General features: G+C 55.3%; 54 protein-coding genes (2 of these 54 cut by a window edge). 20 read left to right on the top strand and 34 right to left on the bottom strand.

Annotated elements, in window-relative coordinates:
* The 10 genes from VQ830_RS13260 to bcoG all read right to left on the bottom strand — a co-directional run.
* A protein-coding gene (locus tag VQ830_RS13260; protein ID WP_337268590.1) for a CocE/NonD family hydrolase crosses the window boundary here: on the bottom strand, positions 1-1,285 show its 5' portion. Its footprint begins 719 nt before the window's first position; the window shows 1,285 of its 2,004 coding nt (coding positions 1-1,285); its start codon is at positions 1,283-1,285; its stop codon lies off the left edge, out of view.
* Positions 1,286-1,326: 41 nt separating this feature from the next.
* On the bottom strand, positions 1,327-2,958 hold the full coding sequence (locus VQ830_RS13255) for an ABC transporter ATP-binding protein (protein ID WP_337268589.1): 1,632 nt from the start codon (positions 2,956-2,958) through the stop codon (positions 1,327-1,329).
* Positions 2,951-3,778, bottom strand: a complete 828-nt coding sequence (locus VQ830_RS13250; protein ID WP_337268588.1) for an ABC transporter permease — start codon at positions 3,776-3,778, stop codon at positions 2,951-2,953. The genes VQ830_RS13255 and VQ830_RS13250 overlap by 8 nt, the downstream gene beginning before the upstream one ends.
* Positions 3,775-4,782 carry an ABC transporter permease gene (locus tag VQ830_RS13245; protein WP_337268587.1) on the bottom strand — a complete coding sequence of 336 codons (1,008 nt, stop codon included), beginning with the start codon at positions 4,780-4,782 and terminating at the stop codon, positions 3,775-3,777. The genes VQ830_RS13250 and VQ830_RS13245 overlap by 4 nt, the downstream gene beginning before the upstream one ends.
* A gap of 91 nt (positions 4,783-4,873) precedes the next feature.
* Positions 4,874-6,463 (bottom strand): ABC transporter substrate-binding protein, encoded by a 1,590-nt coding sequence (locus tag VQ830_RS13240; RefSeq protein WP_337268586.1) that lies wholly within the window; start codon positions 6,461-6,463, stop codon positions 4,874-4,876.
* 113 nt (positions 6,464-6,576) lie between these two features.
* Positions 6,577-7,359: a carnitinyl-CoA dehydratase gene (locus tag VQ830_RS13235; protein WP_337268585.1), complete on the bottom strand. Its 783-nt coding sequence runs from the start codon at positions 7,357-7,359 to the stop codon at positions 6,577-6,579.
* Positions 7,360-7,365: 6 nt separating this feature from the next.
* Positions 7,366-9,420: an acetate--CoA ligase family protein gene (locus VQ830_RS13230; RefSeq protein ID WP_337268584.1), complete on the bottom strand. Its 2,055-nt coding sequence runs from the start codon at positions 9,418-9,420 to the stop codon at positions 7,366-7,368.
* Between the two features lie 3 nt (positions 9,421-9,423).
* On the bottom strand, positions 9,424-10,584 hold the full coding sequence (locus VQ830_RS13225) for an acyl-CoA dehydrogenase family protein (protein ID WP_337268583.1): 1,161 nt from the start codon (positions 10,582-10,584) through the stop codon (positions 9,424-9,426).
* A 9-nt stretch (positions 10,585-10,593) separates the two neighbouring features.
* Positions 10,594-12,084, bottom strand: coding sequence for a carnitine 3-dehydrogenase (locus VQ830_RS13220; RefSeq protein WP_337268582.1), 1,491 nt, complete (start codon positions 12,082-12,084; stop codon positions 10,594-10,596).
* A 7-nt stretch (positions 12,085-12,091) separates the two neighbouring features.
* A complete protein-coding gene (gene bcoG / locus VQ830_RS13215; protein WP_337268581.1) occupies positions 12,092-12,994 on the bottom strand; it encodes a 3-dehydrocarnitine:acetyl-CoA trimethylamine transferase BcoG in 903 nt (300 codons plus the stop codon).
* Positions 12,995-13,086: 92 nt separating this feature from the next.
* On the opposite strand from bcoG, the gene VQ830_RS13210 reads away from it, so the two are divergent.
* The gene (locus VQ830_RS13210) at positions 13,087-14,091 is read left to right on the top strand and encodes a GlxA family transcriptional regulator (RefSeq protein ID WP_337268580.1); all 1,005 of its coding nucleotides are present in this window, start codon (positions 13,087-13,089) and stop codon (positions 14,089-14,091) included.
* Here VQ830_RS13210 and VQ830_RS13205 read toward each other — a convergent pair.
* Positions 14,066-14,941 carry a LysR family transcriptional regulator gene (locus VQ830_RS13205; RefSeq protein ID WP_337268611.1) on the bottom strand — a complete coding sequence of 292 codons (876 nt, stop codon included), beginning with the start codon at positions 14,939-14,941 and terminating at the stop codon, positions 14,066-14,068. The two genes, VQ830_RS13210 and VQ830_RS13205, sit on opposite strands and share 26 nt — an antisense overlap.
* 166 nt (positions 14,942-15,107) lie before the next feature.
* Between VQ830_RS13205 and VQ830_RS13200 the strand changes: the two genes are divergently transcribed.
* A complete protein-coding gene (locus VQ830_RS13200; RefSeq protein ID WP_438617872.1) occupies positions 15,108-15,965 on the top strand; it encodes a DMT family transporter in 858 nt (285 codons plus the stop codon).
* An 18-nt stretch (positions 15,966-15,983) separates the two neighbouring features.
* On the opposite strand, the gene VQ830_RS13195 is transcribed toward VQ830_RS13200, so the two are convergent.
* Positions 15,984-17,120 carry an NAD(P)/FAD-dependent oxidoreductase gene (locus VQ830_RS13195; RefSeq protein WP_337268578.1) on the bottom strand — a complete coding sequence of 379 codons (1,137 nt, stop codon included), beginning with the start codon at positions 17,118-17,120 and terminating at the stop codon, positions 15,984-15,986.
* An 840-nt stretch (positions 17,121-17,960) separates the two neighbouring features.
* Here VQ830_RS13195 and VQ830_RS13190 point away from each other — a divergent pair.
* On the top strand, positions 17,961-19,856 hold the full coding sequence (locus VQ830_RS13190) for an ABC transporter ATP-binding protein/permease (protein ID WP_337268577.1): 1,896 nt from the start codon (positions 17,961-17,963) through the stop codon (positions 19,854-19,856).
* A 37-nt stretch (positions 19,857-19,893) separates the two neighbouring features.
* Here VQ830_RS13190 and VQ830_RS13185 read toward each other — a convergent pair whose 3' ends face one another.
* Entirely contained in the window at positions 19,894-21,132 is a 1,239-nt protein-coding gene (locus VQ830_RS13185; RefSeq protein WP_337268576.1) for a D-arabinono-1,4-lactone oxidase, read from the bottom strand.
* 10 nt (positions 21,133-21,142) lie between these two features.
* Positions 21,143-21,910 (bottom strand): SDR family NAD(P)-dependent oxidoreductase, encoded by a 768-nt coding sequence (locus VQ830_RS13180; RefSeq protein ID WP_337268575.1) that lies wholly within the window; start codon positions 21,908-21,910, stop codon positions 21,143-21,145.
* A 210-nt stretch (positions 21,911-22,120) separates the two neighbouring features.
* On the opposite strand from VQ830_RS13180, the gene VQ830_RS13175 reads away from it, so the two are divergent.
* The 5 genes from VQ830_RS13175 (at position 22,121) to ggt (ending at position 26,836) form a co-directional block, all read left to right on the top strand.
* On the top strand, positions 22,121-22,789 hold the full coding sequence (locus VQ830_RS13175; RefSeq protein WP_337268574.1) for a GntR family transcriptional regulator: 669 nt from the start codon (positions 22,121-22,123) through the stop codon (positions 22,787-22,789).
* A 132-nt stretch (positions 22,790-22,921) separates the two neighbouring features.
* Positions 22,922-23,731: a transporter substrate-binding domain-containing protein gene (locus tag VQ830_RS13170; RefSeq protein ID WP_438617870.1), complete on the top strand. Its 810-nt coding sequence runs from the start codon at positions 22,922-22,924 to the stop codon at positions 23,729-23,731.
* A 70-nt stretch (positions 23,732-23,801) separates the two neighbouring features.
* The gene (locus VQ830_RS13165; protein WP_337268572.1) at positions 23,802-24,515 is read left to right on the top strand and encodes an ABC transporter permease; all 714 of its coding nucleotides are present in this window, start codon (positions 23,802-23,804) and stop codon (positions 24,513-24,515) included.
* Positions 24,512-25,204 carry an ABC transporter permease gene (locus VQ830_RS13160; protein WP_337268571.1) on the top strand — a complete coding sequence of 231 codons (693 nt, stop codon included), beginning with the start codon at positions 24,512-24,514 and terminating at the stop codon, positions 25,202-25,204. Before VQ830_RS13165 ends, VQ830_RS13160 begins: the two co-directional genes overlap by 4 nt.
* A gap of 36 nt (positions 25,205-25,240) precedes the next feature.
* Entirely contained in the window at positions 25,241-26,836 is a 1,596-nt protein-coding gene (ggt, locus tag VQ830_RS13155; protein WP_337268570.1) for a gamma-glutamyltransferase, read from the top strand.
* A 59-nt stretch (positions 26,837-26,895) separates the two neighbouring features.
* On the opposite strand, the gene VQ830_RS13150 is transcribed toward ggt, so the two are convergent.
* Positions 26,896-28,041, bottom strand: coding sequence for a mandelate racemase/muconate lactonizing enzyme family protein (locus tag VQ830_RS13150; protein ID WP_337268569.1), 1,146 nt, complete (start codon positions 28,039-28,041; stop codon positions 26,896-26,898).
* A gap of 60 nt (positions 28,042-28,101) precedes the next feature.
* On the opposite strand from VQ830_RS13150, the gene VQ830_RS13145 reads away from it, so the two are divergent.
* The 5 genes from VQ830_RS13145 (at position 28,102) to VQ830_RS13125 (ending at position 33,069) form a co-directional block, all read left to right on the top strand.
* Positions 28,102-28,797, top strand: coding sequence for a GntR family transcriptional regulator (locus VQ830_RS13145; RefSeq protein WP_337268568.1), 696 nt, complete (start codon positions 28,102-28,104; stop codon positions 28,795-28,797).
* A gap of 105 nt (positions 28,798-28,902) precedes the next feature.
* The gene (locus tag VQ830_RS13140) at positions 28,903-30,141 is read left to right on the top strand and encodes an ABC transporter substrate-binding protein (RefSeq protein WP_337268567.1); all 1,239 of its coding nucleotides are present in this window, start codon (positions 28,903-28,905) and stop codon (positions 30,139-30,141) included.
* Positions 30,142-30,202: 61 nt separating this feature from the next.
* Positions 30,203-31,120, top strand: a complete 918-nt coding sequence (locus tag VQ830_RS13135; protein WP_337268566.1) for a carbohydrate ABC transporter permease — start codon at positions 30,203-30,205, stop codon at positions 31,118-31,120.
* Positions 31,117-31,968 carry a carbohydrate ABC transporter permease gene (locus tag VQ830_RS13130; protein ID WP_337268565.1) on the top strand — a complete coding sequence of 284 codons (852 nt, stop codon included), beginning with the start codon at positions 31,117-31,119 and terminating at the stop codon, positions 31,966-31,968. The genes VQ830_RS13135 and VQ830_RS13130 overlap by 4 nt, the downstream gene beginning before the upstream one ends.
* 12 nt (positions 31,969-31,980) lie before the next feature.
* A complete protein-coding gene (locus tag VQ830_RS13125) occupies positions 31,981-33,069 on the top strand; it encodes an ABC transporter ATP-binding protein (RefSeq protein ID WP_337268564.1) in 1,089 nt (362 codons plus the stop codon).
* An 81-nt stretch (positions 33,070-33,150) separates the two neighbouring features.
* On the opposite strand, the gene VQ830_RS13120 is transcribed toward VQ830_RS13125, so the two are convergent.
* The 4 genes from VQ830_RS13120 to VQ830_RS13105 all read right to left on the bottom strand — a co-directional run bounded on the left by VQ830_RS13120 (position 33,151) and on the right by VQ830_RS13105 (position 38,065).
* Complete coding sequence (locus VQ830_RS13120; RefSeq protein ID WP_337268563.1) at positions 33,151-33,993, bottom strand: ABC transporter permease subunit; 843 nt, start codon at positions 33,991-33,993, stop codon at positions 33,151-33,153.
* A gap of 45 nt (positions 33,994-34,038) precedes the next feature.
* Positions 34,039-34,827 carry a taurine ABC transporter ATP-binding protein gene (locus VQ830_RS13115; protein ID WP_337268562.1) on the bottom strand — a complete coding sequence of 263 codons (789 nt, stop codon included), beginning with the start codon at positions 34,825-34,827 and terminating at the stop codon, positions 34,039-34,041.
* 51 nt (positions 34,828-34,878) lie between these two features.
* Positions 34,879-35,886, bottom strand: a complete 1,008-nt coding sequence (locus tag VQ830_RS13110) for a taurine ABC transporter substrate-binding protein (RefSeq protein WP_337268561.1) — start codon at positions 35,884-35,886, stop codon at positions 34,879-34,881.
* 271 nt (positions 35,887-36,157) lie between these two features.
* Complete coding sequence (locus tag VQ830_RS13105) at positions 36,158-38,065, bottom strand: putative bifunctional diguanylate cyclase/phosphodiesterase (protein ID WP_337268560.1); 1,908 nt, start codon at positions 38,063-38,065, stop codon at positions 36,158-36,160.
* 286 nt (positions 38,066-38,351) lie between these two features.
* Between VQ830_RS13105 and VQ830_RS13100 the strand changes: the two genes are divergently transcribed.
* On the top strand, positions 38,352-39,392 hold the full coding sequence (locus tag VQ830_RS13100) for a class I SAM-dependent methyltransferase (RefSeq protein WP_337268559.1): 1,041 nt from the start codon (positions 38,352-38,354) through the stop codon (positions 39,390-39,392).
* 270 nt (positions 39,393-39,662) lie between these two features.
* Here the strand turns inward: VQ830_RS13100 and VQ830_RS13095 are convergent, their stop codons facing one another.
* From VQ830_RS13095 to VQ830_RS13050, 10 genes are all read right to left on the bottom strand, one after another.
* Entirely contained in the window at positions 39,663-39,902 is a 240-nt protein-coding gene (locus tag VQ830_RS13095) for a hypothetical protein (protein WP_337268558.1), read from the bottom strand.
* Positions 39,903-40,035: 133 nt separating this feature from the next.
* Positions 40,036-40,389, bottom strand: a complete 354-nt coding sequence (locus VQ830_RS13090; protein WP_337268557.1) for a hypothetical protein — start codon at positions 40,387-40,389, stop codon at positions 40,036-40,038.
* Positions 40,390-40,784: 395 nt separating this feature from the next.
* Complete coding sequence (locus VQ830_RS13085; protein ID WP_337268556.1) at positions 40,785-41,126, bottom strand: cupin domain-containing protein; 342 nt, start codon at positions 41,124-41,126, stop codon at positions 40,785-40,787.
* Positions 41,119-41,799, bottom strand: a complete 681-nt coding sequence (locus VQ830_RS13080; protein WP_337268555.1) for a cysteine hydrolase family protein — start codon at positions 41,797-41,799, stop codon at positions 41,119-41,121. Before VQ830_RS13080 ends, VQ830_RS13085 begins: the two co-directional genes overlap by 8 nt.
* On the bottom strand, positions 41,799-43,349 hold the full coding sequence (locus VQ830_RS13075) for an ABC transporter ATP-binding protein (protein WP_337268610.1): 1,551 nt from the start codon (positions 43,347-43,349) through the stop codon (positions 41,799-41,801). Before VQ830_RS13075 ends, VQ830_RS13080 begins: the two co-directional genes overlap by 1 nt.
* 11 nt (positions 43,350-43,360) lie before the next feature.
* Complete coding sequence (biuH, locus tag VQ830_RS13070) at positions 43,361-44,062, bottom strand: biuret amidohydrolase (protein ID WP_337268554.1); 702 nt, start codon at positions 44,060-44,062, stop codon at positions 43,361-43,363.
* A 10-nt stretch (positions 44,063-44,072) separates the two neighbouring features.
* Positions 44,073-45,089 carry a formamidase gene (locus VQ830_RS13065; protein WP_337268553.1) on the bottom strand — a complete coding sequence of 339 codons (1,017 nt, stop codon included), beginning with the start codon at positions 45,087-45,089 and terminating at the stop codon, positions 44,073-44,075.
* A 12-nt stretch (positions 45,090-45,101) separates the two neighbouring features.
* Positions 45,102-46,025, bottom strand: coding sequence for an ABC transporter permease (locus tag VQ830_RS13060; protein WP_438617846.1), 924 nt, complete (start codon positions 46,023-46,025; stop codon positions 45,102-45,104).
* Entirely contained in the window at positions 46,025-47,155 is a 1,131-nt protein-coding gene (locus VQ830_RS13055) for an ABC transporter permease (protein WP_337268552.1), read from the bottom strand. Before VQ830_RS13055 ends, VQ830_RS13060 begins: the two co-directional genes overlap by 1 nt.
* A gap of 24 nt (positions 47,156-47,179) precedes the next feature.
* Positions 47,180-48,307 (bottom strand): BMP family ABC transporter substrate-binding protein, encoded by a 1,128-nt coding sequence (locus VQ830_RS13050; protein WP_337268551.1) that lies wholly within the window; start codon positions 48,305-48,307, stop codon positions 47,180-47,182.
* Between the two features lie 345 nt (positions 48,308-48,652).
* On the opposite strand from VQ830_RS13050, the gene VQ830_RS13045 reads away from it, so the two are divergent.
* The 3 genes from VQ830_RS13045 (at position 48,653) to VQ830_RS13035 (ending at position 50,945) form a co-directional block, all read left to right on the top strand.
* A complete protein-coding gene (locus VQ830_RS13045; RefSeq protein WP_438617843.1) occupies positions 48,653-49,288 on the top strand; it encodes a GntR family transcriptional regulator in 636 nt (211 codons plus the stop codon).
* 202 nt (positions 49,289-49,490) lie between these two features.
* Positions 49,491-49,913, top strand: a complete 423-nt coding sequence (locus VQ830_RS13040; protein WP_337268549.1) for a DUF1330 domain-containing protein — start codon at positions 49,491-49,493, stop codon at positions 49,911-49,913.
* 267 nt (positions 49,914-50,180) lie between these two features.
* Positions 50,181-50,945, top strand: a complete 765-nt coding sequence (locus VQ830_RS13035; RefSeq protein WP_337268548.1) for a 2-keto-4-pentenoate hydratase — start codon at positions 50,181-50,183, stop codon at positions 50,943-50,945.
* A gap of 542 nt (positions 50,946-51,487) precedes the next feature.
* Here the strand turns inward: VQ830_RS13035 and VQ830_RS13030 are convergent.
* From VQ830_RS13030 to VQ830_RS13020, 3 genes are all read right to left on the bottom strand, one after another.
* On the bottom strand, positions 51,488-52,066 hold the full coding sequence (locus tag VQ830_RS13030) for a DUF4865 family protein (RefSeq protein WP_337268547.1): 579 nt from the start codon (positions 52,064-52,066) through the stop codon (positions 51,488-51,490).
* 48 nt (positions 52,067-52,114) lie between these two features.
* A complete protein-coding gene (locus VQ830_RS13025) occupies positions 52,115-52,330 on the bottom strand; it encodes an alpha/beta fold hydrolase (protein ID WP_337268546.1) in 216 nt (71 codons plus the stop codon).
* Between the two features lie 166 nt (positions 52,331-52,496).
* Positions 52,497-52,895, bottom strand: a complete 399-nt coding sequence (locus tag VQ830_RS13020; RefSeq protein ID WP_337268545.1) for a tautomerase family protein — start codon at positions 52,893-52,895, stop codon at positions 52,497-52,499.
* 147 nt (positions 52,896-53,042) lie between these two features.
* Here VQ830_RS13020 and VQ830_RS13015 point away from each other — a divergent pair, with 147 nt between their 5' ends.
* The 3 genes from VQ830_RS13015 to VQ830_RS13005 all read left to right on the top strand — a co-directional run bounded on the left by VQ830_RS13015 (position 53,043) and on the right by VQ830_RS13005 (position 55,901).
* A complete protein-coding gene (locus VQ830_RS13015; RefSeq protein ID WP_337268544.1) occupies positions 53,043-53,930 on the top strand; it encodes a LysR substrate-binding domain-containing protein in 888 nt (295 codons plus the stop codon).
* Between the two features lie 235 nt (positions 53,931-54,165).
* The gene (locus VQ830_RS13010; RefSeq protein WP_337268543.1) at positions 54,166-55,392 is read left to right on the top strand and encodes a condensation domain-containing protein; all 1,227 of its coding nucleotides are present in this window, start codon (positions 54,166-54,168) and stop codon (positions 55,390-55,392) included.
* Between the two features lie 101 nt (positions 55,393-55,493).
* Positions 55,494-55,901, top strand: a complete 408-nt coding sequence (locus tag VQ830_RS13005) for a hypothetical protein (RefSeq protein WP_337268542.1) — start codon at positions 55,494-55,496, stop codon at positions 55,899-55,901.
* 54 nt (positions 55,902-55,955) lie between these two features.
* Here VQ830_RS13005 and VQ830_RS13000 read toward each other — a convergent pair whose 3' ends face one another.
* Positions 55,956-56,831: a TetR/AcrR family transcriptional regulator gene (locus tag VQ830_RS13000; protein ID WP_438617838.1), complete on the bottom strand. Its 876-nt coding sequence runs from the start codon at positions 56,829-56,831 to the stop codon at positions 55,956-55,958.
* Positions 56,828-57,193 carry the end of a methyl-accepting chemotaxis protein gene (locus VQ830_RS12995; RefSeq protein WP_337268540.1) on the bottom strand. It continues 1,362 nt past the right edge of the window, so only the last 366 of its 1,728 coding nucleotides appear in the window; its start codon lies off the right edge, out of view — the gene reads right to left on this strand; its stop codon occupies positions 56,828-56,830. The genes VQ830_RS13000 and VQ830_RS12995 overlap by 4 nt, the downstream gene beginning before the upstream one ends.

Raw genomic sequence — 57,193 nt, 5'->3', positions numbered from 1 at the left:
CCGTCTCACTCTCGCAGCGAACCGTGAGCGCAAGTTGCGGAAAGCCAAGATAAACCTGATCCTCATTGATCGGGGCCGTTTCGAAGACGAGCGAGCCAGCATCATCGCCCCTTTGGTCGATTGCCATTTCCACGTCCGGCTTCAATGTGAAATATTCTCCGGCTGCCGTTCCCGTATCGAGGGGTGAGCGCAGGAAAATTTCCTGAGACTCCGTGCTTCTATTCTGCCGGTCCGCGATTAATTGTCCTGCGGCCGAGACATGAAAGCGTCGCATGTCAGGCTCGGCCCAGACGTCGCTCGCTCGCCAGAAACCTGGATCGAGGTCTCGTCGTGCCGCCGGCTTTACGGCATCAAGAATATAGGCGCGCAACTGAGGCATGTTATCCGCCCCATTGTCCTCGTCGCGTAGCCAATGGTTCCACCACTGGATTGCTTCGCCGAGAAAGTCAGCCCTCGGCTTTGGCCAAGCAAAGTGAGGGTATTTATGAACCCAAGGGCCGATCAGCGCCTTTGCCTTAGAGCCGAGCCCTTCAATCGCCTTCAGAGGGGTATTTCGATATCCGTCCGCCCAACCGGCGATGACCAATACGGGAATGTCGACTGCTGAGTAATCCTCGCAGATCGAGCCATGCTTCCAAAAGTCGTCACGGCGCTGATGCGAAAGCCACTCTTCCATGAAGAAAGGCTCGTGTTCGAGCCTCTCAAGCCACATTGATCGCCAGCGATCGCCAACGATGGCCGGATCCGGTGAACGTGACTGATAGCCGAGCATGGTCGCGGCCCAGGAAAGCTGAGCCGATAAATGACACCCATTCTTGTAATGGATGTCGTCATTGTATCGATCGACCGTCGATGCGATCGAGATCACGGCTTTGAGGGCAGGCGGTCTGCGAGCCGCAACCTGAAGGCTGTTAAACCCGCCCCAGGAAATCCCCATCATTCCAACTGCGCCATTGCACCATGGTTGCGCAGCAATCCAGGCAATGAGTTCGCACGCATTGGCAAGTTCGAGTTCCGTATATTCGCCGTCGATGACGCCATCGGATTCGCCGGAACCTCTTATGTCCACCCGCACCCCGGCAATGCCGGCAGCAGCAAAGACCGGATAGGTGGACTCATCGCGCATGCTCGTCCCATCGCGTTTTCGATAGGGCAGAAATTCGAACACGGCAGGCACTGGATTACTCAACGCACCATCAGGCATCCATATTCGCGCAGCCAGTTGTGTGCCGTCCGCTAGCCTGATCCACTCGTTTTCAATTGTCGTGTAGCTACGCTGGTTCATGGCTCCCCCAAAAGCGTTGATCAGCACCTGCTGCTTATCGATCAGTTTCCGGCACTTTCCATTCGCCGGGTGGCGAGCACTTTCTCAAGCCAACCGATCTCCATTTCCGGCACCGACTTCAAAAGAAGATCCGTATAATCGTCAAATGGTGGTGACAGAGCCTTTGACTTCGGGCCGAACCTCACCAGCTTCCCACGATGCATCACCGCAACGCTGTCAGCAATAGCGCGGACGATCGCAATATCATGGGTGATGAAGACATAGGAAAGTCCTTCATCTTCCTGTAGCCTCAGAAGAAGCTTGAGAATTCCTTCCGCAACAAGGGGATCGAGAGCCGACGTTGGTTCATCGCACAGGATGAGTTCCGGCTTGGCGGCCAGCGCCCTTGCAATGGCAACACGCTGTTTTTGACCCCCGGAAAGTTCAGCAGGATATCGATCGATGAAACCGTTGCTCATTTCAATCTGATCGAGCAGTTCCTTTACACGTGCTGTTTTCCGAGAGCCTCTGAGACCATAGTAAAAGGTCAACGGCCGGCCGATGATGTCGCGCACCGTCTGTCGGGAATTCATGGCGGTGTCCGCCATCTGATAAATCAACTGGATACGCCGGAGGTCATCGCGCGGCCGGTGCTTCACATCTGCTGACAACGGCTTACCAGCAAAGGAAATCGTTCCGGCCGTCGGGGCCAGCAATCCGGTAATGGCCCTTGCGAGCGTTGACTTTCCCGATCCAGATTCGCCCACAATGGCAAGGGTCTGCCCCTTGGAAACATGGAGACTGACGTCGTTCAGGACTTTAAAGCCGTTCGAATATTCCGCGCTGACCTTTTCCACCTTCAATAGCGTATCGCTCTGATCTTGCGCTTCTTCACGCAGGACTTGCCGGACATTGACCAGCGCCCGCGTGTAATCTTCTCGCGGCGCTTCGATAATCTGCTGCACGCTTCCGTATTCGACGGTGCGGCCGTGACGGAGCACCATGATGTCATCGGAGATTTGGGCGACGACTGCCAAGTCATGCGTAATGTAGAGTGCGGCGGTGTGCGTCTCTTCGATGGCATGCTTGATCGCGGCGAGAACGTCGATTTGCGTCGTAACGTCAAGGGCAGTCGTCGGCTCGTCGAAGACGATGAGCTCTGGGTTCGAACATAGCGCCATGGCTGTCATAGCTCGCTGCAACTGACCACCCGAGACTTGATGCGGGAAACGTTGGCCGAAAGTTTCAGGGTTTGGAAGCCCAAGGACGTTAAAGAGATAAAGCGCACGCTTCCGCGCCTCCTCTCGTCTCATCAGCCCATGTTTGACGGATGCTTCTATGACCTGATCACCGAGCCGGTGAGCGGGATTGAAGGCTGCCGCGGCTGATTGGGCCACGTAGCACACGCGCGCTCCCCGAATTTGACGCACGCCTTGCCTGTTCAACGCAAGGATATTGCTGCCATCAAGCAGCACTTCGCCGCCCGTGATTTCCGCGCCGCCGCGTCCATAAGCAAGTGCAGAAAGACCAATAGTCGACTTTCCGGCACCGGACTCGCCGATCAAGCCCAGGACTTTACCTTTCTTCAAGTCGAAGGAGACGTCGTCGACAATTGTTACCCGCTTGGGTGGGGCACCCGGCGGGTAGCTTGTCGCTTCTATTTTCAGGTTTCGAACGGACAGAAGATCATGCATCGCCGCGCCCTCCCTTGAGGCTCGAAGTCCGTTTCAAAAGCCAATCGACGACAAGATTGACGCAAATGGCGAGGATCGCGATGGCAGAACCCGGAACCAGCGCAGCGGAAATTCCAAAAATAATGCCGTCTTTGTTGTCCTTCACCATTCCGCCCCAATCCGCAGCCGGCGGCTGAATGCCGAGGCCGAGGAAGGACAGGGTCGACAGGAACAGGATCGAGAAGGCAAAGCGCAGACCGAATTCCGCGAGAAGGGGCGAGAGCGTGTTCGGGAGGATTTCGCGGAAGATGATCCATATCTTTCCTTCACCGCGCAGCTTTGCCGCTTCAACAAATTCCATGACGGCAACATCCAGAGCCACAGCACGCCCGAGGCGGTAGACGCGCGTAGAATCGAGGATGGCCATCACGAGGATGAGAACGATGATGTTTTGCGGGAGCACAGCAAGGACGACAAGAGCGAAAATCAAAGTCGGGATCGACATCATCAAATCGTTAAAGCGCGAGAAGATGGTGTCGATCAATCCGCGCGAGACGGCCGCGGTGAAGCTCAAAATGATGCCAAGGGAAAATGAAATGATGGTTGCGGCAAGGGCAACAAATAGTGTGGTTCTTGCGCCAAAAATCAACCGCGACAGGATATCGCGACCGAGGTTATCTAGCCCGAAAAGATATTGGTCATCAGGCATCTGCCAGACACTTCCGACGACCTCGGTCTCGCCATGCGGAGCGATAAAGGGCGCGAAGATCGCGAAGATGAAGGCAACCGCAATGCCAACCATGCCGATCCAGGCGGTAATTGGGATATCTCTCAATCTCATCGGGGATGCCTCAGGCGTGGATTGGCGATGATCGCGAGAATATCGGCCAGCATGTTCAGGAAGATATAGACGGCAGCGAAGATCAAGCCGCAGGCCTGAACAACCGGCATATCACGCACGGTGACGGCATCGACCATGTATTGCCCCATGCCGGGATAGACGAAGACCACCTCGACGACGACGACCCCCACGACAAGATAGGCAAGATTAAGGGCAATCACGTTGATGATTGGCGCCAGAGCATTGGGCGCGGCATGCTTGACGATCGAGCGGAAGCCGGAAAGTCCCTTCAATTCCGCCGTCTCCATGTAGGCTGACGACATGACGGAGAGGATCGCAGCTCTCGTCATCCGCATCATATGTGCCAGCACGACAAGGACCAGTGTTGCAGTCGGAAGTGCAATCGCCTTCAGACGGTCGATAAAACTCATGCTCTCGAAAACAGTCGCTGGAAAGGTAGCAACCCCGAACTTGACAGCGAAGAACATGATCAGGAGATAGCCGATGAAAAATTCGGGCAGGGAGATTGCAGCAAGAGAGACAATGTTGATGATCTTGTCCGGTAGCCGGTTCCTGAAATGGACAGACAGCATACCGAGCGCCACGGCCAACGGCACAGAGATCAGGGCAGCGAAAGCGGCCAGAAAAAGCGAGTTCCCCAGTCTTTTGCCGATCTGTTCGCCAACCGAGTTCTTGCTTGCCCAAGACGTCCCGAAATCGCCTTGAACGGCATTGCCGAGCCACTCGACATAGCGTGTCGTGACTGGTCGGTCGAGGCCAAGGTCCTTTCGAATATTGGCAACGGCCTGCGGCGTTGCTGACTGACCAAGATAGGTCGTTGCGAAGTCTCCCGGCAATGCTTCGAGGCCGCCAAAGATTAGGATGGAGACGGCAAATAACAGGATGATACTGAGCAAAAGGCGCTCGATAATCAGGGCCAGCAACGGAAAGCGTTGCCTGAACCGCAGACTGGGCACCATATTGTCAGTGTTGGGACTGGACATGAAAGGTCCTCGCGCTGAAACGTCAGGAAGACCGCGGAGCTATCGCCCGCGGTCTTGGCTACGCTGAGATGATGAGGCCAGCACCGTGGCGTCAGGACTCCAGCCAGACCCGGGTTGCGACATAGCCGTTCGACATGTCGTTTCCGATGTCATGCACATAACCCTTTACCTGCTTGGTGCAGGCGTTCACGAAGTCGTTGAACATCGGCAGGATAACGCCACCCTCGTCGCGAACCATCATGGCCATGGTTCTGTAAAGTTCCTTGCGCTTTGCCTCATCGAGTTCGGCGCGTGCCTGCAGCAGGAGCTTGTCGAAATCTGGCCGCTTGAACCGCGTATCGTTCCAGTCTGCGGTGGACAGGTAGGCCGTCGAGTACATCTGGTCCTGCGTCGGGCGACCGCCCCAATAGGACGTCGAGAAGGGTTGAACGTTCCAGACGTTCGACCAATAGCCGTCGCCAGGCTCGCGCTTTACCTCGATCTGAATTCCAGCCTTCTTGCAGCTTTCCTGATAAAGGACAGCGGCATCGACGGCGCCAGGGAAGGCGACTTCGGACGTTCGAAGGAGAACCGATCCGCTATGACCTGATTTCTTGTAATGGAATGCCGCTTTGTCCGGGTCATAAACGCGCTGCTCGATACCTTCGGGAAAGAGCGCATAGGTGCTGTTGATCGGGAAGTCATTTCCGACCTTACCGTAGCCCCCAAGGATCTTCTGCACCATGGTCTCGCGGTCCATGGCATATTTGAGAGCAAGGCGCAGGTCGTTGTTATCGAACGGCGCCTTGTCACAGTGCATGATGAAGACATAGTGGCCGCGACCGGCTGTCGACAGGATTTCGACATTCGGAGCCCGCTTGAGAAGGTTCACCGTCTTCGGATCGACGCGATTGATGTAGTGGACTTGCCCGGACGAGAGCGCCGCGATGCGGGCCGTCGCGTCATTCATCCCGATGATCTCGATGGAATCGACATAGCCGCGGTCGGAACGCCAATCGTCCTTGTTCTTCTCCAAAGTCGCCCGGACACCTGGTTCGAAGCTCGTCAGCTTGTACGGTCCCGTGCCGATGGAGGCGAGTGGATCATCGACCCCGCCATTTGGCTGAATGACGAGATGGTAGTCGGTCAAAAGCAACGGCATGTCCGCATTGCCTTCCGACAATGTCAGAACAAGGTTGCCGCCGTCCGCCTTGATTTCTTTGATAGAACCGAGCACGCCCAGCGCACCTGACTCCGACTTCTTGTCGGTGTGACGTTTTAATGTCGCCACAACATCGTCGATCGTCATTTCTTTGCCGTTATGGAACTTCACGCCCTTGCGGATCTTGAAGGTCCACGTGACGGCGTCCTTGGACGGCTCCCAGGATTCAGCCAGCGAAGGAACGGCAGCACCGGTCATTGGATCTGACTCGACAAGCATATCGCCCCAGCAGCGCCCGACGCAGAACATAAATTGCGATAGGAACTTGGCTGGGTCCTTGGAGTCAGTCGCGGCACCACCCTCCAATCCGAGTTTCAGGTGGCCACCACGCTTCGGCTCGGCAGCTTCCGCGCTTGCGGTGAAAAGACTGTCGGCTGCAGCCAGCGTCAAACCGGCCGCCATGGCGCGTCCGAGGAACTCGCGGCGATTGAGACCGCCAGCCGTCACTCGGCCTGCAAGATATTTGGTGTAATCGTTCATTCCCCAATTCCTTCTTATGGTGCGTTCTATCTCTTTCAGGCATCCGCGCGGTTTCCTCTTCCGTGCGTGGGCCTTGTAGTCTTGCGGGAAGCTTTTGCGATTGTTGTCGCTTTCTACCTTCCTTTCCAAATCGGGCTTCGCTTTTCGGCAAAAGCCCGCGCGCCTTCCAATTGGTCTTCGCTCGAATAGAGGCGATCGACTGTTGCAAACTGCCGTTTTGTGATTTTATTCATCGCAGTTTGAAAAGTGGACCCCTCTGCTTCGCGCACGATCTCCTTGATGGCTGCATAGACGAGCGGTGGCCCGCTCGCCAAAAGCTGTGCAAGTTCCCAGGCGCGGTCCATCAGGCGCCTTGCGGGCAGGATTTCATTGACGAAACCCCAGCGATGCGCCTCTTCGGCATCGAGCCATCTGCCGGTCAGAAGCATATCCATGGCAATATGGTGGGGGATACGTTTTGGTAGCTTGATCGATGCCGCATCGGCGACAGTGCCGGAATGGATTTCCGGCAAGGCAAAAGTCGCATGTTCGGCTGCAAGGATAAGGTCGGTAGAGAGCGCGATCTCAAGACCGCCGCCACAACAGATGCCGTTAACAGCACAGATAACCGGTTTGTTGAGATCGCGAAGCTCCTGCAATCCTCCAAAACCGCCAACGCCATAATCACCATCCACGGCATCGCCCGCGGCTGCCGCCTTCAAATCCCATCCGGCGCTGAAGAAACGCTCACCGGCACCCGTTATGATGGCGACACGAAAAGAATCATCGTCTCGAAAATCGCGAAAGATCAGGCCCATGGCTCGACTGGTCGCGAGGTCTATTGCATTTGCTTTCGGTCGATCGATCGTCACCTCAAGCACTGCGCCATCTCGTCTCAGGCGAATTGGGTCGCTCAATTTATGCTACCTCCTTCGCCGGATCAGGGCGTCGACTATCACAACGCCTTGGTCTTCGGGTAAAACCATTAAAGGATTAATGTCCAGTTCCTCCAGTATTGCGGCATTCTTTGCGACATATTCTGCCGTTTGCGCGACAGCTTCAATAAGGCTGCGGAAATCGCCCTTTGGACGGCCTCTATAACCGGCTATCAGTTTTGCGATCTTCAATTGTGACAGTGCCGCTGCAATATGCGCTGTCGTCGTCGGAAGTGGAAGTACTGCTGAATCCTGTAACAGTTCAACCAAGATGCCACCAGCACCCACGGTCAGGCACAGCCCAAAAACCGGGTCGCGCGTTGCGCCAATGATGATTTCTGCAACAGCATCGGGCATCATCTCTTCAACGAGAAATCCCCCCGATGCCGGCATGCTCTCTGCTGCCTGAAGGACCGCAGTCTCGTTGCCAAGGTTGAGCGCGACCGCTCCCGCTTCGGTTTTATGGGCGATGCCCAGCGCTTTGAGAACGACGGGAAAACCGATCGTCCTTGCGCAGTCGATGACCTCAACTGCTGAGCGTGCAACACAACCTTTTGGGACTCGAAGCCCAGCTGAGGCCAATTCCGCTTTGGCGGCATTCTCGGTCAGGGTCTCGATACTTTCGCCGATCGCCGATATTGCCAGCAGGGATTGTGGGAAGGGGGCGTGCCAGCTCGCTCCGATGCGAGCGGCAATATCGGCAGCCGAGATTGCTTCGTTGATGCCCGAAAACGGAACAATCCCCTTCTCAAAAAGATCGAGCGCCACCGTTTCTGGCATCGTCTCGGGCAGGCTTGAAACGATGCCTGCTCGGGCGCCCGTCAAACTCGCCGCCGCAACGACTACTTCGACTGTCGTCATCCAGTCTTCGCCATTGCAGCGATCCGCGCGCGGAAAGTCGAGAACAATGAGATTGAGCGCATAGTTGCCGCTGAACATTGTCGCAAAGGCTTGCGTCTGGCGCTCGAGATTGCCCCACACGAAGGTATGATAATCGAGAGGATTGGAAAGGGTCACCATCTCTCCGAGCACCGCCCGTAGCCGGGGCAGTTGATGCTCTTGAAGCGGACGGAAGTCCATTTGAGAGACCAGCGCTGCGTCGGCCATCAGCGAGGCCTCTCCGCCTGAGCAACTCATGGACGAGATCGCATTACTCTTCAGGGGCCCGCCGAGGTGAAGCAGCTTCAGCGTTTCCAGCATCGCAGGAAGCGTTTCCACGCGGCCGAGGCCAAGTCGGGCTAGGACGGCGTCAGCGACCTTGTCACTGCCTGCAAGTGAGGCCGTATGCGACAGTGCCGCCTTTTGTGCCTGTTCCGACCTGCCGACCTTCAGGATCACAACGGGCTTTTTCGTCCTCCGGGCCAAATCCGCGAGCCGCTGCAGAGCGACAGCATCACTGAAGCCCTCAACGTGAAGGCCAAGCGCCGTCACGCGCGGATCTGCCAGCAAACCGCAAGCAATGTCTGAAAGGGACGTTTGAGCCTGATTGCCCGACGTCACAACATAGCCGATCGGCAACCCGCGCATCTGCATGGTCAGATTGAGCGCGATGTTTGACGATTGGGTCAAAATGGCAACGCCGCGCTCGACTTTTGTCATTCCATGCTGGTCTGGCCACAACAACGCGCCATCCAAGCCATTGATGAAACCATAGCAATTGGGACCGAGGATCGGCATCGCGCCGGCTGCCGAGACAAGCTCCTCTTGGCGGTCGGCGCCATCGGCAAGTTCCGCGATTGCCTCACGAAAGCCTGAAGCATAACAGACCGCGCCACCTGCGCCCGCGGCGGAAAGATCTCGGACGATGTCGATGGTCGATATTCTGTTGACGCCGACAAATGCAGCGTCAGGGGCAGCTGGAAGGTCGCTGACGCTTTTGAAGCATCGTCTTCCCGATACCTCGATCCGGGTAGGATGAACGGGCCAGATTTCACCTTGAAAGCCCATGCGCTGACACTGCTCGATCACCCGGGCCGCCTCCCGGCCGCCGAAGACCGCGATGGTTTGCGGTCTTAATAGGCGATCGAGTGACCGGTGCGTCATGGCCTATGCTCCGAGCGCGCGTAAGAGGTCGCGGCTGATGATGTGCCGCTGGATCTCTGATGTGCCATCCCAGATCCTCTCTACACGTGCGTCACGCCAAAAACGTGCCAACGGCAGATCATCCATCAACCCCATGCCACCATAAATCTGGATGGCCTCATCCGTCACCCTTGCCAGCATCTCGGATGCGTAGAGTTTGGCGGAAGCAATCTCTCGGTCGGCGCTAAGGCCGGCGTCGAGCCGCCAGGCAGCTGATAAACTCAGCCAATCGGCAGCATCGATCTCGGTGACCATGTCGGCGAGTTTAAAGGAAACACCCTGGTTCGCTCCGATCGGCTTGCCAAATTGTTTGCGCTCTGCGGCGTAGGAAAGTGCCAAGTCAAAGACGCGTCTTGCCCTTCCAACGCAGGTTGCCGCGACAGTCAGTCGGGTGCCGTACAGCCATTGATTGGCGAGTTCAAAACCATGATCGACCTCACCAAGGACCTGGGTGCGCGGGACACGGCAGTCATGAAAGGTCAGAATGCAGTTCTGATATCCTCTGTGAGAGAGGGAATCATAGCCTTTCAAGATCTCAAAGCCAGGCGTGCCGCGATCAACGAGGAAGGCCGTGATTTTCTTCTTGCGCCCCTTGGGCGTTTCTTCTTCGCCCGTCGCAGCGAAAACGATCACGAAGTCTGCGACGTCGGCATGTGAGATGAAGTGCTTTGTCCCATTGAGAACGAAGTCGCCACCATCCAGACGCGCGTTGCATTTCATCCCACGCATGTCCGAGCCGGCATCTGGTTCAGTAATGGCAAGGGCATCGATCCGCTCGCCGCGAACTGCCGGGAGAAGATAGTGCTCGCGCTGTTCGTCCCTGCACGCCATTAAGATGCCTGAGGGCCGGCCGAAGAATGCGGTCAATGCCATGGAGCCGCGACCGAGCTCTCTTTCCACCAACGTAAAAGTCACGTGGTCGAGGCCTGCGCCGCCAACATCCTCAGGAAAGTTGCAAGCGTAGAAACCAAGGTCGATGCATTTGCGTCGGATGCTTTCGGCGAGCTCGGGTGGAACGATGCCGCTGCGTTCGACCAGCGTCTCGTGCGGGTAGATTTCCGTTTCAACGAACCCGCGGACCGTCTTAACGATCATTTCCTGTTCTTCGCTGAGCCCGAAGTCCATTTCGATCTCCTATGGCCGTTGGCCCACATGACGACCGGAGCCCTCTGGCCGTGGTAGTTGTTCATGTGCCGATGCAATCTCTTTGAGTTTATCGAGAATATGAGAGGGGGCAGCCACTGCCTTGCCCGCTGCGGTATCCACATGGAGCAGCATCTGCTCCGCCGTGGCGATCGGGCCGTTGGTTTCGGCGTCGTGGATCGTATGGAACACGTGCAGCCGCTTTTCATCGACCGCAAGGATCCGACACGTCGCGTAAATGGCTTGTCCCAGTTTCGCTTCGCCAAGATGGCGAAGGTGACTTTCCACGGTGTAATAGCTGTGTCCCCCCTCCACATAGCCAAGGTCGACACCGATCAATCTCAAGAGAGCGTCGGAAGTGTCACCGAACACTTGAAGATAACGATGTTCCGTCATGTGCCCGTTATAGTCTACCCAGGCGGGGCTGACCTTCGTTTCGACGAGCTGCAGCGGTGAAGATATGTCTAGAGCGGCCGGCTTGTTGCTCGCTCCGGCCCACAAACTGGCCTCGAAGTCCTTCAGCAATTGGCCAGCGCCCCAACCTTTGCCGCCATTCGCACCCTTCAGTGCATGGAAGATGCCGACCAGGTTCTCGTCGCGGATCCGCTCAAGTTCGCGAATGGAAAGTCCTGCAGCTTGCGCATCGGATTGTTCGCCGATCTTCTCGATTAGCGCTTCATCAAGATCGACGACGTCGGTGAGTTTCGTCCATGGCCAGGCAAGGCAGGGTCCGAATTGAGCCAGGAAGTGGCGCATGCCGGCTTCCCCGCCGGCAATCCGGTATGTTTGGAAGAGGCCCATTTGTGCCCACCGCATGCCGAATGAGTAGCGGATGACATCGTCCAGCGTCTCGACCGTACAGATATCATCATGGATCAACCAGAGAGCCTCGCGCCATAGGGCTTCCAAAAGGCGATCGCCGACGAAAGCCTCGATTTCCTTTTCGATGTGAACGCCCTTCATGCCGATCGGCTGGAGATGCTTGATCGCCAGTTCGATGGTCGCGGGCGATGTTTTTTTGCCGCCGACGATCTCGACCAGCGGCAGCAGATAGACGGGGTTGTAGGGATGAGCGACAAACAGCCGCTCCGGATGTTTCATGTCGCGTTGGAGCTCGCTCGGCAACAATCCAGAGGTCGAGGAGCCGATCAAGGCCTCGGGCCGTGCCGCCGCGTCGATCTGCGTCAGGACATCGCGCTTCAGATCGAGCCTTTCGGGCACGCTTTCCTGGATCCAATCGGCATCTGCCACTGCCTCTGCGATGGAAGAACAATAGGTCAAGGTGCCCGCCGGCGGCAATGGCGCGGTGGTCAGCATGGCATAGGCCTTCTGCGCGTTTGCCAGCACTTCGCCGATGATGCGTCTGGCTTCCGGGTGAGGATCGAAAACCTTTACATCGATACCGGCCAAGAGGAAGCGGGCAATCCACCCGCCGCCGATGACGCCGCCGCCAATACAGGCTGCATTGCTTATACCTGTCATAGGACCCTCAACGCTTCGTCAGCTTCAACTTACGGCGAACCTCTTCAGGTCCGATGATCCGGGCACCCATTCCTTCGGCAACCTGTACAGCTTTCTCGACCAGGTCCGCATTCGTCGCGAGCTTGCCTTTTCCGACATAGAGGTTGTCTTCGAGGCCGACGCGGACATTGCCGCCTGCCAGGATCGCGGCTGCCGGATAGGCCATCGCGTTACGGCCGATCGAGAAAGCAGAGAATGTCCAGCTATCCGGCACGTTGTTGACCATGGCCATGAAGGTATTGAGGTCATCGGGAGCCCCCCACGGAATGCCCATGCAGAGCTGGATCAGAACGGGGTCAACGATCAGACCCTCTTCGACAAGCTGTTTTGCGAACCACAAATGACCGGTATCGAAGGCTTCGATCTCGGGTCGAACGCCAAGATCAGTCATCTTCTTTGCCATGGCGCGCAACATGCCCGGCGTGTTCGTCATGACATAATCGCCGAGATTGAAATTCATCGTGCCACAATCGAGTGTACATATTTCCGGCAGACACTCTGCAATATGACTGACGCGCTCGCTCGCGCCTGCCATGTCGGTGCCCGCAGTCTTGAGTGGAAGGGGATTTTCGACATCACCGAAGATCAGGTCGCCGCCCATTCCTGCCGTAAGATTAAGGATGACATCGACCTCCGCCGAGCGGATACGGTCCGTGACTTCCTTGTATAGATCGTTTCGGCGGCTTGCCGCCCCCGTCTCTGGATCGCGCACATGGCAATGCACAACCGCCGCCCCAGCCTTGGCGGCGTCGATCGCAGAGGCGGCGATCTGCTTGGGAGTAATCGGAACGTGGCCGGATTTTGAAACTGTATCGCCCGAGCCGGTCACGGCGCAGGTGATGAAGACATCGCGGTTCATCGCAAGAGGCATGATTATCGTTCTCCCTCGTCTTTACCACATTACGCGCCCTTCCCACGCTGCATGCTTTGCATTCTCGGAAGCATTCGATACATTCTCGGAAGATGAGGGTGGCGAGTGTGTTCGAACGATCGATGGGGCCGTTGAATATTGATCTTCTTGTCCTGCCGGACACGAACCTGATCTTGCTCGCCTCCGTCATAGAGCCGTTGCGTGGCGCCAACCGCATTTCTGGCAACGAGCTCTATCAGTGGCAGATCTTCAGTCCCGATGGTTTACCGGTTACCACGACCAGCTCTATTGCTATTCCGGTGCAAGGGTCTTTGGCGACAGCAGCAAGCAACTCTCCGCTTTTCGTCTTGGCGAGCTACAATTGGCGTCAAAGCGCAACATCCTCGCTGAAGAGGCAGCTTTCGCATGCCGCACGACATCGCCCGCTGATCGCAGGCATTGAATCCGGGACATGGCTACTCGCCGAGGCATCGTTGCTGGACGGTTTATCAGCGACGGTGCATTGGGAAGATTACGAGGATTTTGCGTTAGCCTATCCCAATGTATCCTCGGTCAAAGACCGTTATGTCATCGATGGGAAGCGGTTGACGACCTCGGGATCCTTGCCGACCGTCGATTTGATGCTCGAGTTGATCCGCCATCGCCAGGGATATTCGCTTGCCCTGGAGGTCAGCAGGCTGTTTCGCTACGAACAACGCCAGTTTCATTCGGAAGATCGTCAGCCGTCAGGCACGGCAACGCGATGCGAGGACGATCGCGTCAGCAAAGCGCTCCATTTCATGGAAGAAAATATCGAACAGCCGCTCCTTCTTGAAAAGCTTGCTCGAAAGGTAGGCGTCAGCGCTCGGCATCTACAGGATCTTTTCCAAGCTTCGATCGGTGCGTCACCGCATGAGCATTATCTTGCCTTGCGGTTGAATGCTGCCAGACGAAGGGTCATCGAGACAAACTTTCCATTTGCGGATATCGCTGCGGCGACAGGTTTCAATTCAGCCTCGGCGTTCTCGCGATGTTACAAGCAAAGCTATGGCGAGAGCCCAACGGAAACGCGGGCACGGCTGCATCACCGGGTCAGAGCCCCGGGGGTAAGAGCATAGGCTGGAACGCCTCTCGCAACATCTCTGCGAGTTCGCGGACGGCTGCACTTGAGCGAAAGCTGTTGCGACGCAAAACGACCCTCGAATTATCGACCGGTAGAAAGCCGTCTTCCCGGGTCAGTTCCCGGCAGCCCGCGGGAATGTGGCTACGGGACAGTGTCGTGATCGCAAGACCTGCAGTGACTGCGTTCTTCAGTCCCGAACTCGTATCGGCTATAAAGGCGATACGATAATCGCGGCCCATTTTCTGTAATGATTTTAAAGCAAAATCGCGCGCCCAATCAGAGTCGCGGTAGGTTGCAATCGGCAGCGGGCTGATATCTTGCAGCCGGTGAACGATCGAGGTTACCCAGACCGTCGGATCAATACACAGCACTTCGCCGTTGGTCCGGTCTCCCCAATCGAACACAACGGCGAGATCGAGTTCATTGCGCTCGAGCGCGGCGATATTGCGCGCGGTGTAGTCGCAGGAGATCGTCACCTCGACAGCGGGGTGGCGCACCGCAAAAGCAGCAAGCGCAGCCGGCAGGACATTTTCGCTATATTCTTCTGGAATCCCAATACGAACCGGACCATCCAACGGCTTGCTGCGCACAGTCGCAGCCGCCTCACTCAGAAGATCGATAATGCGCCGCGCGTAGGGAACAAGCAGCAAGCCCTGCGGAGTTAAGACGACGCCACGCGCGCCGCGTTCGAACAGGGTTTCACCGACCGCGTCCTCCAGCCTTTTGATGGCAGTGCTGACAGCAGATTGCGTTCTGCCAATGCGAAGTGCAGCCGCAGAGAAATTCGCAGTCTCCGCGACGATGAGGAATGTGCGCAGAAGATCGCTTTCGAGAGGAGGACGCATGCTCCAAGCCATAGATTATTTCGATGACAGGTATCTCAACTATTTGTTTGCCTAATGTCAAATCTTCGTCCATAAAAGAGATGCGTTCATTTCCTCCTTCGAGAACAAATTCATGAGCAGTCTGCAGCTTGCAGGGCAACTTGACCTCCGTGAGCGACACAGGGGCATGATGCTGGTTTTTGGCGCCACCCTAGCCTGGAGCGCCAGCGGCGTCTATTCCCGGCTATTGACCATTGATGTCTGGACGGCGATTGCCTGGCGTTCTCTCTTCGGCGGACTGTTCCTCATCATTCCCTGCCTCTTCTTGGAAGGGGGCATCTCGCGTCGTCAATGGCGGTCGGTTTTCCACCCGTCTGGCCTAGCGATGATTGCCTGTCAAACGATCTGTCAGATTTGCTTTATCGGCTCGCTCTATACGACAACGGTTGCAAATGTCGCGCTGATTTACGCGACCGCACCGTTCATGGCAGCATTGCTTGGTTATGTGCTGCTCAAAGAAAAGGTTGGGCGTCGAACTTTGGTGGCCGGTGCGGTCTCGCTGCTCGGCGTCGTTGTGATTGTCGCTTCGTCGATTGGCGGCGGTACGGGGCTTGGCGATCTCTTGGCTCTGATCATGACGCTTTGTTTTGCCTTGATTATTACCATTCCGAGGATGAGTCCTGGTGTGCCGAGCTTGCCGCCGACGATTGTCAGCGCGTTTTTAACTCTACTCCTCTTTGCACCCTTCAGTTCGGTCGGATCTATCGATCTTTACAATTGGATCGTTCTGGCAGCGTTTGGCGCCACGAATTTTGCACTGGCGCTCGTTCTTTTTCTTGCCGGCGTTAAACGAATGCCGTCTGCCGAAGCGGCACTCATTGGTACCATCGAAATCGTTCTGACACCGCTTTGGGTATGGATGATTTTTGCCGAACGGCCGCCGCTTGCAACCTGCCTTGGGGGAGCGGTGATCTTTGCCGCAGTGGTATGGCACACGGCCAGCAATCTACGCAGCGGTCCGATCAAGCGCCTTGCGTTCTCCTGAGGTTGTAGCCTTCGGCCTCTAAATGAACGGATCGTCGGCCCGTGAAACACCCAAGAGGTTCGCGACGTAAGCGCCGATTGCGAGCGACGCTGTGAGCCCGGGACTTTCAATGCCGAAAAGGTTGATGAGCCCACGCACACTATGCTGATCAGGGCCATCGATCCGAAAATCCGGGATGGGCGTAGCCTGATCGTGGATTTTTGGGCGGATGCCAGCATAGTCCGGGATCAGGGCGCCATCGGGGAGGGCGGGCCAGTACCGCCGGACCGCTTTGTAGAAGCTCGCGGCTCGCTTGAGATCGACGCAAAGGCTGTCGTCGCTTCCAACCCATTCCACATCAGGCCCAAACCGGCAGCGGCCTGCAAGATCAAGAGTGGCATGAACGCCAAGTCCAGCAGGATCGGGCATTGGATAGATGAGGTGGCGAAAGGGCTGTCGACCGGAGAGCGAAAAATAGTTGCCCTTGGCAAACCATTGCCCCGGGATCGCCTGCCTATCCAGCCCCAGTGTCTTGCTCGCAAGTTGCTGAGCCCCATGACCAGCACTGTTGATGACAAATCGCGCTTCGATATCGACCGGCTCTTCGCCGCCGCAGGCGACCACATGGCCTGCCATTGCTGTCTTAATCGCCAAAGCCGGCGTCTTGAACGCGATAACACCACCATTTGCTTCAAAATCGCCCTGCAAAGCGAGCATATAAGCGTGGCTGTCGATAATGCCGGTTGACGGTGAAAAGAAAGCTGCCGTGCAGGTGAGTTCGGGTTCGAGCTCTCCAATCTCACTTGGTGATAGACGAAGAAGATCTCTAACGCCGTTGTCCAATGCGCTGGCCGCAATGGCCTCAAGCTTAGGCCGCTCCTCATCGTTCACGCAGACCAGGAGCTTGCCGATACGCTCTGCTTTGATGCCTCTTGCCTTACAGTAGGCGTAGAGCGCCTCGCGACCTGCGACGCAGGTGCGCGCCTTGATAGACCCCTTCGGATAATAGAGGCCGGCATGAATGACCTCCGAATTGCGGGAAGAGGTGATAGAGCCTATTTGATCAGTTTCCTCGAGGATCACGGTTTCTAATCCGGCCAAGGACAATGCGCGCGCAATCGAAAGACCCATAACTCCAGCGCCGATGACGACAGCGTCAACTTTTAAGCGATCCATCTAACACCCATCGAAGCTACCAGCCGGTTTGAGAGCATGATCAAAACCGATCCAGGCGATAGCGGACCCTATATCATATGGCGGTCATCATCATATCAACCTGGTCTGATAGATTTGCCCATAAGCACAGCCTCTCAAGCGATGAGCCTGCCTTCTCGATTTTTTGAGACGCCATTATCCGCCCTGACGTTTCGCGTGTTCGGGCGGGACTTCAGTCGGATAAAGATGAGACCTTGGTCCAGTAGGCGGACTGCCTGCCGAGCTCCACATCCTCTGGAAAATATTAAGGAGGATTAACCATGCTTTGGTGGGCGTTTTTGATCTATGTCGCGATCATGACAGCGATAGGCTTTGTGCTCCTGTTCCTTGTCGCGCGAATCTATGTCCAAACGAGGCTTGCGCGCAAAAGAGGCCTGCAAGAGATGCCTATGGGTTTTTCGGCGCAATCAAAAAGCGGGCAGTAAGATAAACAGCCAGCGAGACCTAAGTCGCAAGCTCGCCGGAAACGTCTAAAGGGGCTACTGCAACTGCAACAGGATGATGCAACGAAGCGCTCGCCGCCGCCGAGGCGTTGTAGCGAGGGCGTCCCCTATCGCGTCCTATGCCTAGCCGCCCAGCGGATGATCGCTCCTTCCTGATTTTAAAGGTGCTGTTTTATTTTTGCAGCACTGGACAAATCTTGCCTCTTTTAAGGAACCGAATCTTGCCTAGTTCGTATAGCGGCAGAGGGAAATAATTCTTCGATAGTGAAATGATGTATTTCAGACCTGGCAGACCGACCGGCGCCATTGCCGACCATGCGGCCCGGATCACTATGCGAACGGTCGATTAGGAGTTTTGATGGTTTCTGAGGTTGCGCGCTCTACGGATGGACCAAGCAGTGTCGATGAACTGACGCCGGAGCAGTTGGAGGCAGCGCGGAAGAAGTTTCTTCTAAAGCGTTTTTGGATGAGCGCACGAAGCTACTGGAGCCGCATTGGTGACGGGCTGGCATGGCCCGCTTCGATCGGGCTCCTGATTTTGATCGGTGCAAATGTCGGGTTTCAGTATGGAATCAATGTCTGGAACCGCGGCCTTTTCGATGCAATTGAGCAGCGCAATTCTGCAAATGTCTATTATCTCGGGTCTCTTTTCCCACCCTTGGTGTTGGGTAGCGTCGCGCTTGTCACCAGCCAGGTTTACGTCCGCATGCTTATCCAAAGACGTTGGCGGTCTTGGCTGACGAAGTCCTTGATCGGACGTTGGCTCGCCAGTGGACGCTACTATCAGCTCAACCTTATTGGCGGCGATCATCAGAACCCGGAGGCCCGCATTTCGGAAGACATGCGCATTGCAACCGAGGCGCCCGTCGACTTTGCTGCAGGCGTGATATCGGCCTTCCTTTCAGCCTCGACATTCATCGTCGTTCTGTGGACGATCGGCGGTGCGCTGACGCTTACGATCTCCGGACTGACGATCACCATTCCGGGCTTCCTTGTGATTGCGGCTGTCGCCTATGCCGTCATCACATCGAGTTCGATCGCCTTGATCGGACGCAATTTCGTGCGGGTGTCCGAAACAAAAAACCAAGTTGAAGCTGAGTTTCGATATTCTCTCACACGCGTACGCGAAAACGGCGAGAGCATCGCACTGCTTGGTGGAGAAGAGGAAGAACGCGACGACCTCGACAGACGATTTTCCGCGGTACGCAAGCAATGGCGCCTGCTCGCCAATCAATATATGCGAACGACGCTGGTTTCTCACAGTTCGATGCTGATTGCGCCTGTCGTGCCCGTGCTGCTCTGCGCCCCCAAATTTCTGGATGGCAGCATGACATTGGGCCAAGTCATGCAGGCAGCTTCTGCCTTCACCATCGTTCAGGGTGCATTCGGATGGCTCGTCGACAATTATCCGCGCCTTGCCGACTGGAATGCCTGCGCGAGGCGCGTTGCGTCCTTGATGATGTCCCTCGATGGGCTGGAACATGCGGAAAAGAGCGATGAGGTCGGACGCATCAAGCGCGACGAAACGACCGGAAATACCGTCCTCAGCCTGAACGATCTATCGGTGTCTCTAGGAGACGGCACGGCTGTCGTCAAAGAGACGCAAGTTGAAATCGAGCCCGGCGAGCGCGTCCTGATCGCAGGCGAATCCGGTTCCGGCAAGAGCACCCTTGTACGCGCCATCGCCGGTCTTTGGCCGTGGGGCGGTGGCAGTGTCAACTTCCATCCGGACCACCAGCTCTTCATGCTTCCGCAAAAGCCTTATATCCCAACCGGCACGCTGGCCCGGGCCGTGTCCTATCCGCGTCCGGCGGATAGCTGGCCGAATGAAGAGATCGAGATTGCTCTCGACAAGGTCGGTCTTGGACATCTTGCCGAGAAAATTGAAGAAGACGCTCCGTGGGATCACACGCTGTCGGGTGGCGAAAAGCAGCGATTGGCCTTCGCACGCCTCCTTTTGCACAAGCCAAACATCATCGTCCTGGACGAGGCGACATCAGCGCTCGATGAAAAAACGCAGGACAAAATGATGGAGATGCTGGTGGACGAACTGCCGGATGCGACAGTCCTTAGCGTTGCCCATCGTGTGGAGCTCGAAGCTTTCCATACGCGCAAGATCACCCTTGAAAAGCGCGAGGGTGGCGCAAAGCTGGTCAGCGACGTTGGCCTCATGCAGCGGCGCCGGAAGAAAAATCCGCTCTCGCGCCTCATCAAAAAGTCTCGTTTGCGGGAACGGCCGGCGACAGCTCCCTAAGGCAAGCTCGCTCTCTTTTTCCCCGCAACGCGCGTTCTTATCCGAGGAGCATTCGGATATGCTCGTTGAGGAACCGTCCCTGCGGATCGAGTTCGCGACGAAGTGTCCTGAAATCATGCGCTCGAGGATAAAGCTCGGTCACATCGTGGGTGTCGAGAAAATGCATCTTGCCCCAATGAGGTCGCGAGTTATAGCGGCGCAGGATGAGGTCGACGTCGCGCAGGAACGGCCAGTAATCGATACCGGGTCCGCCCGATACCGACAGGGTAATGCTGTCTTGATGGTAAAATGGGCTCATCCAGGCAGGGTCACCGGCGGTAAACCGGTATTCGATTGGATAAATGCAGTTCGTATGCTTGTTGAGCATCAAGTCCCGTACGGCTCTGACTGCGTCTTTCCCATGTTCGAGCGGAACTGCATATTCCAGCTCGACAAAGTTGGGGACATATTCGATCGGATAAACGTCTGAACTATAGGCGATTTTCTCAAACCCGTTCTCCATCGGTTCCGCTGTAGTGATATCCATGACTTTCATCTCACAGACATCGGCTTGCTTATCGGTGCTTGACACTGGCGTCGTGTCGGGAAGGCAATAGAGATGACGACTTTCCGGCGTCGGGCACCAGAAAAAGCCGAAATGCCGGTGATTTGCCGCCAGTTCGTCATGTCGCTCCATGCATGTTTCGAAATCGTCTCGCCAGAGCTTTTCATGGAGGCGGTAAGCGTCCATCACGTTGAGCGTCATGGACGAAATAATGCCGAGAGAACCGACAGAAACTTGCGCGGCATGAAGCATTTCCTGATCGCTGCCATCGATGTCGAGCACGTCGCCGGTCGCCGTGACAAGTCGCATGCCGGCGATGGAGGATGCAAGATTGCCGAGTTTCAGCCCTGTTCCGTGCGTACCCGTCGTGAAGGCACCAGCAACAGCTTGGCTGTCGATATCGCCCTGATTGATCAGCGATAGGCCGTGTTCTTTAAGTGTCTTGCCGATCTCATTGATGCGGGTGCCGCCAGCAACGGTAATCTGTTTGCGCGCGCGATCGATTGACTGAACGCCTCGCAGCTTTTCGAGGGACAGAAGCAATCCGCTCGTTCCGACAACAGGCGTGAAGGAATGGCCGGAGCCGGATACCCGAACGGGAAGATCTTGTTTTGCCGCCTCCGCGACAAGTTCGCAAACTTCGTCCTCCGTTTCCGGTGCTGCTTTGAACTGAGAAACGCAATATTGATTGCCAACCCAATTGCGCCAGAGTCCACCTTTTTCCATTGCCATGTCTTGCCCCTCATACGGCCGTAAAGCAATTATCGACAAACAAATGCGTGCCGCTGACGAAGCTTGCATCGTCACTGGCGAGATAAAGCGCCGCTTTGGCAACCTCGTCCGGTCGGCACATCCGACCTTGTTGCGCCATGATCGCTGCATCGGATACATCAACGCCATATCGCGTGAGTTCTTCGACTTCTCTGCGACCGTGCGGGGTTTGAATAAAGCCGGGGCACACGGCGTTGCAGCGAATGTTGCGATCGCGGAATTCGACGGCGATTGCTCGCGCAAACATATGGCAGGCGCCCTTTGTAGTGTCGTAAAGAACTTCCATTGGCGTGGCTGCGACGGCCGATATCGATGAGGTGCAGACGATCGATCCACCTCCGGCAGCGATCATCTGGGGCAACACTTCCCGCGTCATGAGGAACATGCTGCGCACATTGATTGCCATGAGGCGGTCCCACTCATCGAGGCTCGTTTCCAGAAAGGGTTTCACGACAATTGTGCCCGCATGGTTGAACAACACCGTGATACGACCAAGATCGTGGCTGATCGCGCTGACCGCAGATTTGACCTCTCCTTCATTGGACACATCCGCAGCAGCAAAGGCCACGCGATATCCTTCCTGGCGCAAGCGTGCTGCGACCGCTTCTCCTTGGCTTGTTGGCAAATCGACGATGCCCACAGCAGCACCCTCACGCGCAAAGAGCTCGCTCGCTGCGAGCCCGCAACCTCCAGCGCCGCCACTGATGAGAGCGACCTTTCCTTCCAATCGACCGGCCATTCGTTCCCTCTTTCGCGGTTTTTATCTCATTGTCCTGTATTCGCTTCACCCGTTAAGGCGAGTGCTTGCGCTCATAACAAAGCCCATACTGACGCAGAGTCAGTAAGCCGTCCATATTTCCGTGTACTGAGTTTTACCCAATCAGAGACTTGACGAAGTGCAAACTGGATGATTGGATAATTGGATACAAAATGAGATCCAATTTGATTTATGTCATCCGTTTTGCCAACCAGCCTTGCAAACACTGCCGAACAAGAAGCCTATCTTTATCTGCAGCACGCACTTCGGACCGGACGTTATAAGCCGGGAGAGCGGTTGATTTCAGAAGAGATTGCTGCCGAAATTGGCATGAGCCGCATGCCCGTGCGCGAGGCCTTTAGACGCCTTGCCGCCGACGGTCTCGTCACGCTTCGCCCGAACAGAGGTTGTGTCGTGGCAGGGCTTAGCTTCGATGAGCTTTATGAGACATTCGAAATACGTTCTGTCTTGGAAGGCTTGGCTGTCCGCCTCGCGACACCAAAAATGACGGAAGAGCATTTTGAAGAGCTTGAGCGCTTGCTGGATCGCATGGAGCGGGCAGGGCACAGCGGTAGCAGTGACTGGGTTTTACGCCATCAGGAGTTTCACTCTGCGATCTATACGCTGAGTGGGCGCCCCAAACTCATTCGCCAGATCTCTGCGCTGCACGTGGTCATCGAGCCCTACATGCGCATCTGGTTCGATTATGTGAATAAGCCGCTTTCAGCCCGCGAGGAGCACGATCAGCTCATTAAGGTTCTGGCACTCAAAGATTGCGCCAAGGCAGAAGAGGTGATGCGCAAGCATATTCTCGAAACTGCGCCGACGCTTGCCAACTATGTGAATTCCGGCAGGCCTTAAAGCCTTCCGGTCGGTTGTCTGAAGCCGGGGATACATCCGGCAAGGACGGGGAACAGCCGCCAAAAGCGGCACAAAAACAAGAGGAAAACCATGATGATTCGTCGCATGGCCGCGCTCGCGGCTGCTTTCTCGATGCTGACCTATAGCTCGATGAGCTTGGCTGAGGACGCGCCAAAAGAGATCAAGATCGCGACCGAAGGGGCTTACGCGCCTTGGAACTTTACCAATGCCAATGGGAAACTTGACGGCCTTGAAATAGACCTTGCCAATGATCTGTGCGCGCGCATGAAAATTAAGTGCACGATCATCGCACAGGATTGGGACGGTCTCATTCCTTCCCTGACGGTCGGTAAGTTTGATGTCATCATGGCAAGCATGTTCATCACGCCCAAGCGCCTGGAAACCATCGATTTCACAAAACCCTATTCGGTCGATCCGTCCGGCTTTGCGGTGGCGAAAGATAGTGATCTTGGAAAAATTGGCGCTTCCTCAGCGCGGTTCAAACTAGAAGATCAGGCTGCAACCGCCGCCGAGATCGAGAAGCTGAAACCGCTTCTCAAAGGCAAGGTAGTTGGGGTTCAGGCTGCGACCTCCAATCTCGAATTCCTGAAGAAATATTTCGGCGATACGATCGAAATCCGGGAATATAAGACGATTGAACAGCATGACCTCGATCTCGCGGCTGGCCGCATCGACGCCGTTTTCGCGCAACAGACGGCGCTCGCGGCGGCGCTCGCAAAGCCCGATCTTGCGGACTACACGATTGCCGGACCTGGTTTTGTCGGCGGCGTCTTTGGTCTTGGAACTGGCGCCGGCTTAAGGAAAAGCGACACGAAGCTGAAAGAGATGTTCAACACGGCGATCGACGCGGCCATCGCAGACGGCACAATCAAACGTCTGTCAGAAAAATGGACCGGCATCGACGTGACGCCCGTCAAGTAAAAAACGCAACCTTGTGCGGCCGGTCCTTGTCCTAGACCCCGGCCGCATCATGCTCACCAGAGGTCTGTGTATGCTGGCAAAACTCTATTTGCTCGGCTTTGGCGATGAAGGATGGGGCCTTTCTCTCCTTGTTACCGCCGCCGTTACCCTTTTGCTGTCGATCACTGGCTTCCTGATGGGTACTGTGTTTGGAAGCCTTGCTGCAGCAGGGCGCTTGTCCTCCTATCGTCTGCCGAAGACCTTAGCTTATTGTTACGGAACCGCCTTTCGCGGCGTGCCGGACCTTCTGACCATCTATCTGTTCTATTACGGCGGCAGCGTTGCGCTGACCGCTCTTGCCGGTTTTTTTGGGTCGACGCAATTTATTGGCCTTCCGACGTTTGCAACCGGGGTCGCCGCAATCGGCATCATTTCTGGGGCCTATCAAAGCGAAGTTTATAGAGGCGCCTATCTTGCTATAGACCAGGGGCAATTCGATGCGGCACGATCTCTTGCACTGCCGCGTTTTCAGATGCTGCGACTGGTGATCGCGCCTCAACTCGTGCGTCACGCAATTCCAGGTCTCAGCAATGTTTGGCAGCTCGTTTTGAAGGACTCCGCGCTGATTTCGGTTATCGGGCTCGTCGAATTGATGCGCCAAGCCCAGATCGGCGCAGGATCGACGCGAGAACCGTTCATTTTCTACCTGGCTGCGGCAGCTCTCTATTTTCTGATGGGAAGCATCACCAACCAGATTTTTCGTCTGATGGAAGCGCGCACTGCTCGTGGATTTTCCCGCTCATGATCGATGTCCACTTCTTCTTGAAGATCATCCCGACATTGCTGTCCGGCTTGCCACTCACGCTGCAATTATCCGCAGCGTCAATTGTCTTCGGATTAGTGCTGGCCCTCACTCTTGCGCTTGCGCAGCTGCAGGCACGCTGGTTTGTCGTTTGGCCCATTCGCGGTTTCGTCGCCGTATTTCGCGGTACGCCATTACTCGTGCAGATTTTCCTGATCTACTATGGTCTTGGCCAATTCCGACCCTCGCTGCGCGCAATTGGCTTATGGTGGCTGTTCCGTGAGCCATACTGGTGCGCGATCTTGGCCCTGACCCTGAACACGGCGGCCTATGGCAGCGAGATCTTTCGCGGCGCCATTCGTAACGTTCCGCAGGGCCTCGCAGAAGCGGCTCTGTCACTCGGCATGTCACGCTTGCTCACGCTTCGCTTTGTGATCCTCCCGCTTGCGTTCAGGCAGGCGCTTCCAAGTTATAGCAACGAAGTTATCCTGATGATCAAGGGAACATCTTTGGCTTCAATCATCACATTGATGGAGGTCACTGGGATTGCTCAAGGTCTGATTTCCCAAAGCTACCGGGCAATAGAAGTCTTCATCGCCGCCGGCGGCATCTATCTCACGTTGAATTTCACAATCGTTCACTTGTTCACAATGCTTGAGACCAAGCTAACCCCATATCGCATTCGCGCCTGACATCTGCTGGTAGGCGCCATTCAAGGAAGCAATAGCATGCGCAATTTCGAAATTCCGACACGCTCCGTAGCTGTCTCCACCAACGCCATGGCTGCCAGCTCCCACCCTTATGCAACCTTGACCGCAATCAACATCTTGCAAGCGGGCGGTAATGCGATGGATGCGGCAATTGCCGCTTGTGCCGTCCAATGTGTGGTCGAACCAGGATCGACAGGCATCGGGGGCGATTGCTTTGCACTCTATGCACCGAAGGGTGGGGAAGAGGTGATCGCCTTTAACGGTTCGGGCCGCACGCCCAAAGCATTGACCATCGATTGGTTTGAAGAGCGCGGTCTGACGGAGGTCCCTCGACAATCTGCAGCAGCGGTCACCGTTCCGGGCGCTATCGACGCTTGGACGCGGTTGCACGCGGATCATGGGCGTCTGCCCTTTGCAGATATCCTTGCGCCCGCCCTCGGCTATGCCAAGAACGGCTATGCGGTGACGCCGCGCGTCCATCGAGACTGGTCACTGGAAGAAAATCTGATCGCTGCCGATCCTGCTGCCGCTGAGATATTCTTGCGCGACGGTCGCGCCCCGCAAATTGGCGAAATTCATAAACAGCCGAAACTTGCGGCAACGCTGAGCCGGATCGCCAATGAGGGTCGCGATGCCTTCTATCGCGGTTCTATCGCGGCAGAGATGGTCGAACGCCTCCGCTCAGCCGGCGGGCTGCATACACTCGAAGATTTTGCTGAGGCTAGCGGGGCTTATGTCACCCCGGTCACGACCTCGTTTCGAGGGTGCACAGTCCATGAGTGCCCACCTAATGGCCAAGGCGTTATAGCGCTTTTGATCCTCAACATTCTCTCCCAGTTCGATAATTCGCTCGATCCGACCTCGGCCGATCGCCTTCATCTTGAAATTGAAGCAACGCGCCTTGCCTACGCAGCACGCGATGCCTGGCTCGCCGATCCGGAGGCAGGCGAGGTCCCGGTCGACGAACTTTTGTCCGAGGCGTTTGCGGCTCGCCTTGCCAAGATGATCGACCTCAAGCGCGCGTTGACGGAACTTCCCGATTTCGAGCTGCCGCTGCATCGTGACACTGTCTATATTACAGTCGTGGATTCCGAACGAAACGCTGTCAGTTTCATCAATTCCATCTTTGATAGTTTCGGGACAGGCATTGTTGCGCCTCAGTCGGGCTTCCTCTTCCATAACAGGGGGCAAAGCTTCTCCTTGAAACGCGGTCATCCAAACATGGTTGGTCCGCGCAGAAGGCCGTTACACACCATCATTCCGGGGATGGTGACGAAGGATAACCAGACGGTCATGTCGTTCGGGGTTATGGGCGGCTATTATCAAGCCATGGGACATGCGCATCTGATTTCCAAAGTCGTTGATTACAAGATGGATCTTCAGGAGGCTATCGACCTTCCACGCCTCATCCCAGTCAGCGGCAAGGTGCCGCGCGTCGAAGCGGAACAAACCTTATCAGCTGACATTGTCGAGGCGCTGACGGCACGGGGTTTTCAAATCGTTCCGACGCCCGATCCGATCGGTGGCGCACAGGTCATCCGCATAGACTGGCGCAACGGAACTTTGATGGGCGCTTCGGAATCGCGAAAAGACGGAATTGCGCTCGGCTATTAAATCGCTGCTGATGCCATCCTCGATCGGGCGCAAGTCTTCTGCTTTTGGCCCGATCGGCTTCAGGTGAGATCGACCGGCAAGCGCGGATTTTCCGGCGCGTTGCCGAGTTCGGAGCGCTTGAGCCTTTTGGGGCGCGACCATTCCAGACGGGCGGTCTCGCTGAGAGCGAGGCCATGGCCCGGGCGATTTGGGGCATAGGCAAAGCCATTCTTGATTTCGATCGGCTGCTCGACGAGATGATCGAAATTCTGGAAAGAATATTCCAGCCATTCGACCTCGGGAAGCGCCGTCGCCATATGCACGCCGACCTCAAGGAAGGTGTTCCCGAGGCTCACGGGAATACCAAGTTCAGCGGCGAGCCAACCAATCCGCATAACATCCGTGACCTGACCATGAACGTTAAGGAGGTCGGTTCCGAAATTTTCCATCAGCAGTCGCTTTCCGTTAGCGTCGAGGTATTCGCCACTGTTGATCTGCGTCCAATTGACGGCGTGACGAAGTGTCCGCAGCCCCTCAAAGTCATGCCGAAGAATGGGATCTTCGACCCACAAAAGCTCGTGACCGGCATCACGGATTGCCGTCAGCTTGACCAAAGCCTCCTTGGAATTCCAGGCCTCGTTAGGATCAATCATGATCTTCGATCCGGCTGGGACGACCTTCTTGAGGAGGTCGAGACGGCGGAGGTCACGGTCGAAGTCAGGATGACCAACCTTGATCTTGAAGGCATCGTAGCCGATGCTCGCCGCGTGCGAAAATAAAGCGCAGAAAGCCTCATCACTCAGATGGAAGTCGAGACCGCTTGCATAGGCGCGCACACGGTCGCGACGGCTTCCCAGCATTTTGTGAAGAGGCAGCCCGGCCTCTTTCGCTGCGAGATCCCACAATGCGACCTGAAGTGCTTCGTGGAAAGGCAAGGAGAATGCCCGTTGATTGCCGCCGCGAGGACGGCTGACCCGATGGACGAGGCTGATGGCCTCCTGTCCAACGAGCGAAGGCCAAACCTCGTTCTCAAAAACAGCTTCGATCTCAGCCTGATCGGGCAGGGGATGAAAAAGTGTTTGGATGAAGCCAAGCCCGGTTTGACCAGTTTGACTCGTCAGCTCAAGGGCGGCCACATTAACGTCATCGGCACGCACCTGACTGTCGCCAATTACTCTGTCGCGGGCAAATTGAAAACGGGTTATACGGAACTCGGCTATGGGCATGGTATCGCTCTATGATCGACCAAATTGATTTACTGATCTATCAGAGGTAATATCTGACCGATGAAAAAATCGCAAGCGCGCAAATCGAAAACAGACGAGAGCGACTCGCCCGCGGCTCGTCTCAGTGATGTCGCCTATGAGCGAATTTTGGAGAGTCTGTTTGAGAGGAAGGTGCCCGTCGGCGCGTTTATTTCGCAAGGTGAGTTGTCTTCTATCGTCAATGTTCCCGTTGCGCCGCTTCGAGATGCGCTGCGTATGTTGGAGGCAGAAGGGATACTTACTATTCATCCCCGATCAGGTATTCAATTCGTTCGCCCGGGTCTGGAGTTGACCCGTTCCACCTATCAATTTCGATCAATTATCGAGCGATCGGCTGTGCGGGTCTTTGCTGAAGAGGGGGCTGAAACCGTCATGGATGGCTTGGAAATCAGGCATTCTCGGCTTCTGCGAAAGCTGGAAAAGGATGGGATGACGCCCGAAGCTTTGGCGGAAATGGATCTTCTGGAGCTTGAGCTTCATGGCCAGATCGTCGCCGCTTTGCGTAATCCTCTCATCGAGACAACGTACAGGCGGATGCACAACTATCTTCGTCTCCTGAGGCTTGAACGCAAGGTTACGCCGCCGATTATCACCCGCACACTCAAGGAGCATTTGGATATTCTGGAGGCATGCTCCTCCCGAGATGCGGATGCTGCGGAAAAGGCTCTCCAGGCTCATTTTCAGGCTGCAATCAATCGCAACCTCGGTCTCTCCTGAGGGAGACAGGACAGTTTTCATCTCTTTTGTTGATGCAATAAGAAAATCCTGATATTCCGAACTGATCGATCAGAAGTATAATCTGATATCTGGGAGGATTTTGGTATGCAGGTGACCAAGCGTGAATTTCTCGTTGTAACCGCCGCGTTGGCACTTGCGAGCGGAATTAGATCGGCGCATGCCGCAGCAGCGATCACCTACTGGCATCACTTTGCCAGTCAGTCGGAAGTGGCGGGTCTCCTTAAGATTATAGACCTGTTCGGCAAAGCCCATCCCGGCATCACGGTCACGCAGGAGAGCATTCCGAATTCAGATTACATGGCAAAGGTTTCATCCGCTGTTGTCGCCGGCGGCAGGCCGGACACGGGAATGGTGATCGCAGAGCGCCTCGCGGATTTGACGGCAATGGGCGCGCTGATCGATATTTCGGAACGTGTCAATGCATGGAAAGGGAAGGCCAACCTTCCAGAGAACCGCTGGACCGGCATGTCGGCAGAGGGCGCGATTTATGCTGTCCCTGCTTATGCCTTTGTTGACTGGATGTATTATCGCAAAGACTACTTTGAGGCAGCAGGTCTGGGTGGACCGCCAAAGACGTTCGATGAATTTGTTGTGGCCTGCAAGAAGCTCACGGATCCAGCAAAAGGCCGTTATGGGTTTGGCATGCGCGGCGGTGCCGGTGCGTTTAAATATGTGATCGATGTAATGGAGGCTTTTGGCTCTCCCATCGTCAAGGACGGGCAGGCCGCGATCGATAAGGCTGCGGCTGTCGAAGCATTGACGTTCTACTCCAATCTTTTTTTGAAAGATAAGGTCGTTCCTCCCAGCGCCCCCAACGACAGCTACCGCCAGATCATGGAAGGTTTCAGGACCGGTCAGACAGCGATGGTCTGGCACCACACCGGGTCACTGATCGAGATATCGAATGCTTTGAAAGCAGGTGAGCAGTTTAGCACGGCTGTGATGCCGGCTGGGCCCAAGGCACATATCGCTCGCGTGGCTTATGCCGGTAACGGCATCTTCAAAGATGATAATATCGATGCGGCCTGGGATTGGGTCAGCTTCTGGGGCGAGAAGGACGCGGCCATCGCTCTTCTCGAGGCAACCGGTTATTTTCCTGCATCTACGGCTGCGCTTGAGGACGACAGGATCAAGAACAACCCCATCTACAAAGCGGCCTCCGCGACGCTTGATTTCGGACGATTGCCGAACGCCTTTGTCGGCGCTGCCGGCTGGTCTGAAAACATTGTCAATCCGGCTTTTCAGTCGATCCTCACAGGTCAGTCGACGCCTGAGCAGGCGGTTGACCGAATGATCGCAGGGTTGGAAGCGGCTTTGAAGTGAGCCAGAACAAACAAGAACGCCGCGCATCGTATCTTAGAGGACGGTCTTTCGCCGTAACCAGATGAACTCTATCCTTCGCCGCGGTCTCCTGACCAAGATCAGCGATTTGTCAGAGACGCGCTACTGGGTTGGTCTCTTGCTATTTCCCAGCTTGATCCTGTTGATCTTGGTGGTCGCTTACCCAACGCTGTACGGTTTTGTGCTCAGCATACGCGAGATGCGCCTGACCAGGCCGGGTCTGAACGGTTGGGTGGGGCCAAAGCACTATCTGGCGATCTTGTCCGACAGGATCTTTTGGATCTCCTTGAAGAATACGGTCATTTGGGTGACCTCAGCCATCGCAATAGAAGTCACTCTAGGGTTTGCAGCAGCACTGGCACTCAACAGAAACCTGCCGGGAACGAGGATATTCGGTGTTCTCATCCTGCTTCCCTATTTTCTGCCGAACGTTGTTGCCGGTCATATGTGGGCGCTTTTGCTTGATCCTCGATTGGGCGTGATCAATGACCTATTGGTTAGGCTTGGCGTCCTTAGCGCTTATAAGGCATGGTTTGCCGATCCCACGACCGCTTTGGCAGCCACGATCCTTGTTGAGGCATGGCATGGCTTCCCGTTTTTTGCGCTGCTATTTCTTGCCGGGTTGAAGGGCATTCCTGAAGATCTCTATAAAGCAGCCGCCGTGGATGGCGCCGGTGTCGCCCAACAGTTCCGTCTGATCACGGTACCCATGTTGAAAACCGTCATCACGGCTGCTGTCATTCTTCGCGTGATCAGCCTCGTAAACTCGCCGGATCTGCTGCTTGTTCTCACTGGCGGTGGACCTGGCAATGCCACGCAGGTGCTCTCGCTCTACGCGTTTCAAACAGCCTATCGTGAATTCAACTTCGGATATGCGGGAGCGCTTTCCGTCGTGATGTTCATCATCCTCATGGCGTTCGCAATTCTTTACATCAGATTTACACGTGTTGCGAAGGAATGATCATGTTCAAGACTAGGATAGCTCGTCGGCGTCTGGGCGATTTTCTGGCCTATGCCGTTCTGTTCTTACTCACGATCTTCTGCCTCGGGCCGATCGTCTGGATGTTTCTGACATCATTGAAAGATGAAGCCGATATCGTGACGTCGAAGATGCAGTATATTCCGCGAGCCGTCACCTTTCATAATTATGCGGCGATCTGGAGCCAATCGAATTTCCCGACTCTCATCAAAAATAGCCTGATCGTGACTGCAATCACTGTGATGATCAGTATCCTCGCCGGCACACCGGCCGCTTATGCTTTTTCACGTCTTTCCTTCAAAGGACGCGAAAAGCTGATGCTGAGCTATCTTCTCGTGCGCATGTTTCCGGCGGTGATGGTGATCATTCCACTTTTTGTCATGATGAGAACCGTGGGACTGATCGATACGCGATTTGGACTTGCCCTTGCCTATACCAGCTTTCTGCTGCCGCTTTACGTGTGGATGCTCAAGGGCTTTTTCGATGCGGCGCCGAAAGAGTTGGAAAGCGCTGCGCGTATCGATGGGTCAACAAGGCTGGGGGCCATGCTTTGGGTAGTTTTGCCGCTTGCGCGCAATGGCTTGGTAGCGAGTTCCGTCTTCATTGCGATTGCAGCCTGGAATGAGTTCATTTTTGCATTGATGCTGACGACAGGTCAGGGGTCGAGGACTTGGCCCGTTGGTTTGCAATTGATGGTGGGTGAGTTTCAATTGCCTTGGGGTGTCCTTGCCGCAGGCGGAATCCTCAGCATTTTGCCGGTCATGATCCTTTTTGGAATCGTTCAGCGTGCGATGGTGCAAGGTCTGACGGCCGGCGCGGTAAAAGGCTAAGGGGGAGAGGATATGGCAAGCCTGTCGATCAGCAATATCAAAAAGTCTTATGGCGCACTAAACGTCCTGCACGGCATCGAGATCCGCGTTCCCGATGGCGGATTTCTTGTGCTTCTCGGCCCTTCAGGGTGCGGCAAATCCACCTTGCTCAACATCATTGCTGGCCTTGATGACCCTTCAGTCGGCGATATCGCGATCGGTGATCGAACCGTCACAGCGCTTGCCCCCAAAGACCGAAACATCGCGATGGTGTTTCAATCCTATGCTCTTTACCCGACCATGTCAGTGGCCAGGAATATCGGCTTTGGTCTTGAAATGCGCGGTGTGTCCGAGCAAGAGCGGAAGTCGGAGATTGCCAAGGCTGCCGAGATGCTGCAGATCGGCCACCTCTTGGATCGGCGCCCGGCAAACTTATCAGGCGGCCAAAGGCAGCGTGTTGCGATGGGGCGCGCTATCGTTCGTCATCCGGACCTATTCCTGTTTGACGAGCCCCTGTCGAACCTTGATGCGAAACTGCGCGTGGAGATGCGTACGGAAATCAAAAGGCTTCATGAACGCCTTGGGACAACGACTGTCTACGTGACGCATGATCAGGTCGAGGCGATGACGCTTGCGACCGAAGTCGCCGTCATGAAGGGCGGCTATGTTCAGCAGCTAGCCGATCCAAGAACCATCTATGAGCGTCCCGCCAATATGTTTGTCGCAGGGTTCATCGGATCTCCCGCCATGAATTTTATTAAGGGCCGCGTTGTCTCAGAGGCGAGCGGCAGCCTTTTCGAATGTTCTGGAGTCAAACTCTCATTGGGTGCCTTGAGTGTCGATGGCTATCATCAAGTCTGTATCCTCGGAGTTCGTCCGGAAGAACTGAAGGTGACATCGACCGTCAATGCTGCGCTGACGGGTGTGATTGATGTTGTGGAGCCGACAGGGCCGGACACGATGGTCACAGTCCTGATTGGTGATCAGCCCATTGTCGCTCGGGTCGAGCCGCGGTTTCGGGGAAGGAGGGGAGACGTCATTCATTTCAATGTGGATCGAGAAAGTATCAGCCTATTCGACGCTGAAACCGAAAATCGCATCGACATCCGGCCGATGAACTAAATCAGATCAGCCGGCGCCTCTTCAACGTATCGGTGACGCTATCTATCAGTTTCCTGCGTCGCCCCTTCCGGAGACCGGGGGTCATAACTTGCCCTTCCAAGGCACAAGCCGCCTTTCCAGGAGACGCATGAGTGCCATGAAGCCGAAGGCAAATGCGGCAATGATGATGAGACCAACGAAAACGACGTCGGTTGCCAGAAAATTCGATGCAGAAAGGATCATGTAGCCGATGCCGGATTGAGCAGCGATCAGTTCGGCCGCCACCAGGGTCGAGAGTGTCGCACCAATCGCAATACGTATGCCGGTGAGCACTTCAGGAAGAGCGGAGGGTAGGATGATCGTCTTGAACAGTTGCAAGCGATTTGCTCCCAACGACAGCGCTGCATTGATGCGCTCCTGCGGAACCGAGCGAACGCCTGCCTGAGCGGCGAAACAGATTGGTGCGAAAGCGGCAAGGCTCAACAAAAGGATTTTGGAACTTTCGCCGATCCCGAGCCAGATAATCAGAAGCGGAAGATAGGCAAGTGGCGGCAGTCCCCAATATATATCAATCGGAACGCTGAGGATGCCTCGGACCCATCGGTTCAGGCCCATGATCAGGCCAATCGGGACACCCAATCCGATGCCGAAAGCAAGCGCGACGGTGATCCGAGCAAGACTGGCGATGACGTGATCGGCGAGCGTCCCATTTGCATAGCCGTCCGAAGCAATTGCTTTGAACTGAACCAGGACCTCGCTCGGCGACGGAAGAAACAGCGGCGAGGCAAGGCGAAACTTGGTTGCCACGACCCAAGCCAGGAAAATACAGATGAAGGTGATGCCGCTAATGGCGAAGGTGTGATCTCTCGATCGTCGAGAACGGGCGCGGCGCGCCTCGCTTTTCTTCGTGACGATTGCTGAGGATGGCTCGGCGAAAGCACTCATATGCTGGATCCTTGATCACGAATACAGGCTGACATGGCGACTAAATCAGGCGGCGCGGCGGCTCGGGGCCGGGCTATGGATGATGGAACGGATCTCTTCGCGCAGGCACACAAACTGCGGATCCGCCTGGATGGGTCCTATGTCACCCGTTGCCGCAAAGCGGCGGACAAAATCTGCCTCATAACGTGCGACGATGCGGCCGGGCCGCGGTGACATCACAAGGATATGCGTGCCCAAGGTCAGTGCTTCTTCGATTGCATGAGTGATGAAAAACACCTGCTTGCGCGTATTTGCCCAAATCGACGCAAGCAGTTGCTGCATTGTTTCGCGCGTCAGACTGTCCAAGGCGCCGAATGGCTCGTCCATAAGAAGAACTTTCGGATCTGTCGCAAGCGCTCTTGCAATACCGACACGCTGGCGCATGCCGCCGGACAGTTCGTATGGAAACTTTTGAGCAAACTCGTCCAGCCCGACCAATGCGAGAAGATCGCGCGCTTTCCTGTGCCGCTCCTTTTTATCGACACCTGCATAGCGCAGACCTAGAGCGACGTTGTCGAGGACCGTTGCCCAGGGAAGAAGCGTGTCCTTCTGGAATACGACGCCACGGTCGCCGCCTGGCTTTGAAATGGGGGCTCCATCCAGAAGGATCTCGCCATCACTTAACGGCGTGAAACCTGCCATGGCGTTTAAGAGGGTCGATTTCCCACAGCCTGAGGCACCAAGCGCCACGACGATGGCATCCGGTGGAATGTCAAAACTTACGGCATCAAGCGCGTGCACGCTTGAGCCGTCAGCTGCGTCAAACCTTACTGTGGCATTTCGAACTTGGAGCATGGCACTATCCTAAAATGCGGCGGACCCGGTCGATCCGCCGAGTTCGTCCAATCAGTTTGAAGCGAGCGCGGCAGCCGCATATTGCGGGTCCACGAAGTTCGCGTAGCTGGACTTCACCGCTGTAATTTTCTTCTGGTCCTTCAGAAAAGTAGCCGTGTCTTTTAAAGTCTTCGCAACGCCGCTTTGGTCGCCAGCACCGAGCCAGGATGCCGTGACTTGCTGATTAAGAGGCACGACGACCGTTGAGTTCAACCAAGCCGCATTTTCCTCAGGTGTGCCACCCTGCAGCTTTGCGATTGCTTTAATATTGTCGGAGGCAGCATCCCAGTTTTTGGGATTGCTTGCGAAATCAACGTAATACCTATCGATCAGACCGACATATTTCGTCAGAAATTCAGGATTCTGTTTGGCGAAGTCGCCGGTCACGACCAAGGCGCTGAAGACAGGTGCTCCGCGCTTTGACACCTCGCCCGATGTGACGAGAACTTTTCCGTCCTTCTTCAGCTCGCTCAGCGCCGGGTCCCAGACGAAAGCGCCGTCAATGTCACCTCGTTTCCAGGCGGCAACAATTTGCGGCTGCGGCATGGCGATGACCTGCGCATCCTTCTCGCTCACACCCTCCTGCTTCAAATAAGCCAGCAATTGGTAGTGATCGGTCGATACCGGCGCAGCCGAGAATTTCTTCCCTTTGAGGTCAGCGGATGACTGTATCTGCGGCCTTACCACCAAGGCCTCGCTATCGCCCGCCCCAGCCGTGATGTAGATTCCCTTGACGTCGAGGTCCTTACTCGCCGAGGCAGCATAAGGGCTTGAGCCTACATCGCCCAGCTGAACATCGCCGGAAGCGATTGCCGCGAAGATATCGGCGCCGGAGTTGAAGCGCTTGAACTCAATGTTCCAGCCGGTCTGCTTTGCGAGCTCGCCGTTGGCAATTCCAACGAGATACGGCACCGCACCTGTTTGATAGGCAATGACGACCTTCTTTTCGTCAGCAGCCTGAACCGCAGACACTGTGGAAAGAGCCAACCCGAGAGTCACCATCAGGGTTTTGAATTGCATGACTTGTCCCTCAACCTTTGCCGTCAGCCACCTTGGCGACGCTTGTTGAAAGACTGGCAGTAAAACTACTAAATCAGTAGATTTTATTTTCTAATTATCTTGCTCATGAGAGAAGGTTTAGCGTCGTGCGCGGTTATCTTGAGCAGGCAACTAACGCGCTTTGCTGAAATTATGCTCGGAGGATGCTTCACCATTCCGCTTGAAGGTTCATAAGAATAGCTCGCCTTGGCAGTCCTTGCTCTTCGAAATTTTCCGTCGAATCTGACACTTCTTATAGGACGTTCCGCACAAGGTGGGCCGCGGGTGAGGGTCTTCCGACATAGTATCCTTGGATTTGGTGGATACCGTATTGCTGCATCAGCTTTTGATGCTCGTTCGTCTCGACTCCCTCGACGAGTATCCGCGCCCCACGATTACGCAGGAGGCTGATGATGTCGAGCAAAAGCCTTCGACCCCTTTCCGTCTGCGCGTCGTGGAGGAAGGAGCGATCGATCTTGACCGTGTCGAACTCAATCAGGCGAAGCCAGGATAATCCGGCAAAGCCGGTCCCGAAGTCATCGAGCCAGACCTGAGCGCCCAATCGTTTCAAATCGCTGATGCAGCGAACCACATCCTGATCGATCTCAAGTTCGACGCCCTCGGTGATTTCAAACGCGAGGCGCGAGCCGACGAGGTGAAACTCCGCCAGCGTTGCCGCAACATAGCTGGCAAAGCCAGGCATCTTGAACTCGATCGGAGATACGTTGACGCTCACCACCTCCACCATACCGGTTGCCAGGAGGTCACGGCAAACGGTCCGCACTGCCCAGCGGCCGAGTTGCACGATCATCCCGGTTCTTTCCGCGATGGGTATGAACGTGTCGGGGGGAACTAAGGTGCCGTCCAACATCTTCAGACGCATGAGAGCTTCGACAGCATCGGTATTACCAGTCTGGACGTTTCGGATCGGCTGGTAGACAAGAGAGACAAGTTGACGTTCAAGCGCGATCTTGAGTGTGGCGGCAATATCTTCGCTCTCGTCCCGCTCTACGAGTTCGTCCGGATTGTAGACAACAAATGTATCGCGACCAGCTGCCTTGGCGGCATAAAGCGCGCGATCGGCTTCGTGAACGACCTTATCGACCTGCCGGATCCCATCTCGCGTGTAAGACACGCCGACACTGACGGTCAGAACGCTCGTACCATCTCGCCTGTGCTCATGGGGCCAAGCAAGCTCGCGGACCGCCGCGCAGATCGCCCTTGCAATCTCAGACATGCCCTGCGGGTTTCTCATTCGCATGAGGACGATAAATTCTTCTCCGCCATAGCGGCCGATCACAGCATCGAAGGCCCGGACAACATCTTGAAGACGTTGGGCGACGGCGATCAGGCTTTGATCGCCCTCCTGATGGCCATAACAGTCGTTATAATGCTTAAAATGGTCCACATCGATGAGCAGGACGGCAAAGGGCACGTCATGATCTTGCCAGCGGTTCCAATGGTCACGCAGGCGCTCGTCTATTGCCCGCCGATTTTCGAGGCCAGTGAGCGAGTCCGTGTTGGAAAGAAGTAAGAGAGCCTTGCCTCTTTCTTCTGCGGCAGCCTGCTGCATGTTCGCTTCAAGGGCATTGAGAAAGACCTTATAGCGCTCCCTGTTCAGCTGCAGGTTCACATAGGCAGTGAAAATGAAGCAGGAGATGCAAAAGGCTCCGAAAATCAGCTTGTGCAGGGGCAACATCGGCACGAAGAGGGAAAGCGCGCCGATGAAGATCAGCATGTTCGTTGCCGATGCGACGACGGCAACGGGAAATCGAAAGCTGAAGAACAAATTGACGCTCATCATGAAGATGGCGCCAAAAACCATGTAGTAGGAAAAAGCATCTCGATAGACGGTCATTTGGCCGGTGACGAGCCAGACCACATATGCCGCCAAGACGGATGCTGCAGCAGCTATATCAACGACATCAGCCTTGGCCCTGCGATAAAGCAATACTTCCTGCAAGAGGAGCGCGAGGATGCCAACGATGAAACGACCAGCGACGGTATATTTGGCGACATCGCCGATAAAGAGATAGTCCGTGACAGAATAGGCAAGATATACCGCCACAGCAGTACGCAGACCGCTCCGGGTCGCGCTTTTGCGGCCTTCTTCGCTTTCTTGCTTGTAGAGACTACGCAACTGCTCTGGAGTCAGCGTCATGCTAGCGACTGTAGTCTCGGCTAACATGCGCATCATGCCCCTGTCACCCAACTTATTGTAGCAATCGCACTGCGCAGACCGCCAGAACCAGGGAGATATCGCGGTACCGGCCACTGTTCAACCAGTAACGCCAAAGCGGGCGTGAACCTCTCGTTTGTTTCTGTAGATGTTACTAATATTTTATAAATCTCACGTTGAAATTTTTTAATCGGTGGCGCTTGACGTTAATTGGATTCGAAAAGATTTTAATAAATGTTTAAAATCTTTTACAACCAATGAGGTATCCGTGGCCCGCCCCCAGTTCTCTCCCGACGGTTATAGTTTGATTATGCCGCAGTCCGTCAACGAAGAGTTATTTTCCTCAGATCAAGACAACGACGACCATCTCCCAACTGCCGAAGCAGAGTTCGTCATCGTCATCAATATTGCCATGCAACGCTTAGAAACAGGTAAAGATAAGCCTGAAGTGGTTGAATGGCTTATATCGCAACTTCATCAGATAAGGCACAAGTTTGGTCCGCTTGTCTGGCGCAAGCTCATCCCGATCATCCAAGCGCACTCTTCAGCGCAAATCCTTCAGCAATGCCCATTCACGCGTTGGTCCTTTGAAAAGCCGAGAGGCTATTCTGGCGATGCCAGCTTGATCGACTTCATATACGGACATCCTGCCGTTGCAGCCCAAGTCGCCAGCTCGACGCAACTTGGGCTTTCCATCTTTGAGCATACGATCAATGCACCCGGTCCCGTCGCGGTGCGCGAGAGACGGGACATTCTGACGACATACGTCGATAAGGTAGCAGAGATGAAAGGAACGGAAACCGAAGTCCTTGCAATCGCAGCGGGTCATCTAAGAGAGGCCGAAAAATCGCAAGCACTTGCCGAGGGCCGACTGAAAAGATGGGTCGCTCTGGATCAAGACCCCCAAAGCCTCGGCTCGATCACCTCTCAATTTCGCGATACCTCGGTCGAGGCAATCGACGGTTCAGTGCGGGGCCTGCTGGCGCATCGATATGAGCTCGGAACGTTTGATCTCGTCTATGCTGCGGGCCTCTACGATTATCTGAGTGACAAGGTCGCTGTTCGCCTCACTGAAATCTGCCTTGATATGCTGAAGCCCGGCGGCGTCTTCCTCTTCGCCAACTTCTCAGACGAAATGGTCGACGATGGGTACATGGAGTCATATATGAATTGGGAGCTCCTGCAGCGTTCGGAAGCCGACATGTTGCGCCTGGCTGACAGCGCTTCAGCAGGGCAAAAGGTCGAAACGACGGTCTGGTTCGGGAGCAACAGGAACATCCTGTACTGCACCATCAAAAAATTAGGATAGGACCTGTCGTTTCGCTGAAGCCGGAGCGTTCTGGATCGGCGGTACCAATGCCGCCAAAACGGGAAACCGAACGCCTAATCCCCTAAAAGGCTGAAAAGCGACGCCTTGGGATTTAACTGATATTGGCTCGCAGACCGTCTCTGCGAGCTTTCTCCGGTTATAAAGAAGAACCCACGGGTCTGAGACCCTACGTGAGCAGGCGGCGTGGGGAAATCGCTTGTCGCCGCATGAAAGACTTAGGCGCCGGCCGAGCAAAGACCCGACTTTGCGTTAAAGCCAAGAACGATTGTCCGCTCCTGCCTGACAGCCATAGGGCGGCAACATTTGACCAAACGTGCTTTGCAACTGGCTGCAGCCCCACTTGCGTATCGGTGTTGGCATGCGGCTGTTCAATTCGATGCCGACTTCATCATATGGGCTCTGCGTATTGGTCACGTAACGATACCAGCGAAAACCACAGGTCGCGACAACCGCGATCGCGATGATGAACAAGAACTTCAGAATTTTCATAGGCATCCCTTTGTGATTCATGCGGTATCGCTAGAAACACATTGAGCGTGCCCTGTGAAGCGTTTGTGTTGCCCGTCCATAAGTTTCAGCGAGCTGTAAGCGTCAATCCAGAGCTCGCTTCACGTGTGTGTTTCTAATGAACGATCCCTCGATCCTCATTCCAGAAGACTTGAAAAATCGTCTTCAACTCTGCTGGATCTTGCGAAAGAATGTAAGCTTCGGTGCCGCGACGTTCATAGCTACGATGTAGGGCGATGACAGTCGGTATTCCCAAAGCTCCAAAGGCCTCGATAGCATCAAGCATCATACTGGGATTGCTTCTGATATCGATGATGGTCCCAAGGATTGGACCCGCACCGGCAATCACATCGCGAAAGCTTTCGATATCGTGGGGTGGCGACAACATGACGCCGAGTTGGGTGGCGGCACCGATGATCTCCTGGGAAACATAGTCCGACAAGCCAAAGGTGATTACCTGATAGTCCATTCATCGCTTCCGTAAACGCTCATCTCGGTTTGAACCGATGGGCGTTGCCATGTTCAAGCGACCGAACCAAAGTTGGATTGCCCGGAAGACAGCTCTTTTGCCGATCCAGACTCCTTTTCATCGGCAGGGCGCCTGCACCTTATCTAAGACAGCCGCTCCCAAAAGACAGGTTGCATTTGCCTCCACGCGCGAAACTTCGTTTAGGTCTCGCGCAAAAGCGCAGCTCTGGCAGATTGTTGTGAACAGGTTGTTTAGCCTGCTCTCGTTATATGGCATCAGGCCGACAGGGGAGAAGGTACGCGGCAAGGGGACACGCGTGCTGTCGTGCTGAGCACAGGGCCTCGACGTCTATCGTGCCGCCGGCTAAGGCATCTGCGACATGCGATTATGGCTTATCACTCAAGGATAGTGACCGGGCGGTCCCATTGGATCAACACAACGCATCCCGTCTTGCTCCATACAGAATGTTCGGTGCCTGGCGCGTTGACGACATAACTGCCGCGGGGATAATCACCGCTTTCGTCAGACTGAACCCCATCCAGAACGAGTATCGTTTCCAAGCCTTCGTGACGGTGGCGCGGGACAGACGCGCCAGGCTCGTATTTCAAAAGGGCGACACCCGGTTGATCATCTAAGAACTGACGGATCCAATGGATCGTCACGTTTCCCCGAAAGGCCGTAAATTCAAGTGTCTTCCAGCCATCTGCGAGAAGCGAGTGATAAGTCGTTTCAGGCAAGGGAAATTCCTTTCAGTATATCGTCGAGACGGGCCGTCCAGCCGACAATCCCGCCCTGCGCGCGGATCATGGCAATCGTCGCGGCTTTGAATTCCGGAAAATAGCTTTCTGTCGCCTCCTCCGCGAGCAAGCACTCATAGCCGCGGTCGTTCGCTTCTCTCATCGTCGTTTGAACGCAAACTTCCGTGGTAACACCGGCAAAGACGAGTTGCCTTATGCCGCGGGCTTGGAGGATCCTGTCGAGCTCTGTGGCGTAGAAGGCGCCTTTGCCCGGCTTTTCGATCACGACCTCGCCCGGGGTCGGTGACAATTCAGGAAGGATCGCTGTGCCCGGCTCACCCGCAATGAGAATACGGCCCATAGGACCTTCATCGCCGATCCTCAATCTTGGGTTTCCTCGATCGCGCTTGGCTAAGGGCAAATCGGACAGATCGGGCCGATGACATTCCATCGTGTGGATCACAGGAAGTCCAGCTGCACGAAAACCTTCTATCAAACGCTTGACGTCGGGCACAATCCTGCCGATGCGGCTCACATCGTTGCCAAGACTGGCCCCAAATCCTCCTGGCTCGGCAAAGTCGCGTTGCATATCGATAACGATCAGAGCGAGCGCCTCCGCCTTTGCCGCGAAAGGGAAGGGGGCTGCATTGATGTTAATGACACTCGTTTCCATCAATGATGTCCGGCCATATGAGATCCAATGACGCCTATGTCGGCGCCGCGCGCCGGGGTCTCATAGACAAGTTTGCCTTCCGAGATCACCATAATGCGATCAGACATTTCCAAAAGCTCGTCGAGATCTTCCGAAATAAGCAGCACCGCCGTGCCAGCGTTGCGTGCCCTCATAATCCGGGCGCGGATCTCTGCGACGGCCGAAAAATCGAGGCCGAAGCACGGATTGGACACGATTAGAAGATCAACTTCACCAGTGAGTTCGCGGGCCAGAACGGCACGCTGGACATTGCCTCCCGACAGGGCGGCGATCGGCGAGGAGGAAGAGGCTGTTTTGACCTTGAAGTCGGAAATCAATGCGCTTGCTCGCGATTTCATTCGGGACTTCGACAGCCAAATCGCATCCTTGCCGTCCGCGTTCAGATCGAAAGTCCGAAAGGCAAGATTTTCGCTCACCGTCATATTCGGCGCACATGCGTTATGAAGCGGTTCTTCCGGAATGAAACGAACATGGTTCCGGCGTGTTTCTTGACGCGTGGCGCCGTAGGGCACGTCGTTTACAAGCACATGTCCGGCTTTCGTCGGTCTTTGGCCAGCCAAAATCTCGGCAAGTTCTTTCTGGCCATTTCCCGAGATACCGGCAATTCCCACGATCTCACCAGCATGGACCGCAAGATTTTCGATCTCGATTGTTCTTAATCCGGAGCGATCGGCAGCTTTTACTCCTCGCACCTCGAGGACACGGCGCTTTTCCTGCGGCACCGCCTTGCGGCTATCGATTTCCGCAAGCTTCACGTCGCCAATCATAAAGGAGGCCATGTCCGCGGTTGAAAGCTCGCTGACCTTACCTTTGCCAACCAGCTTTCCACGTCGAAGAATGGAGACGGTATCGGCGAATTTCGTCACCTCGGGAAATTTGTGGCTGATCATAAGGACCGTCAGTTGCCCGGCGTTTGTCATGCCGCGGACTAAACCCAACATCTCATCGGCTTCTGCAGGCGTCAGAACTGAGGTCGGCTCGTCAAGCACAAGAAAAGATCTGCCGAGATAGAGCTGCTTGAGAATTTCGAGCTTCTGCTTTTCGCCGGCGGCAAGTTCGGACACCGGCCGATCGAGCGGAATCTTGAATGGCATTCTTTCCATGAACGAGGCGAGATCCTTGCGCTCTTTCGTCCAGTCGATGACCGTCGGAACATCCGTCCGGCTGATGACAAGATTTTCGGCGCCGGTCAGCGACGGGACCAGCGTAAAATGCTGATAGACCATGCCTAGTCCATAAAGAGCAGCATCGCGCGGCGAGCCGATGACAACTTCCTTGCCATCCACCGAAAGCGAACCGGATGTTGGCTGATAAAAGCCCATGATGCATTTGACGAGCGTCGACTTTCCAGCACCGTTTTCGCCAAGCAGCGCATGAAACGAACCAGCCGCCACCTCAATGGAGACATCATCGAGTGCCGTGAATGAGCCAAACTGCATCGTCATTCCGTGCGTTTCGATACCAACGGCCTTACCAGCCTGGGGAAGCGGCGTATCGCGGATGACATTCACAGCAGATCGCTTCATGGCAATTGGCTCGCGACTGTCTTTGAGTTCGAAACCGCGCCGAACACGCCGCCCTGCATCTTCACCATTTTTATCGCTGCCAGATGGTTGCCGTAGTCCGTCGCCCCACAGCAATCTTCAAGAAGAAGGCATTCAAATCCGCGGTCATTCGCCTCGCGCATGGTCGTGGACACGCATACATCGGTGGTTATGCCCGTCAAGATAAGGTTTTCGATCCGCTTTTGATGAAGGATAAGCTCGAGATCGGTCGCACAGAACGATCCCTTGCCAGGCTTATCGATGATCGTTTCCCCCTCGATCGGGTAAAGATCTGGAATGATATCCCATCCCGGTTCTCCACGGGTGAGAATGCGCCCGCAGGGGCCGGGATCGCCGATGCCCGCACCGATACGCTGTGAGCGCCAACGTTTATTCGCGGGCAGATCGGCCAAATCGGGACGATGCCCTTCGCGCGTATGAATGATGTGGTAGCCCTTGGCACGCATGGTGGCCAAGAGCGCCTTGATCGGTTCTATCGGAGCCTGAACGAGCGAGAGGTCGTAGCCCATGTGATCGACATATCCGCCCTTACCACAGAAGTCCGTCTGCATATCGATGATGATGAGTGCTGTGTTCTCTGGGCGTAGATCGCCGTTATAGGGCCAGGAATAGGGATCGGCATCCACGTAATGACCTTTGGTATTCGTCATCGCATCCATTTGTTTGCTCCTATTCCGCGGCAGGCTTCAAAACTTGCCCGTACCGCCGGGTCGGGCGCTCGAACCCGCAGGACGTGCCGTCGGTGACCTTGATTTGATCTTCCCACGGAAGCTTGTATTCGCCGGCAATCAGGTCGTGCATGTAGGTGTAAGGAGCATCGCCCGCGCCGCCCTCGACGGCGACATAGCCGCGATGGCCGAACTGGTAGATGTTGTTTTCGACGCCCCAGCCAATACGAGCCTCGCGAACCAAGTCGGGGCGCACTTCAGCCGTGATGATCTCGTTGACACGCCCTGAGGTTCCATGGGCGATGATCGAACCGTCGAAATTGCAGATCATGCCTTCGCCCATGCTGTCGAAGGTCCCATCCGTGCCGCACATGCACACACTGGCCGTCACCATCAGGTTACAAAAGGCGTTGGATTGGTTGGTAAATTTCCAGCTTTCCCGTATGGGCGCCGTATATCCAGCGGTGCGGATCATAATCTCTGCGCCCTTGTAGGCGCATTCGCGTGCCATTTCTGGAAACATCCCGTCGTGGCAGATGATCAGCGCAAGCTTTGCACCCTTGGGCCCGTTGATGACGGGTATCCCGATATTGCCTGGTTCCCAAGGCTCCACCGGAACCCAAGGGTGCATCTTCCGGTAATAGAGCTTCAGTTCTCCCTGGTCGTCGATGATCAGACCTGAATTATATGGCATGCCATCGGGATTGGCCTCCATGATCGAAAAACAACCCCAGATCCGGTTGTCCTTACAGGCCTTTTTGAAGGCTGCGACTTCTAGACCTTCCAGCGAGCACATGATCTCCGGATTGATATCCATGGAAAGACCGTGAAGGGCATATTCGGGAAAAACGACGAGATCCATGCCGGGCTGATTGCGTCGTGCCTTGCCGACAAGATCCACAATCACCTGTGTCTGTCTCGCAAGATCCTGTTTTGTGACTGTGACAGGAAGCTGAAGTTGAACGAGGCCTATGCCAACGCCATGCTCCGATTTGTTGAGACCGCCAAGTCCGTTCATGTGAAGTCTCCCTTACTTCGTGAGTGAGAGTGTGCCGGGCGCACCGGCGAGCGATCGGTTGGGCGAGGAGGTTGCGATCAAGATCGCCAGCGTGAGCACATAAGGAGCTGCGTAGAACAGATAATAACCTTGTGTGACACCAACAGATTGCAGTGCCGGTCCAAGTGCTCCTGCGCCTCCGAAGAGAAGAGCCGCTAGAAAACAACCGATCGGATTCCAGCGTGCGAAGATCACCAGGGCAACCGCCATCAACCCTTGTCCGGAAGAAATTCGCTCATTCCATGAGCCTGGATAATATAAGGAAAGATAGGCACCGCCTATTGCCGCGAGCGCCCCGCCCACCGCAGTTGCAAGCAGACGTACGAGGTCGGGGTTGATGCCCATAGCGCGCGCTGCGTCCGTGCTGTCACCGACCACGCGCAGGATAAGGCCGACCTTCGTGTTTCGGAACGCCCATGCAAGAAAGACTGCCAATGCCGCACCGATGAAGAACAGGATGTTGATATTCAGCGCTGCCTGCACCTGCGGACTGCTGGACCAGGATCCCAGCGGAATGGACGCCAGTTTCGGTGCCGCGGGTTGAATGAAAGATTTCCCGAGGAAGAACGCGAGGCCGAGCCCGAATTGCATCATTGCAATCCCGATTGCGATGTCGTTGACCTTCGGAAATTTGCAGATCCAGCCGTGAACGAGCCCGAAGATCGTGCCCGTTGCCATCGCCGCAAGAACACCAAGCATCGGCGAACCAGTGATGACCGCCGTCGCATAGGCGGTCATGGCGCCGAAGACCAAGGTGCCCTCAAGGCCGAGATTGATGCGGCCCGAGCGCTCGGTAATCGTTTCGCCGAGCGAAACGAAAATGAAGGGCGTCGACACGCGGATTGCACCGGCAAAGATAGCAAGCGGCACGCCCCAAAGGCCCAATCCACTATCCATCAGGCGCTCCTTTTCCACAGATCCGGGTTGAAGACTTTAAAGCGGCCGTAGAGCGTTTCGCAGAACAGGATAACGATGAAGAGCGTACCTTGAAGCACCAGGACAGTCGCGTCGGGAAGTCCCATGCGACGCTGGATAAGACCGCCAGCCGCATCGATGCCACCGAGCAGAATTGCCACGGGAATGATTGCCAACGGATTGTGCCGAGCAAGAAACGAAACGAGGATCCCGGTATACCCGTAGCCCGCGGCAAGCGAGGCGTTCGCGCTGCCTTGAACAGCGGACACTTCGACCATGCCGGCAAGGCCTGCAAAACTACCGGCGAGTGCCGTGAAACCAACGATCAGTTTGCCGACCGGCAGCCCTTGGATTTGCGCCGCCCGGATATTTCCCCCAGCCACGCGGGCAGCAAACCCGTAGCTTGTCATTTCGATGAGTATCCACGACAGGATGCAGGCAATGAGCCCGATGACCAAGCCCCAGTGGACGTCCATGCCAGGGATGTTGCCCATCATATAGTCAGCCGGTAGCGGCCGGGTCGAGGGCTTGTTAAGACTTGCGGGGTCGCGCAGCACGCCCTCAACGAACTGGTTCATGAGCGCGATGGCGATATAGGCAAGAAGAAGAGACGAGATTGTCTCGTTGACGCCTCGGTACTGGCGCAGAAATCCGGCAAAGCCGATCCATATGGCGCCGACCAGGATGGAAGCAAGCGCCATCACCGCGAGCACGGCATAGGGCGAAACAACATTGACGAAGGGCATTGCCGCCGCTGCTGCAGCGGTGCCGCCGAGCACCACCGCACCTTCTCCGCCAATAATGACCAGTCCAAGACGCGCAGGGAGCGCGACGCAAAGCCCCGTCAGCAACAGCGGTGCTGCGCGCGACAGACTGTTCTGAATTGAAAACCAGCTGCCAAAGCCGCCGGTATACATCAACTGAAAGAGGGTGAGTGGTGACTTGCCGAGTGTCAGGATAAATAAGGAGAAGAGAGAAAGGCCAATCAAAACGGAAACGAGGATGATGACGACAGGCTCGGACCGTCTCGCCATCCATTCCAGCAACGGCCTCAATGAGGGGTTGCCTTTTACGGCCACGGAAACTTCGCGGCTATTTGCTTCGATCGTCATGACCTCTTCTCCCTTATGTTATCTTTAGGAGGTCGATCCGACCACTCCCTCAACCAGATAGGCCATGCTCTCAAGGTCGATCGCGTCTTCCGGATAGGCTTTGCCTTCCGGAATGACCGTGTTGCCCTTGTTGTCTTTGAGCGGCCCCTTGAAGACGGAAAGTTTTCCTGCCATGGCTTCGGCGAGCGTGGCATCGAATTTTGCTCGTGATTGTTCCGACACGGCCGGTCCAAGAGGGCTCATCTTGACGAAGCCGTCCTTCAAGCCACCGCGGACGAAGTTGCCGAGCTTTTCGCCGTTCTGAGCAGCCTTCACGAAGTTCGTGTAAACATTGCCCCAAGCCCACTCGGCACCCGTCAAATACTTATCTTTCGCAAGGGCGCTCTGGTTGGCGTGATAGCCGCAGACATAGGCACCGCGTCCGGAAGCGGTCTCAGCGACGACCTTTGGACTGTCCACATGGCACGTGATGACATCGGCGCCCTGGTCAATAAGCGCGTTCGTCGCTTCAGCTTCCTTGACGGCAAGGGACCATTCACCGGTAAAGATGACCTGGCAGGTAATCGCCGGATCGACCGAGCGCGCACCAAGCAGGAAGGCATTGATGTTCTGCAGGACCTGCGGGATGGGCTTCGCGGCGACGAAACCGATCTTCTTGGTCTTGGAAGCATATCCGGCCGTGATGCCGTTCAAGAACTGACCCTGATGAATATAGCCGAAATACGAGCCGGTATTCATCGGGTGCTTGCCTTGCGTCCACAGGCCGCCGCAGTGACGAAACTCGATCTTCGGATATTTGGCCGCCATCGCGAGCATATGCGGATCGAAATAGCCAAACGAGGTTGGGAAGAGCAGCGTCGCGCCGTCGAGGTTGATCATCGACTCCATGGTTTTCTGGACGTCGACCGTTTCGGGGACATTTTCTTCTTCTACGACCGTGACGCCCGGCATTGCCTTTACCACGGCAGCGCCTTCGGCATGTGCCTGGTTGTAGCCATAGTCATCCTTTGGCCCCACATAAATGAAGCCAACGGTAATCGCCGTCTCAGCCGCAGCAGGGGAAACCAGAAGACCAGAGGCCAGCGTGGTCATTGCACCGGCAGCAGACGCTTGTAAAAAATGGCGGCGGTTCATTGGAAGGAGTTTGGTCATCGGATTGCTCCTAGCGGCGCAAGGCCGTGCTCGAATGGGTTACGCAAATGTTAAAGCAATGTGCATGCCAGACCGCAAACGGTTGAATTTACGTCTCTTTCCAAAATGGAATATGCTTACCTTCAAAACTGCATACAGTTTTAAAGCAGTGCGATGAAATTTTGTGCAGCTTCCTGTGTGCGGTCGCTGCGCTTGGATTGTGCTTTTGGAAGTGGCGTACAACCGGGTTTGACTTCAAAACGTGGGAAAGGCATTTGTAGAGAAGAATCCAGAAAATAGCGTTGGGCAGAAGTGAAGCAGTCGGGCCAAAAGCAGGTTTTACGACCAGGAACCACTGTAGAGCAGATGGTCCGGGCCGTGGCCGACATGATCATCACCGGCGCTATGGTCCCAGGCGAAAAGCTGGATGAAATTTCCCTGGCAGCAAAGTTTGCAGTCTCGCGCACGCCTGTGCGAGAAGCCCTACGTGAGTTGTGCGCGATGGGGCTGGTCGAGCGTGAACCTAACCGAAGCGCGGTCGTCACAAATGTCAGCGAATTGCACTTACACTCAATGTTTGAGGCAATGGCCGAGTTGGAGGCTATGTGCGCCAGACTTTCCGCCGAGCGCATGACGATCGCCGAGCGGCAGCTGCTGCAGCGGGAACATTACGATTCGCTTGCCCTTGTTCGGTCCGGAGCGGCTGAAGATTACGCCGCCTATAACACCGTTTTCCACACCCGCATCTACCGGGGTGCTCGCAACGATCACATCTTCGACATGGTAACGCAAACGAGAGCGCGGCTTGCTCCTTTTAGACGCGCTCAGTTCAGGCTACCGACGCGCCTCGCCAGATCCTATGAGGAGCACGACGAGATTGTAGACGCTATCTTAAGGGCGGATCCAATGGCTGCCGGCCAGGCGGCCTATGCACATGTGACAATCGTCAGCGATGCCAGCACCGTCTTTGCCGCGCACGACAAGTTGGGTCGCAAGAACTAGTTGCTCATCTTGCATCGAGACAGGTGCGCGACGTGCTCATTCCGCTTTCAAAGCGGCTGAGCTGCCGTCCCAGCGATCGTTGGCGCTAGGCTTTTCCCATTGTACCCCCGCGGCCTCTGATGCCCCTCCTGCCGTTTTCTGACACTCGTGCGGTCTATGAAGAGGGCACCTGCATCATTGGTACGAATGGAAGGAAGAACGCATGGTTTCATTATCACCTGTCGCCCTCGACGCTTTTTTGAGCGATAAGGACACGTCGCCGATCATAATGGTCAATCTTCTTCGTTTCCAGCCCGACGGTGGCCGGGCGCGGTATTTTGACTATCTCGATCTGGCCAAGCCTATTCTAGCAAGGTTTGGGGCGAAGATCCTGTTGGGCGGTGACGCTTTGGCCCTGTTGACGCTAGGCGAGAAGGATGGTTGGGATGCTGTGCTTTTGGTTGAATATCCAGAGAGATCCGCATTCAAAGCCATGATCGGCGATCCCGAATATCAGCGGGCTTTTAAGGTCGGAGAAAGCGCACTGGCAGACATCATGCTGCAACCTGTCAAGCTGTTTGACAACCTGCAAGAAGCGGGATCCTCTGATGTCGATCGACTTCGGAACGCGGAGATGCTATCTTAAGCAACAATTCGGGCGGAGTTTAGAGCCGCTCGTTCGATGCTTTGCGTGAGCCTTTCTATAAGAGCGACCAGAGCTGGCTTATCGCTGCGCGCCCAGTATCACCATCTGCATATTCTCGTTTTCTTGGCCAACTGCGGCGATGACCACCCGCTCAATTTTCCTATGAGATTTTGATTTCTTCATCGGCGGCGACACATGGAAACGCTACGCGATCACGATCATTTTGCAGGTTAGCGATGTCATCTCTTGGATAAATGGAGCGCGAAGATGTATTTTCAGCTCAATGACGCGACCGCCGACATGCTGGCAAAGAGCCGGCGACGGGGCGATCTTTGTGATCTGCCGTTAAACCTGATCACATCTGAGGAAGAAGCTTATTATATCCAGTCGACAGCGCAGGACGCACTCGGCTTCGAACGCAAGGGCTATGCACTCGTCGGAACAAGCGAGGCTTCCCGCCGTACGCTCGGCCTCGACAAGCCGATCTACTCGGAAATCCCGGCCTTCGCGCTTTTGGCGGGAGTGCAGCAGTTCCGACTTCCTGCAGGAGCGATCGGCGCACAGTGCGAATTTGTTTTCACGATGCTGAGGCCCTTTCCTGACGAGGGAGAGCCGATCACGCTCGAGAGTGCGGCTGCGTCAATCCTTGGCTGTCGCCCGGCAATTGGAATTATCGGTCGGCGGAGCAGACATATCTATTCTGGCGATCATGCAGCGATCGCTGATTTCGGTCTGCATGTCGCTACCATTTGCGGTGAATATTATGCGGCTGCCGACGATCTCACTGATATTGACCTCACCGCCTTTCTTTTCAAAAGGACCGTCGTTTCCGGAAACTCCAGCTCCGTGATGGGGAACCCTTTGTCGGCACTCGTCTGGTTGGCAAAAGAGCTCCGGGCGACCGGAAAACGACTGGAGGCAAATGATGTCGTGGCGACAGGCTCTTGCACCACAATCCTTCAGGTCTTGCCTGGGCAACATCTTGCCGCTGACTTCGGCCCACTCGGCCAAGTCGAATGCGTTTTCTCCTAAAACCAAAATTACGTTGATCGAGACCTTGATTTATGCGCCCACAAAAGAAGCCTTTCGTCATTGAAATCAGAAAAAGAAGAAGCGCGTCCGTTGCCCTCCGGCCCGAAAGAACGCAAACCGCTTCGCCTTCCTCGAAAAGTCCAATTACAGCTAGCGGGACACTTTCTTTTCCGCGAATAAATAAGCCGTAATGGTGAGCCCGCGCATACCGCACGAGTACTTCATGCTACCACTGTGTTTCGATAAACCGGACGCAGGCATCGAGCCGGACTTCCTGATCGTCGGCCGCCAATAGATCGGCATAGCGGCGCGTCACGGGAGGATCTGGGGTATAGGAAAGTCTTGCTACAAATGTCAGCCATCCAGACCCACGTCATGCTGCGTCCTTTGGTCCCAATTGCGCCTTTTGAGGCAGTTCTCTGAAAGCCCATTTGGGAATGCTTTTGATGTGAATGAGGTTGAGATTGGTGAACTGAAACTGCGGGGTAGTAGAGCTCTTCTGGAAGACGCTTCGCGAACCCGCCTCGCATCGATTAAAGCGGTCACCTGTAGCGCGTTGAATCAGAGACCGAGACGTGTTGGACCCGATAGAACAACATATTGGCCATCTTTACGTTGGGGGTGGGCGCCAGGAGACGGAAATGAACGGCACTCCAGCAAGTTGGATCAAAGGCAACGACTGAAGAAAGCGTAACACCGTCTTCAACCTCATCTCTTGCAAGCTTTGTCAATCGCTTGCGGAATGCAGAGAGGTCAGTACCAGGCCCAATCTTCAAGACTTCACGGCTAGCAAAACGGGCCTTGGTAAGATCTCTCGAGATTTCTGATGCCAAGGGGACCCAAGTGGCGACCTGCGGTCGGCCGAAGGCGCTAGAAACGCTTGCAAAGCCTGGTCCGCACACAAAGTTGTTCAACCCAAGTGAATTTTCCCAAACGTAAAATGGCGCGTAAAGGTTGTCCTGCGCTGCGACTTCCGGATCATTCCTTTCAGCTATCAAATAGGCTTTTAGTGCAAGGTGCCCGAAGCCGTCTGTAAAGCTGCCCTTTTCGGCAATTCGGCGTCTAACGATATCCATGTCGTAATCGGCCGGTAGCGTGAAGCTATATTGCATTGCAAGCATTGCCTATCTCCTTTGGAGAATGTGAGACCGAGCGTTCTGGTCGGAGCGTTATTGATGACTGTCCGTTGATCGAAGGAAGCTCAGAACCGTCTTGGCGAAACGGTCGGATTGCTCCTGCTGAACCCAGTGACCGGCGCCTTCGACGAAATGGACGTTTTCTAGGTTTTCGCACACGGAGATGCGCATCCGCTCCAGCGCGCCGGGTTTGCGATAGGCACCCCAGTCTGCCACGCCTGAAATGAAGCAGGCTGGCACCTCAACCACGGATATCTGCATGCTCGGGGATGAGGGTGTGTCTAATCTCTGACATGGACGTCTCCTACGAAAAAATATGCTCGCTGCTGCAAACTGCTGCAGCGCCTCCCGTCATTTCTGGGGGCGACCTCGACCCTGGACGAGGCGTCAACCGTTCTCTCCTCAGCGCGAAGCCCTATTGCCCGGCGTTGTTCTTTTCATAGGAGGCAAGGCCGTTTCCAAAACTCCACTCATCGCGAGCGTTGGACGACAGAACGACGAGAACGTCTTCAGGGCGAAGAGCCGGATTGGCGACAAGCCGTTCTGTGATCGCCTTGTAGAGGGCCTTCTTCTTTGTCGTATCGCGCCAATTTCCGGCGACGATGTGAATTATGACGAGATCGTCGGTTCGTCTCACGCCAAGGTAGTTTTCATTATAGATGAAGTCCTCGCGCTCATGCTGATGGATCAGATGAAACTTGTCATCGGCTGGCGCGCCATAAGCTTCCATCAAGCCTGCATGGATGCCATCGACGATCGCACGGATATGCTCCCGTGATTTTCCTTTGATCAGCGAAATTCGAATGAGCGGCATTGTTATGCTCCAAGTTGGCTTTCGCGTCGCACCACCTCTTGTTGGTGAGGGTGAAAGCTTTGTTGCTCTTGACGATCCTTTTCTACCAAGCCAAATTACTTTCGAAAAATTGAAACTTTAAAACTTTCACTTTGGAAATTTCGAACTATGACAAGCAAAACAAATCTGGATATGGATGTTCTGCGCACCTTTGTGACCGGGTTCGAGCTCGGCAGTTTTGCCCGGGCCTCTGAACGGTTGGGGCGCTCGCAATCGGCGGTGAGCACGCAGCTGAAAAAGCTGGAGGAGCAGGTCGGGCAGCCCTTGTTGCGGAAGTCAGGAAGGGGGCTTGCTTTGACGACGGCCGGCGAAAGCATGCTGAGCTATGCCAAACGCATTCTCGAACTAAACGATGAGGCCATCGACCGTATTCGTATCGCGGATGTGGAGGGTTGGGTGCGGCTTGGATTGCCACAAGATTTTGCGGAAAATTGGTTGCCGGCGGTCTTGAACAAGTTTTCAAGGGCACATCCGAAAGTGCGGGTCGAGGTTCAGGTTGATCGAAGCGTTCCGATGATCGAGAAAACGATCAAAGGCGAACTTGACATCGCGCTTGTCTGGGGGGCCGCAGCGGGGACACCATATTCCCGCACGATCGGTGAATATCCCATACGCTGGATCGGTCCAGCAGGCTGGAAGGGCCTTGAGAGCCTGAGGGGCGAGCCAATCCCGCTTGCCGCGTTTGAGCCCCCTTGTGCCTTCCGCTCGGCGGCGGTGTCAGCCCTTGATCGGGCAGGGCTGCCATGGAGACTGGTTTTTACGAGCCCCAGTCTCGCAGGACTTTGGGCCGCAGCGGAAGGCAAACTGGGGATTACAGCTCGCACCGTCTTCTCAATGCCCGCCAATCTTGCGGTGATCGACACGCGTTCCAGCGGTCTGCCGGAATTGCCGACCGTTCCGCTGGCGCTTCATCATGCAGAGGCAGAGCCGCCGGTAGCAGTCTCTCGATTGACCGACATCTTGCTTGAAACAATTCAGGGGCAGAAAGTTCTGTGACGAGCGCTGGAGTCGCCTGTTTGTTCTTGGGCTTGCTGCTTTACAGCCCCTGGCGAGCTAGTGCCACAAAGATTGTATTGCCGCCAAAAGCGTCTTTGCATCTTGAAAAGGAGTCGGAAAAGTAGCTGCCATTACGACTGCAACGCAATGCATACCCTGACGTAACAAGTTCGCAACTTGAGAGGCTGAAGACTTTCACTTCTTTCCAGCACATGTCACGGGAAGCGGATCCGATATGCAGAATAATAACGCAGTCCTTCGCCCGCTCGGGGGCTTAGAAGAATTCTTTCATCTCTCGAAGGCAGCGCGCTCACACACTGTCGTTGTGGCTGCCCAACTGGATGGCGAGGTTCCGAAGTCTCGTTGGGCCACGGCGATCAGGGAGGTCACGAAGACTAACCCGGCTCTCCGGACAGAAATTCAGAAAGAGGGATCGAGGCGTCCCTATTTTCGATTGTCGAATGAGCCAAACGAAATCGAGGCAAGGATATTGCCTGATGACACAGATCTCACGAGCTTTATCAAGGATGAGTTGGAGACGCCGTTCGTTGATATAAATCGATTATGGCGGTTGGCAGTTTTCATTCATGAAGGCAAGACCGACGTCATCGTATCCGTTGATCATACCATCTTGGACGGTCTTGGCGTTTCGATGCTGATTGAAGATCTGCTAACAGCTGCTTCGGGGGAAACACCGAGGACGAGGCCAGGATTTATTCATTCCCACGACGAATATGTCGGCATTTCGCCAAATGACGATTACATGTCTCGTGATGAGGATGTCACAGAGGCTCAATCGGCCATGAACTCGCGTATTTCTCATGCGGCAGAACTTTCTGTCGAGCATGCGACCCTTGAGCCTAGCGACGTTTCAGCAATCTCAGCAAGGGCCAAAGCTAACGGCACCACAGTCCATGGCGCACTGACGGCTGCCCTTCTTGTGGCGGGAGCAACTCTTTCTGCACAATGGAAAAGTGAACCTGTCAATTACGTAAGCCCGGTCGATAACAGAAGTTTGGTCCATGTGCCGGATTATTTTGGACTGTTCATTACCTTCGCACTCGGACAATTTGATGCGTCTGCTGGGAAGCATTTCTGGGATATCGCTCGCCAAGTCCGAGAGGAGATTATCATTCAACGGACCTTGGAGCAGGCAAGCGGGATGTTTGAACATCTCCGCGAGGTCATGAAGTTCGAGGTGGCATCACAGGAGTGTCTGGCGCTCCTTCCTCCATGGGACCTGATGGTAACCAACTACGGCATCGTTCCCATACGTACCAATTATACGAGCTTTACCTTGAAAATGTTGACCCCGCATGTGATCAGTCGTCCATATGGTCAAACCGTTTCTGCTGCGACGGTCAATGGCGTTCTTCGCTTGTCCAACGTAAGCTATGCCCCGATCCCAAGCCTGCTTTCGCTTACGAAGAGTGTTCTTTTAACTCACGCTGCGGAGAATTGATGTGAGGCTCGGCACATTTAGCATAGCAATTCATTCAATCACGGACTTCGAAAGAGTGGTGAATCAACGCGATGCATAAGATGCCATTGACGGGCTCTTCTATGGCCCAATCCATCATGATGCTGTTTATGGCGGGTTGCTTTGCAACTGCTGACGCGGAAACGACTAAGGCTTATGTCTATCCTCTAAAAGAAGGGATCTATGTACAAGACGGCAGCGATTGTCGATCTGCCCCCAATGCTGCTATCCGGGCCTACGATGGCAGGGGAATAAGCGATCCTCACAGCAGAGCGTGCCGCGCTCGCATCATCTCAAAAGACGGAGACAGATATACGGTCGATCAATCTTGTCTCGATGCCGGAGCTGGTCCTGCAAAACGCGTGAGCGAACGTCAGACGATTATCATCGCTGATATGACCACGTTCCAACTTATCCAAGGCAGAGCGAAAACCAAATTTCGGTTTTGCCCGGAATCTTCACTTCCGGACGGCATATCTCCCCAGAGATAGATCCACCACAATCACGGTTGGGCTACCGGAAGTTAACCAGTCTTTGCGGCTATTTCAGCAACTCCAACCGTCTGGTAGTCGTTTTATGAGGGTCTCTTTCCACAGAGCCAGCCGAGGGACATGGGCAAAAAGACCAAGATGGTCGAACGTACCTGGAAGCATCAATGGTGCGGCGTGAAAGGAGCTATCCCAGAAGAGGCTCCGCAGCGCCTGCTCGGCGCGATTAATGCGCTCGATCAGGGTCAACTCGTCGTTCTCGATCCACGAAATGGTGGCATGAGCGAATGCGGCTATCCCGGCGCGGGCCGCCAGATCCGCTTCGAGACCTGAGACGCCACGCGCTCTAAGCCTATTAGCCAACTCATCGGCAATAAAAGCCAATTTGGTGGGCTCGTGCTCTTGAAGCGCCGGCGTCTTTGAAATGACCTGCTGGCGCGGTGTTGAGAAGGCGCGGTTGCTTTCCAGCAGGCCGGCAACAGAGCGGAAGGCCCGGAAGAGCGTATCGATCGGTGACATTTCTGTTGGGGCTTCGGCGATTGAATTCGTCAGCGCCTCCAAAAGCACCACCTGCCCCTCGAACAGCACTTCGCGTTTTTCGGAGAAGTGGCGAAAGAACGNGCCGGCAACAGAGCGGAAGGCCCGGAAGAGCGTATCGATCGGTGACATTTCTGTTGGGGCTTCGGCGATTGAATTCGTCAGCGCCTCCAAAAGCACCACCTGCCCCTCGAACAGCACTTCGCGTTTTTCGGAGAAGTGGCGAAAGAACGTTCGTTCGGTAACACCCACCTCGGCCGCGATCTCGCTCGCGGTCACATTAACAGAGGCGTGTCTATTTGAGGGGTATGGAGACAGCGTTGGCGAAAAATCACACAGCGGCAACCGCGCGGCCCGAAGTCCCGCGCGGTTGCCGCTAGCGATGCTCAATATCATGCAGCCCGGATGGTGGTATCGAGACGTGTGGTCGACCGTTGGCCTTGCGGAGATGAACTGCCATCTCGTTGGACCGAGCGGCGATTGAGCTTGAAAAGATCGACCAGTCTGGTCAACGAGTCGGCACCCTCTTGCAAGGCTTTACTGATTTCCGTCGTCCTGTCGCTCATCGCCGCGTTTTCCTGCGTCATGCGATCGAGCTCGTTGACCGACTTGTTGATCTGCAGGAGCCCGGTTGATTGCTCCTGCGCTGCCGTCGCGATTGCGTCGACATTGGCATCGATTGCTTTGACCAGTTCCTGGATGTCTTTCAAAGCCTCTCCGGTTCGTCCGACAAGTCGAACGCCATCAAGCACCTTGTC

It is taken from the genome of Oryzifoliimicrobium ureilyticum (genome assembly GCF_037199735.1).
GTDB classification, from domain to species: Bacteria; Pseudomonadota; Alphaproteobacteria; order Rhizobiales; family Rhizobiaceae; genus Rhizobium; species Rhizobium ureilyticus.
The sequence above is the reverse complement of the archived record's forward strand: the minus strand, read 5'-3'. Positions and strand labels throughout refer to the sequence as shown.

Excerpts from the sequence above, each read along its gene's own strand:
- VQ830_RS13255 (WP_337268589.1), bottom strand. The coding sequence starts at position 2,958 with ATGCATGATCTTCTGTCCGTTCGAAACCTGAAAATAGAAGCGACAAGC.
- VQ830_RS13250 (WP_337268588.1), bottom strand. The coding sequence starts at position 3,778 with ATGAGATTGAGAGATATCCCAATTACCGCCTGGATCGGCATGGTTGGC.
- VQ830_RS13245 (WP_337268587.1), bottom strand. The coding sequence starts at position 4,782 with ATGTCCAGTCCCAACACTGACAATATGGTGCCCAGTCTGCGGTTCAGG.
- VQ830_RS13240 (WP_337268586.1), bottom strand. The coding sequence starts at position 6,463 with ATGAACGATTACACCAAATATCTTGCAGGCCGAGTGACGGCTGGCGGT.
- VQ830_RS13230 (WP_337268584.1), bottom strand. The coding sequence starts at position 9,420 with ATGACGCACCGGTCACTCGATCGCCTATTAAGACCGCAAACCATCGCG.
- VQ830_RS13225 (WP_337268583.1), bottom strand. The coding sequence starts at position 10,584 with ATGGACTTCGGGCTCAGCGAAGAACAGGAAATGATCGTTAAGACGGTC.
- VQ830_RS13220 (WP_337268582.1), bottom strand. The coding sequence starts at position 12,084 with ATGACAGGTATAAGCAATGCAGCCTGTATTGGCGGCGGCGTCATCGGC.
- bcoG (WP_337268581.1), bottom strand. The coding sequence starts at position 12,994 with ATGCCTCTTGCGATGAACCGCGATGTCTTCATCACCTGCGCCGTGACC.
- VQ830_RS13210 (WP_337268580.1), top strand. The coding sequence starts at position 13,087 with ATGAGGGTGGCGAGTGTGTTCGAACGATCGATGGGGCCGTTGAATATT.
- VQ830_RS13205 (WP_337268611.1), bottom strand. The coding sequence starts at position 14,941 with ATGCGTCCTCCTCTCGAAAGCGATCTTCTGCGCACATTCCTCATCGTC.
- VQ830_RS13200 (WP_438617872.1), top strand. The coding sequence starts at position 15,108 with ATGATGCTGGTTTTTGGCGCCACCCTAGCCTGGAGCGCCAGCGGCGTC.
- VQ830_RS13195 (WP_337268578.1), bottom strand. The coding sequence starts at position 17,120 with ATGGATCGCTTAAAAGTTGACGCTGTCGTCATCGGCGCTGGAGTTATG.
- VQ830_RS13190 (WP_337268577.1), top strand. The coding sequence starts at position 17,961 with ATGGTTTCTGAGGTTGCGCGCTCTACGGATGGACCAAGCAGTGTCGAT.
- VQ830_RS13185 (WP_337268576.1), bottom strand. The coding sequence starts at position 21,132 with ATGGCAATGGAAAAAGGTGGACTCTGGCGCAATTGGGTTGGCAATCAA.
- VQ830_RS13180 (WP_337268575.1), bottom strand. The coding sequence starts at position 21,910 with ATGGCCGGTCGATTGGAAGGAAAGGTCGCTCTCATCAGTGGCGGCGCT.
- VQ830_RS13175 (WP_337268574.1), top strand. The coding sequence starts at position 22,121 with ATGTCATCCGTTTTGCCAACCAGCCTTGCAAACACTGCCGAACAAGAA.
- VQ830_RS13170 (WP_438617870.1), top strand. The coding sequence starts at position 22,922 with ATGCTGACCTATAGCTCGATGAGCTTGGCTGAGGACGCGCCAAAAGAG.
- VQ830_RS13165 (WP_337268572.1), top strand. The coding sequence starts at position 23,802 with ATGCTGGCAAAACTCTATTTGCTCGGCTTTGGCGATGAAGGATGGGGC.
- VQ830_RS13160 (WP_337268571.1), top strand. The coding sequence starts at position 24,512 with ATGATCGATGTCCACTTCTTCTTGAAGATCATCCCGACATTGCTGTCC.
- ggt (WP_337268570.1), top strand. The coding sequence starts at position 25,241 with ATGCGCAATTTCGAAATTCCGACACGCTCCGTAGCTGTCTCCACCAAC.
- VQ830_RS13150 (WP_337268569.1), bottom strand. The coding sequence starts at position 28,041 with ATGCCCATAGCCGAGTTCCGTATAACCCGTTTTCAATTTGCCCGCGAC.
- VQ830_RS13145 (WP_337268568.1), top strand. The coding sequence starts at position 28,102 with ATGAAAAAATCGCAAGCGCGCAAATCGAAAACAGACGAGAGCGACTCG.
- VQ830_RS13140 (WP_337268567.1), top strand. The coding sequence starts at position 28,903 with ATGCAGGTGACCAAGCGTGAATTTCTCGTTGTAACCGCCGCGTTGGCA.
- VQ830_RS13135 (WP_337268566.1), top strand. The coding sequence starts at position 30,203 with ATGAACTCTATCCTTCGCCGCGGTCTCCTGACCAAGATCAGCGATTTG.
- VQ830_RS13130 (WP_337268565.1), top strand. The coding sequence starts at position 31,117 with ATGATCATGTTCAAGACTAGGATAGCTCGTCGGCGTCTGGGCGATTTT.
- VQ830_RS13125 (WP_337268564.1), top strand. The coding sequence starts at position 31,981 with ATGGCAAGCCTGTCGATCAGCAATATCAAAAAGTCTTATGGCGCACTA.
- VQ830_RS13120 (WP_337268563.1), bottom strand. The coding sequence starts at position 33,993 with ATGAGTGCTTTCGCCGAGCCATCCTCAGCAATCGTCACGAAGAAAAGC.
- VQ830_RS13115 (WP_337268562.1), bottom strand. The coding sequence starts at position 34,827 with ATGCTCCAAGTTCGAAATGCCACAGTAAGGTTTGACGCAGCTGACGGC.
- VQ830_RS13110 (WP_337268561.1), bottom strand. The coding sequence starts at position 35,886 with ATGCAATTCAAAACCCTGATGGTGACTCTCGGGTTGGCTCTTTCCACA.
- VQ830_RS13105 (WP_337268560.1), bottom strand. The coding sequence starts at position 38,065 with ATGACGCTGACTCCAGAGCAGTTGCGTAGTCTCTACAAGCAAGAAAGC.
- VQ830_RS13095 (WP_337268558.1), bottom strand. The coding sequence starts at position 39,902 with ATGAAAATTCTGAAGTTCTTGTTCATCATCGCGATCGCGGTTGTCGCG.
- VQ830_RS13090 (WP_337268557.1), bottom strand. The coding sequence starts at position 40,389 with ATGGACTATCAGGTAATCACCTTTGGCTTGTCGGACTATGTTTCCCAG.
- VQ830_RS13080 (WP_337268555.1), bottom strand. The coding sequence starts at position 41,799 with ATGGAAACGAGTGTCATTAACATCAATGCAGCCCCCTTCCCTTTCGCG.
- biuH (WP_337268554.1), bottom strand. The coding sequence starts at position 44,062 with ATGGATGCGATGACGAATACCAAAGGTCATTACGTGGATGCCGATCCC.
- VQ830_RS13065 (WP_337268553.1), bottom strand. The coding sequence starts at position 45,089 with ATGAACGGACTTGGCGGTCTCAACAAATCGGAGCATGGCGTTGGCATA.
- VQ830_RS13060 (WP_438617846.1), bottom strand. The coding sequence starts at position 46,025 with ATGGATAGTGGATTGGGCCTTTGGGGCGTGCCGCTTGCTATCTTTGCC.
- VQ830_RS13055 (WP_337268552.1), bottom strand. The coding sequence starts at position 47,155 with ATGACGATCGAAGCAAATAGCCGCGAAGTTTCCGTGGCCGTAAAAGGC.
- VQ830_RS13050 (WP_337268551.1), bottom strand. The coding sequence starts at position 48,307 with ATGACCAAACTCCTTCCAATGAACCGCCGCCATTTTTTACAAGCGTCT.
- VQ830_RS13045 (WP_438617843.1), top strand. The coding sequence starts at position 48,653 with ATGGTCCGGGCCGTGGCCGACATGATCATCACCGGCGCTATGGTCCCA.
- VQ830_RS13040 (WP_337268549.1), top strand. The coding sequence starts at position 49,491 with ATGGTTTCATTATCACCTGTCGCCCTCGACGCTTTTTTGAGCGATAAG.
- VQ830_RS13035 (WP_337268548.1), top strand. The coding sequence starts at position 50,181 with ATGTATTTTCAGCTCAATGACGCGACCGCCGACATGCTGGCAAAGAGC.
- VQ830_RS13030 (WP_337268547.1), bottom strand. The coding sequence starts at position 52,066 with ATGCTTGCAATGCAATATAGCTTCACGCTACCGGCCGATTACGACATG.
- VQ830_RS13020 (WP_337268545.1), bottom strand. The coding sequence starts at position 52,895 with ATGCCGCTCATTCGAATTTCGCTGATCAAAGGAAAATCACGGGAGCAT.
- VQ830_RS13015 (WP_337268544.1), top strand. The coding sequence starts at position 53,043 with ATGACAAGCAAAACAAATCTGGATATGGATGTTCTGCGCACCTTTGTG.
- VQ830_RS13010 (WP_337268543.1), top strand. The coding sequence starts at position 54,166 with ATGCAGAATAATAACGCAGTCCTTCGCCCGCTCGGGGGCTTAGAAGAA.
- VQ830_RS13005 (WP_337268542.1), top strand. The coding sequence starts at position 55,494 with ATGGCCCAATCCATCATGATGCTGTTTATGGCGGGTTGCTTTGCAACT.